This is a genomic window from Treponema sp. SP13 (genome assembly GCF_050938355.1).
Classification (GTDB): Bacteria; Spirochaetota; Spirochaetia; order Treponematales; family Treponemataceae; genus Treponema_D; species Treponema_D socranskii.
On record NZ_JADOVM010000001.1, the window covers coordinates 1 to 57,671 of the forward strand.

53 protein-coding genes and 1 pseudogene (1 of these 54 running past the window's edge) are annotated in these 57,671 nt (G+C 48.9%); 19 read left to right on the forward strand and 35 right to left on the reverse strand.

Translation table 11 applies throughout. The features are described 5' to 3' along the window. From IZU26_RS00005 to IZU26_RS00035, 7 genes and pseudogenes are all read right to left on the reverse strand, one after another. Positions 1 to 132, reverse strand: a pseudogene (locus tag IZU26_RS00005) (chloramphenicol acetyltransferase); the annotation flags it as partial. 214 nt (positions 133 to 346) lie between these two features. Then, complete coding sequence (locus IZU26_RS00010) at positions 347 to 751, reverse strand: hypothetical protein (RefSeq protein WP_433275802.1); 405 nt, start codon at positions 749 to 751, stop codon at positions 347 to 349. A 372-nt stretch (positions 752 to 1,123) separates the two neighbouring features. Then, positions 1,124 to 2,128 carry a hypothetical protein gene (locus tag IZU26_RS00015; protein ID WP_433275804.1) on the reverse strand — a complete coding sequence of 335 codons (1,005 nt, stop codon included), beginning with the start codon at positions 2,126 to 2,128 and terminating at the stop codon, positions 1,124 to 1,126. Between the two features lie 69 nt (positions 2,129 to 2,197). Then, positions 2,198 to 2,392, reverse strand: coding sequence for a hypothetical protein (locus IZU26_RS00020; RefSeq protein ID WP_433275806.1), 195 nt, complete (start codon positions 2,390 to 2,392; stop codon positions 2,198 to 2,200). Further along, entirely contained in the window at positions 2,386 to 2,619 is a 234-nt protein-coding gene (locus tag IZU26_RS00025) for an AbrB/MazE/SpoVT family DNA-binding domain-containing protein (RefSeq protein ID WP_433275808.1), read from the reverse strand. Before IZU26_RS00025 ends, IZU26_RS00020 begins: the two co-directional genes overlap by 7 nt. Before the next feature lie 146 nt (positions 2,620 to 2,765). Continuing rightward, positions 2,766 to 3,038, reverse strand: a complete 273-nt coding sequence (locus IZU26_RS00030; protein ID WP_021330987.1) for a BrnA antitoxin family protein — start codon at positions 3,036 to 3,038, stop codon at positions 2,766 to 2,768. Further along, complete coding sequence (locus IZU26_RS00035) at positions 3,010 to 3,327, reverse strand: BrnT family toxin (protein ID WP_310823173.1); 318 nt, start codon at positions 3,325 to 3,327, stop codon at positions 3,010 to 3,012. The genes IZU26_RS00030 and IZU26_RS00035 overlap by 29 nt, the downstream gene beginning before the upstream one ends. A 496-nt stretch (positions 3,328 to 3,823) precedes the next feature. Between IZU26_RS00035 and IZU26_RS00040 the strand changes: the two genes are divergently transcribed. The 6 genes from IZU26_RS00040 to IZU26_RS00065 all read left to right on the forward strand — a co-directional run bounded on the left by IZU26_RS00040 (position 3,824) and on the right by IZU26_RS00065 (position 11,179). Then, on the forward strand, positions 3,824 to 5,491 hold the full coding sequence (locus IZU26_RS00040; protein WP_433275811.1) for a RecQ family ATP-dependent DNA helicase: 1,668 nt from the start codon (positions 3,824 to 3,826) through the stop codon (positions 5,489 to 5,491). A gap of 110 nt (positions 5,492 to 5,601) precedes the next feature. Further along, the gene (locus IZU26_RS00045; protein ID WP_433275813.1) at positions 5,602 to 6,861 is read left to right on the forward strand and encodes an ABC transporter substrate-binding protein; all 1,260 of its coding nucleotides are present in this window, start codon (positions 5,602 to 5,604) and stop codon (positions 6,859 to 6,861) included. Positions 6,862 to 7,004: 143 nt separating this feature from the next. Beyond that, positions 7,005 to 7,892: a carbohydrate ABC transporter permease gene (locus IZU26_RS00050; RefSeq protein ID WP_021330975.1), complete on the forward strand. Its 888-nt coding sequence runs from the start codon at positions 7,005 to 7,007 to the stop codon at positions 7,890 to 7,892. After that, positions 7,889 to 8,755, forward strand: coding sequence for a carbohydrate ABC transporter permease (locus IZU26_RS00055; RefSeq protein ID WP_310823170.1), 867 nt, complete (start codon positions 7,889 to 7,891; stop codon positions 8,753 to 8,755). The genes IZU26_RS00050 and IZU26_RS00055 overlap by 4 nt, the downstream gene beginning before the upstream one ends. Before the next feature lie 27 nt (positions 8,756 to 8,782). Continuing rightward, positions 8,783 to 10,135: an alpha-glucosidase gene (locus IZU26_RS00060; protein WP_314742926.1), complete on the forward strand. Its 1,353-nt coding sequence runs from the start codon at positions 8,783 to 8,785 to the stop codon at positions 10,133 to 10,135. A gap of 6 nt (positions 10,136 to 10,141) precedes the next feature. After that, a complete protein-coding gene (locus IZU26_RS00065; protein ID WP_433275816.1) occupies positions 10,142 to 11,179 on the forward strand; it encodes a LacI family DNA-binding transcriptional regulator in 1,038 nt (345 codons plus the stop codon). 109 nt (positions 11,180 to 11,288) lie between these two features. Here IZU26_RS00065 and IZU26_RS00070 read toward each other — a convergent pair whose 3' ends face one another. From IZU26_RS00070 to IZU26_RS00085, 4 genes are all read right to left on the reverse strand, one after another. Beyond that, on the reverse strand, positions 11,289 to 11,504 hold the full coding sequence (locus IZU26_RS00070; RefSeq protein ID WP_433275818.1) for a hypothetical protein: 216 nt from the start codon (positions 11,502 to 11,504) through the stop codon (positions 11,289 to 11,291). 41 nt (positions 11,505 to 11,545) lie between these two features. Then, on the reverse strand, positions 11,546 to 12,676 hold the full coding sequence (locus IZU26_RS00075; RefSeq protein WP_433275820.1) for an ABC transporter substrate-binding protein: 1,131 nt from the start codon (positions 12,674 to 12,676) through the stop codon (positions 11,546 to 11,548). 98 nt (positions 12,677 to 12,774) lie between these two features. Further along, entirely contained in the window at positions 12,775 to 13,560 is a 786-nt protein-coding gene (locus tag IZU26_RS00080; protein WP_433275822.1) for an ABC transporter ATP-binding protein, read from the reverse strand. Beyond that, positions 13,557 to 14,570: a FecCD family ABC transporter permease gene (locus IZU26_RS00085; protein WP_433275824.1), complete on the reverse strand. Its 1,014-nt coding sequence runs from the start codon at positions 14,568 to 14,570 to the stop codon at positions 13,557 to 13,559. Before IZU26_RS00085 ends, IZU26_RS00080 begins: the two co-directional genes overlap by 4 nt. Positions 14,571 to 14,741: 171 nt before the next feature. Between IZU26_RS00085 and IZU26_RS00090 the strand changes: the two genes are divergently transcribed. Next, positions 14,742 to 15,638 (forward strand): hypothetical protein, encoded by an 897-nt coding sequence (locus tag IZU26_RS00090; RefSeq protein WP_433275826.1) that lies wholly within the window; start codon positions 14,742 to 14,744, stop codon positions 15,636 to 15,638. Positions 15,639 to 15,733: 95 nt separating this feature from the next. Here the strand turns inward: IZU26_RS00090 and IZU26_RS00095 are convergent, their stop codons facing one another. Next, positions 15,734 to 16,336 carry a class I SAM-dependent methyltransferase gene (locus tag IZU26_RS00095; protein WP_433275828.1) on the reverse strand — a complete coding sequence of 201 codons (603 nt, stop codon included), beginning with the start codon at positions 16,334 to 16,336 and terminating at the stop codon, positions 15,734 to 15,736. A 141-nt stretch (positions 16,337 to 16,477) separates the two neighbouring features. Here IZU26_RS00095 and hisH point away from each other — a divergent pair, with 141 nt between their 5' ends. From hisH to IZU26_RS00110, 3 genes are read left to right on the forward strand one after another with little or no spacing between them, the layout of a single operon-like run. Then, complete coding sequence (gene hisH, locus IZU26_RS00100) at positions 16,478 to 17,119, forward strand: imidazole glycerol phosphate synthase subunit HisH (RefSeq protein WP_433275830.1); 642 nt, start codon at positions 16,478 to 16,480, stop codon at positions 17,117 to 17,119. Next, on the forward strand, positions 17,113 to 17,877 hold the full coding sequence (gene hisF, locus IZU26_RS00105; protein WP_433275832.1) for an imidazole glycerol phosphate synthase subunit HisF: 765 nt from the start codon (positions 17,113 to 17,115) through the stop codon (positions 17,875 to 17,877). Before hisH ends, hisF begins: the two co-directional genes overlap by 7 nt. Then, entirely contained in the window at positions 17,877 to 18,626 is a 750-nt protein-coding gene (locus tag IZU26_RS00110; RefSeq protein ID WP_433275834.1) for an acyl-[acyl-carrier-protein] thioesterase, read from the forward strand. The genes hisF and IZU26_RS00110 overlap by 1 nt, the downstream gene beginning before the upstream one ends. A 75-nt stretch (positions 18,627 to 18,701) precedes the next feature. Here IZU26_RS00110 and IZU26_RS00115 read toward each other — a convergent pair whose 3' ends face one another. The 3 genes from IZU26_RS00115 to IZU26_RS00125 are packed head-to-tail and all read right to left on the reverse strand — an operon-like array spanning position 18,702 to position 22,539. Continuing rightward, positions 18,702 to 19,727: an ABC transporter substrate-binding protein gene (locus IZU26_RS00115; RefSeq protein ID WP_310823160.1), complete on the reverse strand. Its 1,026-nt coding sequence runs from the start codon at positions 19,725 to 19,727 to the stop codon at positions 18,702 to 18,704. Positions 19,728 to 19,769: 42 nt separating this feature from the next. After that, the gene (locus IZU26_RS00120; RefSeq protein WP_433275836.1) at positions 19,770 to 20,858 is read right to left on the reverse strand and encodes an ABC transporter ATP-binding protein; all 1,089 of its coding nucleotides are present in this window, start codon (positions 20,856 to 20,858) and stop codon (positions 19,770 to 19,772) included. 13 nt (positions 20,859 to 20,871) lie between these two features. Next, positions 20,872 to 22,539 carry an ABC transporter permease gene (locus IZU26_RS00125; protein ID WP_433275838.1) on the reverse strand — a complete coding sequence of 556 codons (1,668 nt, stop codon included), beginning with the start codon at positions 22,537 to 22,539 and terminating at the stop codon, positions 20,872 to 20,874. A 133-nt stretch (positions 22,540 to 22,672) separates the two neighbouring features. On the opposite strand from IZU26_RS00125, the gene IZU26_RS00130 reads away from it, so the two are divergent. From IZU26_RS00130 to IZU26_RS00140, 3 genes are read left to right on the forward strand one after another with little or no spacing between them, the layout of a single operon-like run. Continuing rightward, entirely contained in the window at positions 22,673 to 23,530 is an 858-nt protein-coding gene (locus IZU26_RS00130; RefSeq protein WP_433002628.1) for a MurR/RpiR family transcriptional regulator, read from the forward strand. Beyond that, entirely contained in the window at positions 23,527 to 24,981 is a 1,455-nt protein-coding gene (gene gnd, locus IZU26_RS00135) for a decarboxylating NADP(+)-dependent phosphogluconate dehydrogenase (RefSeq protein ID WP_021330994.1), read from the forward strand. The genes IZU26_RS00130 and gnd overlap by 4 nt, the downstream gene beginning before the upstream one ends. Further along, positions 24,978 to 26,387 carry a gluconokinase gene (locus IZU26_RS00140; protein WP_433275840.1) on the forward strand — a complete coding sequence of 470 codons (1,410 nt, stop codon included), beginning with the start codon at positions 24,978 to 24,980 and terminating at the stop codon, positions 26,385 to 26,387. The genes gnd and IZU26_RS00140 overlap by 4 nt, the downstream gene beginning before the upstream one ends. A 41-nt stretch (positions 26,388 to 26,428) precedes the next feature. On the opposite strand, the gene queD is transcribed toward IZU26_RS00140, so the two are convergent. After that, positions 26,429 to 26,830, reverse strand: a complete 402-nt coding sequence (gene queD / locus IZU26_RS00145) for a 6-carboxytetrahydropterin synthase QueD (protein ID WP_433275842.1) — start codon at positions 26,828 to 26,830, stop codon at positions 26,429 to 26,431. An 82-nt stretch (positions 26,831 to 26,912) separates the two neighbouring features. Here queD and murD point away from each other — a divergent pair, with 82 nt between their 5' ends. Continuing rightward, positions 26,913 to 28,463, forward strand: a complete 1,551-nt coding sequence (gene murD / locus IZU26_RS00150; RefSeq protein ID WP_433275844.1) for a UDP-N-acetylmuramoyl-L-alanine--D-glutamate ligase — start codon at positions 26,913 to 26,915, stop codon at positions 28,461 to 28,463. Between the two features lie 14 nt (positions 28,464 to 28,477). On the opposite strand, the gene mutS is transcribed toward murD, so the two are convergent. From mutS to IZU26_RS00170, 4 genes are all read right to left on the reverse strand, one after another. Beyond that, positions 28,478 to 31,060 (reverse strand): DNA mismatch repair protein MutS, encoded by a 2,583-nt coding sequence (gene mutS, locus IZU26_RS00155; RefSeq protein ID WP_433275846.1) that lies wholly within the window; start codon positions 31,058 to 31,060, stop codon positions 28,478 to 28,480. A 4-nt stretch (positions 31,061 to 31,064) separates the two neighbouring features. Continuing rightward, positions 31,065 to 31,598, reverse strand: a complete 534-nt coding sequence (locus IZU26_RS00160; protein WP_433275848.1) for an OmpH family outer membrane protein — start codon at positions 31,596 to 31,598, stop codon at positions 31,065 to 31,067. Positions 31,599 to 31,672: 74 nt separating this feature from the next. Further along, complete coding sequence (gene bamA, locus IZU26_RS00165; protein ID WP_310823148.1) at positions 31,673 to 34,102, reverse strand: outer membrane protein assembly factor BamA; 2,430 nt, start codon at positions 34,100 to 34,102, stop codon at positions 31,673 to 31,675. Between the two features lie 109 nt (positions 34,103 to 34,211). Then, a complete protein-coding gene (locus IZU26_RS00170; protein ID WP_433275850.1) occupies positions 34,212 to 38,597 on the reverse strand; it encodes a translocation/assembly module TamB domain-containing protein in 4,386 nt (1,461 codons plus the stop codon). Positions 38,598 to 38,672: 75 nt separating this feature from the next. Between IZU26_RS00170 and tmk the strand changes: the two genes are divergently transcribed. The 5 genes from tmk (at position 38,673) to IZU26_RS00195 (ending at position 42,801) form a co-directional block, all read left to right on the forward strand. Then, complete coding sequence (tmk, locus tag IZU26_RS00175; RefSeq protein ID WP_021331005.1) at positions 38,673 to 39,290, forward strand: dTMP kinase; 618 nt, start codon at positions 38,673 to 38,675, stop codon at positions 39,288 to 39,290. Then, entirely contained in the window at positions 39,287 to 39,916 is a 630-nt protein-coding gene (locus tag IZU26_RS00180) for a hypothetical protein (protein WP_433275853.1), read from the forward strand. The genes tmk and IZU26_RS00180 overlap by 4 nt, the downstream gene beginning before the upstream one ends. A gap of 11 nt (positions 39,917 to 39,927) precedes the next feature. Beyond that, the gene (locus IZU26_RS00185; RefSeq protein ID WP_433275855.1) at positions 39,928 to 41,040 is read left to right on the forward strand and encodes a 3-dehydroquinate synthase; all 1,113 of its coding nucleotides are present in this window, start codon (positions 39,928 to 39,930) and stop codon (positions 41,038 to 41,040) included. Positions 41,041 to 41,045: 5 nt separating this feature from the next. Continuing rightward, entirely contained in the window at positions 41,046 to 42,239 is a 1,194-nt protein-coding gene (locus IZU26_RS00190; RefSeq protein WP_433275857.1) for a cysteine desulfurase family protein, read from the forward strand. 124 nt (positions 42,240 to 42,363) lie between these two features. Beyond that, entirely contained in the window at positions 42,364 to 42,801 is a 438-nt protein-coding gene (locus tag IZU26_RS00195) for a DUF3276 family protein (protein WP_310823141.1), read from the forward strand. 46 nt (positions 42,802 to 42,847) lie between these two features. On the opposite strand, the gene IZU26_RS00200 is transcribed toward IZU26_RS00195, so the two are convergent. The 15 genes from IZU26_RS00200 to fliN form a co-directional block, all read right to left on the reverse strand. Continuing rightward, complete coding sequence (locus IZU26_RS00200) at positions 42,848 to 43,909, reverse strand: aldose epimerase family protein (RefSeq protein ID WP_433275859.1); 1,062 nt, start codon at positions 43,907 to 43,909, stop codon at positions 42,848 to 42,850. A gap of 8 nt (positions 43,910 to 43,917) precedes the next feature. Further along, a complete protein-coding gene (locus IZU26_RS00205) occupies positions 43,918 to 44,592 on the reverse strand; it encodes a hypothetical protein (protein ID WP_433275861.1) in 675 nt (224 codons plus the stop codon). 2 nt (positions 44,593 to 44,594) lie between these two features. After that, positions 44,595 to 44,927 carry a hypothetical protein gene (locus IZU26_RS00210; RefSeq protein ID WP_021330992.1) on the reverse strand — a complete coding sequence of 111 codons (333 nt, stop codon included), beginning with the start codon at positions 44,925 to 44,927 and terminating at the stop codon, positions 44,595 to 44,597. Next, positions 44,908 to 46,872, reverse strand: a complete 1,965-nt coding sequence (locus IZU26_RS00215; protein ID WP_433275863.1) for a FapA family protein — start codon at positions 46,870 to 46,872, stop codon at positions 44,908 to 44,910. Before IZU26_RS00215 ends, IZU26_RS00210 begins: the two co-directional genes overlap by 20 nt. Next, the gene (gene whiG / locus IZU26_RS00220; protein ID WP_021331007.1) at positions 46,872 to 47,660 is read right to left on the reverse strand and encodes an RNA polymerase sigma factor WhiG; all 789 of its coding nucleotides are present in this window, start codon (positions 47,658 to 47,660) and stop codon (positions 46,872 to 46,874) included. The genes IZU26_RS00215 and whiG overlap by 1 nt, the downstream gene beginning before the upstream one ends. Positions 47,661 to 47,720: 60 nt before the next feature. Then, positions 47,721 to 48,446, reverse strand: coding sequence for a hypothetical protein (locus tag IZU26_RS00225; RefSeq protein WP_433275865.1), 726 nt, complete (start codon positions 48,444 to 48,446; stop codon positions 47,721 to 47,723). Between the two features lie 323 nt (positions 48,447 to 48,769). Next, positions 48,770 to 49,657 (reverse strand): MinD/ParA family protein, encoded by an 888-nt coding sequence (locus IZU26_RS00230; protein ID WP_310823136.1) that lies wholly within the window; start codon positions 49,655 to 49,657, stop codon positions 48,770 to 48,772. A gap of 3 nt (positions 49,658 to 49,660) precedes the next feature. Then, a complete protein-coding gene (locus tag IZU26_RS00235; RefSeq protein ID WP_021331016.1) occupies positions 49,661 to 50,914 on the reverse strand; it encodes a GTPase in 1,254 nt (417 codons plus the stop codon). Then, complete coding sequence (locus tag IZU26_RS00240; protein ID WP_310823134.1) at positions 50,907 to 53,084, reverse strand: flagellar biosynthesis protein FlhA; 2,178 nt, start codon at positions 53,082 to 53,084, stop codon at positions 50,907 to 50,909. The genes IZU26_RS00235 and IZU26_RS00240 overlap by 8 nt, the downstream gene beginning before the upstream one ends. A gap of 18 nt (positions 53,085 to 53,102) precedes the next feature. Further along, positions 53,103 to 54,224, reverse strand: coding sequence for a flagellar biosynthesis protein FlhB (flhB, locus tag IZU26_RS00245; RefSeq protein ID WP_433275868.1), 1,122 nt, complete (start codon positions 54,222 to 54,224; stop codon positions 53,103 to 53,105). Continuing rightward, positions 54,221 to 55,018: a flagellar biosynthetic protein FliR gene (gene fliR, locus IZU26_RS00250; protein WP_021331001.1), complete on the reverse strand. Its 798-nt coding sequence runs from the start codon at positions 55,016 to 55,018 to the stop codon at positions 54,221 to 54,223. The genes flhB and fliR overlap by 4 nt, the downstream gene beginning before the upstream one ends. Positions 55,019 to 55,035: 17 nt before the next feature. After that, positions 55,036 to 55,305 carry a flagellar biosynthesis protein FliQ gene (gene fliQ, locus IZU26_RS00255; RefSeq protein ID WP_021330976.1) on the reverse strand — a complete coding sequence of 90 codons (270 nt, stop codon included), beginning with the start codon at positions 55,303 to 55,305 and terminating at the stop codon, positions 55,036 to 55,038. Positions 55,306 to 55,345: 40 nt separating this feature from the next. Continuing rightward, a complete protein-coding gene (fliP, locus tag IZU26_RS00260) occupies positions 55,346 to 56,215 on the reverse strand; it encodes a flagellar type III secretion system pore protein FliP (protein WP_433275869.1) in 870 nt (289 codons plus the stop codon). A gap of 1 nt (position 56,216) precedes the next feature. Beyond that, positions 56,217 to 56,855 (reverse strand): flagellar biosynthetic protein FliO, encoded by a 639-nt coding sequence (locus IZU26_RS00265; RefSeq protein WP_433275871.1) that lies wholly within the window; start codon positions 56,853 to 56,855, stop codon positions 56,217 to 56,219. A gap of 24 nt (positions 56,856 to 56,879) precedes the next feature. Then, positions 56,880 to 57,671, reverse strand: partial view of a flagellar motor switch protein FliN gene (fliN, locus tag IZU26_RS00270; protein WP_433275873.1) — the 3' portion only. It continues 324 nt past the right edge of the window; only the last 792 of its 1,116 coding nucleotides appear in the window; its start codon lies off the right edge, out of view; its stop codon occupies positions 56,880 to 56,882.

Genomic DNA, 57,671 nt, shown 5'->3' on the forward strand with positions numbered 1-57,671 from the left:
CGAATTTACCGGATCATCGTAATACGAATAATCACCAACGATTATATTTGGATTAGTAATTATATTCTTAATAAAACATACTTGATCAAACCCCTTCATGGGGTGTATTTCATTGGGTTGAGGACCGTACATATAAAACTCCTATAATTATTATGATGAAGATAATTTATATAAATCTTATATGTTCATTTCCGGCCTTTTCTCCTCTCGATTATTACAGATATATATTTACCGCATTTATCTTTAACGTGTAAATAATCTTCTTTCTTGCCCGCCGAAGGCGTCAACCTAACATTCGCTTAACCTGTTATTGATAATTAAATACGGCTTTTCCAATACTCACTATTTATTTCTCGGTCTTCTTTGTCAATGCTATGCGTAACATCAGCAGACTTAAACATAAAGTTACCGGTGTAAATATTATTTTCTCAAAAAGTGTTTTTGCAAGTATATTTCCAACAGTATTAAAAGAAAATATTATAAACAAAATCCACGCAATAATTTTACCGGTTATTTTTTCTGAGAAATATTTTTTGTATAAGAGTACATACAGAAGACAAATTGTTTGTACTAAAATTGAAATTAATTCGAATATAAAAAGTTCACCTTTTGTTTTCAGTTGTCCGCCCCATAAGTAGTCTACAGGTATAATATCCAAAAATATTATTGAAATTATTATAGCAATATGGAAAACCATAAAAACAGAAAAAACAATTTTCAATATCGTTAATGTCTTTTCAATAGAAATCATAGAACCTCATTATATTAATTGAATAATATGGATTTTTATAGATGGTATACGATAAGACAACGCAAATTTTACATTCTCCCCTGCGCGGAGCGTCCGTATAACATATATCAGCCCTCTTTTTATTATACCCGTATTCTTCATTTCTTCAATCAGCCAATCATATTGCAAGTTGCTCAGGGAACTTCGCGCCCGTTGCAAAGCGAAGCGGTGTCTACAAATCGATTGTATCGGCGGGAGTTTTCGGAATCGGTATATCTTTTTCGTCGAAGATGATTTTTTCTATCGAATCTTTTTCAAACAAAATTCTTATGCAATCTCGCCTTGAATATCTGAGACAGGCTTTATTGTTATCATAAAATAGACAAAGGTAAATCACATCTTGTCTATGAGCTTTACCTCAAGCGTATCGCGTTGATACTCTATAGTTTTTACTTCCAGAGTTTCCAAAATTGAAGGAATTATTTTTTCCAATTCAGAATCTTTAATTTTTCTATCAATTGCAATATATAGAATTTTATCTTTACAAGGAAACAGATATACTTCTCTGAATGAATTTGATCCGGTTTTAACAGTCTCTTTTACACCCTCAAGGCCGTTTGCAGTTTTCACTTTTACAACATCCGATTTTTTTACCGAATGTGTTTCCTTTAGAAAATCCCCGAAAGCAATCAAAAAATCCGTCCATGTATCGTGATATGTCGAAAATTCAATAAGTTGAAATGAGCCTATTGAAAAAAATTCCCTAAAAGGTTTTTTAAGTGAAAAACCGGCCCAATAAGAATAATCGACCGTTGAATATACTTTTGCAAAGTTTTCCTGAGTAGGAAAAAGTTTATTTTGGAGTGCGGTAAATTCCTTATACCCGGCCGGTAAAATAAATGAAAAATCATCCTCTTCTATTTTTATTTTACCGCGAATTTCAAAATTGTAATTGCCGGTATAACCGATGTTTTCATCATCAAACATCGCACCGATACACAAGTAATTATCCTCGTAGATATATTCGGAACCGTCTTCAAAAATTATTTTTAAATGAATTAACCATTCATATTCAGAGCCGTAATATTCATCATATAATTCTCTTGTAATTCCCCCAATTCTGCCCGACGGAATTTTCTTAAGAACATATTTACATTTATTGTTTTTTATTTGAACCGGCATTTCGTAACATACGGTTTCATTATTGTTCTTATCGAGAAATAAAAGTTTTGCCGTTCCGGACACAGCTTTTTCTTTCGGTATTGTAAACGTTATTTTTTCGATATCATCTTTATAGTATATCTGCGAGTATTTATACGATGAACTGAAATTTTGCTGAGCATTACAATCGAATAGAAAGATATTAAACAAAACTAAAAATACATAAGTTTTTTTCATTTCCCAACCTTAAAAACGACGGTGGACTTGAACCGTCGCCCGCTTTGAAAACCGTATTATGTGATTTCTCTACTCAATCATCAATTTTATATTATCAACGACAGAATTTATTTCATCTTCCGTTGCCTTTTCGATAAAATCACAGTTTCCTTGACTCCAGTCAAGATTTTTTACTTGGTCGCTCAAAATACAGCCGTTGATAGAATGATTGTCCAATACAATTTCAAAGTCGCCTTTTTCAGGAACATAATTTGATTTTACCATTCTTCTTTACCCGCCGCATAACCTGTTGAAACTTCCGAATGAATGTTATCAGGTGTAACAAGAGCCAGCATATCATCAAGCGATTTTTTCTGAGGAAGAATTACCATTTTGCCCTTTTCAGCAATTACTTCGATTTTACTGCCGCTTCTTACATTGTTATCTTTTGCCCAAAAAGAAGGAATCCTAAAACCGAGGCTGTTGCCCCATTTCTGAACTACTGCCTGCATAACACACCTCCATATAGTGAGAATGTCGGTTTTGGAAGGCGGTGCTTTTTTCATTTTATATCCAATGTGCGCCCCAATATGCGGGCGTCCGAACATCCGCCTAAGCTGCATTTGCAAAGCAGTGTCAGCCTTAAAGCGGAGATAGATTAATAATCACCTGTAGTAACGGCTTTCCTCAAAATAGCATTTATTCTCGTTTGATAACCCTTACCTAAGGATTGAAGTGTTGCAAGAATATCTGAATCTATTTTTATGGAAATTGTTTTTTTAACGGGCGTTACATTCCAATATGCGTCATGCGCCGGTCTTAGTCTTGCAATTTGTTCTTTTGTCAGTTTTGGACTATCCTCATCATACGATATCGGATAATTTTTTATTTCTTCCAATCTTTCAGCCGTTAATTTTTTTGAAGTAATCATAATATTCCTCCCTTAAGTCTTTATCTGCTTGACGTGCGGATATTAACCGTATTCTGTTCTTCTTCTCAGTAAAAAAGACCAGAACTATCAATATTCCGTTCAAGTTTCCGATCCCGTAATACCTATCTTCTTTTTCGGAATGCTCAAAATCATACCCTGTTAAAAAGGCCGGGTCATCGAATACTTCCAATATTTCTTCAAAAGCTATTCCATGCTTTTCAATATTGGCACGGTTTTTCTCTTCATCCCACTCAAAACGATTATCTTTACTTATAATTGTTTTCCCCATGAGTAAAATATATATTGATAAGGATATATTGTCAAATATATTTATTCGTTGAAAGAAAGTATTTTATAATTTACTTTTTTATTCATAAGAAAGGTAAAGTTGGCGCGAAAGTTGCATAAAAAAGGGAGTCGCAGGCAACCGTCTACTGCTTGCTGCAATCCCCTGCAAAGTCCATACCCTGTCGGTCCCGCTTCATAGCCGCAGACAAACAGTATTTCTTCCCGGTGCTTCTTCTTTATTGCCTCCAAATATCTGACTTTTCCAATATATTAAACCTTTTTTATTATACCCATCTTCACAAGTTGCGTGGGGAACTTCGCGCTTCGCGCTCGTCACAAGTTGCGCAAGGAACTTCGCGTTTCGTGCCGCTTGCAAGAGGCTTGTCCGAAAAGTGCTCTGCAATTCCGCGTAAATTTGCTTTTTAAACCGAATTTATTATTGTGGAGGGAATGCCGAGTTCGGCATTCTCCCGGTACAAAAAATAAAAGGGGAAACTATGCAAATCGAAAAAGAAATCTGCAGCGACGGCGAAGCAGGCTTGGACGACGATGCGCTCGGTGCGGCAAAACGCGCTTTCGGCATAAGCTATCTCTATCCGTGGCAGCGCCTCGTCATCGCGAACATCATCGACGCGTACCGCAGCAGGAAGACGGAAACGAATGACGCCGGCGCTACGGAAGCGGACGGCATTGCGGCCGAAGCGAAGAACATTACAAACGATGCGGGCAGCGAAGATGCGGCCGAATACGGCAAGCAGATAGTCCTCCTTCCGACGGGAGCCGGAAAATCTTTGTGCTTTCTCGTTCCCGCCCTGCTTTTGGACGGGCCGACGCTCATCATCTATCCCCTCCTCGCACTCATGGCCGATCAAAGGCGGCGTATGGAGGAAGGAAATATCGGCAATGTTACGTTTCGGGGCAGCCAAAGCGCCGAAGAGCGGGCGGAAAATTTCAATAAAATAAAAGCGGGTGCGAAGATCATTTTGGCGAATCCCGAAGTGCTGCAAAACGAAGCACTGGTCGCCCGCCTTTCCGAATGCGCAATCGCGCACATCGCCATCGACGAAGCGCACTGCGTTTCCGAATGGGGCGACAGTTTCCGCCCTTCGTATTTGACGCTCGGAAACATCATCAAAAAACTCGGCTCGCCCCTCGTCACCGCTTTTACCGCGACGGCTTCTCCCCGAGTGCTTTCCCGCATAGCGGAAGTGCTTTTCGACGGAAGCGCGCGCATCGTGCGATCGGAAAGCGATAGGCCGAATATCCGCTACCGCGTCGAATACAGCTGCTGCAAAAAACACACGGCGCTCATGCTCGCGTACACCGAACAAAGGCCGATGATAATTTTTTGCCCTACGCGAGTCCGCGCCGAAGACATCGCGCGCGATCTTATGCTCTGTTACGGAAAAGAAGCGGCACGCTTTTATCACGCGGGTTTGGAAAAATCGGAAAAAGATGAAATCGAAAAATGGTTTTACGATAAAACCGATGCCGTCCTCTGCGCGACCTGCGCGTACGGTATGGGTGTCGATAAAAAAGACATACGCACGATCGTTCACATCGATGCGCCGAACACGGCCGAACAATATATTCAGGAAGCGGGACGGAGCGGACGCGACGGAAAAGATGCGAACGCGATTTTGCTGTGGAGTCCCGCGGACACTGCCCGCTTTTCACGCTTTCCGAAAGGGAGCCGCGAATACGCGATGAAAGAATTCGCCGAAACGAAAAACTGCCGCAGGCAAGTGCTCCTCGACGCACTCGGCGCGGAACAAGCGGTGTGCAGCGGCTGCGACATCTGCGATGCCGAAAAGAAAGCCGAAGCGAAAGAGAGGTTTTTCCGAACGATGCCTCCGTATAAAAAAATATACTGTCTTGTACGAAATCGTTTTTTCCCGGCTGCGCGCGACGAAGACTTCGCCTTGCGTTTTATCGCAAATCACCGGAACGCATACACAAAAATCGAACTTGAAGGAATGCTGCTGCCGCTCTTAAACGAACGCTCTCAAAAAATCTGCGGCCTCAATACGTGGGAACACGATACCGTTTCCGAACTCGTCTTTCAGCTTGAAAAAAGCGGCCGCATTTGCATAAAAACCTTTCCGTGGAAAGGCAAAGTCGGCATCCCGCGCGGCAATAAACACGTATGTGTAAGTACCGTATAGCGCTTCGCACAATTTTACATAATTTTCTTGACAAAGCCGAAAAACGGGTTTATTCTTTTTATAAATAGGTGTTACGTAACACCTACAAAAGTTTAAAACAGGAGGTTGTGATGAAAAAGCTACTCACCGTACTTTTCATTGTCGTTTTTGCCGCATCGTTGTGTTTTGCGAGCGGAACACAGGACGCAAAAGGAACATCGGTTAAAATGTTTCAGCTGAAGGTTGAAATAAAAGATGCGATCGACTCCTATGCGGCAGACTACAGCGCCGCGACGGGGATTCCGGTAAGTGTCGAAACGCTCGGAGGCGGCGGCGATTACGGCGGAACGCTGAAGGCAAAAGCTCAGTCCGGAAATATGCCCGACATTTTTCAAATTGAAGGACAGGGCGGCTACGATCTTTGGAAAGACTACATTGCCGATTTAAGCGATCAAAGCTGGGTAAAGGATACCGACCTTGCGTTTAAACAAAACGGAAAGGTGTACGGTTTTCCGGTTGCGATCGAAGGATACGGCTTAGCCTACAATGCCGATATTTTGAAAAAGGCCGGCGTCGATCCTGCAAAGCTGACGACCCGCAAAGCCTATGAAGACGCTTTTAAACTTATCGATTCGAAAAAAGCGGAACTCGGGCTTGATTCGGTCGTATCGATGGCGGCCTCCGTTGCCGGCGGTATGTGGTGGGTCGCGGCCCAGCACAACTTGGCCTGCTATTGGGGCGGCGGTCTTGCTTTTGACGATACGTCGATTATCAAGATGGCGCTGAAAGGCAAGCTGGACGAAAAACGCTTCGACCAATACGCGAAATACCTGCAGCTTTTGTTTAAATACGCCGACAAAAACATTTTGCAAAACGGCAGTTACGACAAGCAGGTGTCGGCTTTCGCGCGCGGCAAGGCGGCATTTTTGCATCAAGGCAACTGGGTGGATCCGAACCTGAAGCAGCTGGGCGTTACGTTTAAAATCGGCTATGCGCCGCACGCCTTCCTCGATACCGAAGAAAAAGGTTTGTATCTGTTCGCTCCGAGCTGGTGGTGTGTCAACGCGAAGAGCCCCAACGCCGAAGCCGCAAAAGCCTTTTTGGCTTCCATGGCCGGAACTCCCCAGGGACACGAATTTTTGGTAAAAAAAGCGGGCATGATTCCCGCCTTTAAATCCGTAAAACTGCAGCCGGAAGGCCAGTTGAGCCGCGCGCTTATGGAAGCGAACGCCAAAGGCGGCAACTACGGCGTATTTTTCGGTATGCTGCCCGACGGTGCGGGACGGAACGTGTTCGGCCCCATCTTCGACTTGTTTGCCCAAAACCCGGACGCTATCGATCAATTTAAAGCCGATATGAAAAAGGCCGTTGCGGGACTGCCGAATATGTAAAAAAACGAGGAGGTCGGAAAATCGTTTTTCCGGCCCCGTGTAATTAACATACGTGTAATTAACACACGTGTAATTAAGGAGCTGTCCGAAAGTTGCAATTTTCGGACGGCCGCCGATTTTAGTTTAAGTTTAAGGAAATACCGATGAAACAGAGCCGCACGGTAAATATTTTATTTATTGCTCCCTGCCTGTTTGCTTTTATAATGATAATCGTCATTCCCTTCGGGTTCGGGCTGTATTATTCGCTGACCGATTGGAACGGGGTTCGCAGCAGCGTACAGTTTGTCGGCTTGGCAAACTTCAAATATCTTTTTACCGCTCCCGATTTTTTATATTCGTTTTTGATTACGATAGGCTTTACGCTTATAAACATCGTTTCGGTTAATATTGTCGGTTTTATTTTATCGCTTCTCGTAACTTCGAAAGTCAGATTTCGCAATTTTTATCGGGCGGGCTTTTTCGTTCCCTATCTTATAGGCGGAATCGTTTTAGGTTATATTTGGCAATTTATTTTAAATAATGCGCTGGTAATGCTCGGCAACAAGCTTTCTTTAGGTTTTTTGCAGTCGTCGCTTTTGAGCCGCCCGAATACGGTTATTTGGGTTATGTCCTTTGTAAATACTTGGCAGTATGCCGGATACATTATGCTTATTTTCGTTGCGGCGATTCAGGGAATTCCTTCTTCGCTTTTGGAAGCGGCAAATGTCGACGGCGCGAGCTATTTTACGCGGATTTTCCGCATACTTATTCCGATGATGGCGCATGCGTTTACGATTTCGTTTTTTTTAACGCTCACTTCGTCATTTAAACAATTCGATATGAACTTTACGCTTACAAACGGAGGACCCGCCACCCGCTTTCTCGGTTCGCCGATTAAAGCCAGCCAGCTTTTGGCAATGAATATTTTCGATACGGCGGCGGCAAACCGCATGGCCGAAGCGCAGGCGAAAGCGGTGATTTTATTTTTGGCTTTGGTAATCGTATCGTTGATACAGGTAAATGTGAATAAGCGCAGAGAGGTGGAACTGTGATACGCGGCGGAGAAAAATATACGCACCGGATTCTGGCCGAAATCTTTGCGCTCGTCCTTTTTGTGCTTTTTATGGTGCCGTTTGCAATGGTTGTGCTCAATTCGGCAAAAACGTCAAAAGAAATTATAAACAATGCGTTAAGCCGGCCGGAAAATTGGAAGCAGCTGTTTACGAATATCGGCCTTATTTTCGGCAATGCCACCGTCGATTATCCGGGCGCCTTTGTAGACAGCGTCATTATTACGGCCGTATCGCTTACGGTTATAGTGATCTTTTCGTCAATGTGCGCTTGGGTGCTTGTGCGCAACAGAACCAAGTGGTCGACCCTTATTTTTATGCTTTTCGTTGCGGCGATGGTTATCCCCTTTCAAGTGCTTATGTATCCTTTGGTACGCTGGCTGCGGGTTATAGGCGATTTTTTGCACATACGGCTTTTGGGAACCGTCCACGGCATCGCTTTTGCCTATTTGGGATTCGGCTGTCCGCTTTCGATTTTTATCTTTCACGGATTTATAAAAAATATCCCGTACGAACTTGAAGAATCGGCAACGATAGACGGCTGTTCGCGCGGTATGATTTTTTTCAAAATCGTTTTTCCGCTTTTGCAGCCGATCATCGTTACGGTGCTCATTTTGAACGGCATTTGGATATGGAACGATTACCTGCTCCCGCTTTTGGTTTTGGGTTCCAACGGAAAAGTGCAAACCCTCCCGATTGCGGTAACTTCGTTTGCCGGCGCTTACTTAAAACAGTGGGATTTGATTTTAACGTCAACCCTGCTTGCGATGATTCCGATTATCGTATTATATCTTTTTGCGCAACGCTATATTATCAAGGGAATGGTTGAAGGTTCAATAAAATAACATGGGCATCTTTATGGAGGTTTTTATATGAAGATTGTTTTGGTCGGTGCCGGCAGCGCTCAGTTCGGGTACGGTACGCTCGGCGATATTTTTTGCAGCAAGGTATTAAAAGGAACCGAAGTCGTACTGCACGATATAAACGCTCATACGCTGAAAACGGTATACGAAACGGCGCATGCTTTTATACAAAAGAATAAGCTCGATTTTAAAGTGAAAGCCGAGCTCGACAGAAGAACCGCTTTTAAAGGCGCCGATTTTATTATTTCATCGATCGAAGTCGGCAATCGTTTTGAACTGTGGGATCAGGACTGGAAAGTGCCGCAGCAGTTCGGTATTCATCAAGTATACGGCGAAAACGGAGGTCCCGGCGGCGTGTTCCATTCGCTGCGCATTATTCCGCCGATTTTGGAAATCGTAAAAGATGCGGTTGAAATTTGCCCCGACGCATGGATTTTCAACTATTCAAACCCGATGACCGCGATTTGTACGGCGGTAAACAGAGCGTTCCCCAAAGCGCATTTTGTCGGCATGTGCCACGAAATCGGCTGGCTCGGCAGATGGCTTCCGCCGATGCTCGATATGAAGCTCGACGATATTTATTTTAAAGCGGCGGGTTTGAATCACTTCAGCTGCATGCTCGAAATTAAAAACAAAAAAACGGGCAAAAACCTGTATCCGGAAGTGCTTAAAAAAGCCGATAAGTTTTTTCATTACGAATCCGGCTACAGCGATGTGTGGGACATGTACCGCAAAACGGGAAAATTCGAAGAAACCGAACGCTTTTACCGCCGGCAGTCAAAAGGAAAAAGCGCTTACGAATGGGCAGACCGGCGCCTGCATAAATTCATTTTGGAAACCTACCGCCTGCTTCCGATAACGGTAGACAGCCACTTCGGCGAATACATCGGCTGGGCATGGGATCTTGTCGACCACCGCGGAATTCTCGACTTTTACGATTTTTATAAAGTCGAGCTGCGCGAAAAACCCGCTCAAATAAAGCTCGAAACGCACGAGCGCGTTATTCCGATAATCGACGGTATAATTAAGAATTCCGGCTATGAAGAATCGGCTGTCAATATTCAAAACAACGGGCTTATCGAAGAGCTTCCTTCGTGGATTACGGTTGAAGTTCCCGCCGTTATCGATAAAAACGGTGTTAACGGAATTCCGATTAAAAAGCTGCCCAAAGGGTATGCGGCTTTGCTTCGGAATTACTGCGGCGTGTACGATTTAACCGCCGAAGCCGTTTTGAAAAAGGATAAAAACCTTGTCGTTCAGGCTTTGCTTGCAAACCCGGTCGTCAACACGGCGTCCGTCGTTAAGCCTATGGTTGACCATATGATTAACGCGCAGCGAAAGTGGCTCGGCTATTTAAAATAAAAAAACATGGCGACAATAAAAGAAATTGCGGCGAAAACCGGAGTCAGTGCAACTACCGTTTCCAATGTGTTACACGGAAGGACGGCAAAGGTTTCCGCCGCAAAACTTAAAAAAATTCAATCCGCAATCGAAGCCGAAAAATATACGCCGAATATGGGCGCCGTACTGCTTGCGCACAGTGTTTCGCGCATAATCGGTGTAATCGTTTATATGGATCCGCGAAGCGACGAAACCGTTTTTGAAGATCCGTTTACCGGAGCGATGATCGGCGCCTTGGAACGGAAAATCCGGGAAAGCGGTTATTACATGATGCTGTATGCGGCGCGGGAGCCGCAGGAAATTTTTAAGCTTATCCAAAATTGGAAGCTCGACGGCTTGCTGCTTTTTTGGGTTCCGACCGAAATCTGTTCCGTTGTCCGAAAAAAAACCGATGTGCCCCTTGTTTTTATCGATTGTTATTTTGATGACGACGGATTGGTTTATCATAATATCGGCTTGGATGATTGGCAGGGAACCTATCAGATGACTTGGTATTTGCGCGAAATGGGGCATTCGGCGATAGCGTTTTTAGCCGACCGCAAAGATCCCGTCGGCGGCGATCGCGACCGTTTGGAAGGTTTTATGCAGGCTTTGACGGACAGCGGCATAAAGAATCCCGAAAATCATTTTGTTCCGCTGTCGAAAGACTGCGCCGAACGGACGGACGTTTATAATTTTTTATGCGCGGATAAAAGGCCTTTTACGGCTTTGTTTTTTTCCGCCGACTATTATGCCGCCGAAGCTTTAGCGTACTTTCAAAAACAGGGTTTGTGCATTCCCGAAGATCTTTCCATAGCGGGATTCGACGACAATATTTATGCAAAAGTTGTAAATCCTTCTCTTACAACGGTTTATCAGGATGTGTTTCAGCGCGGCTGCGCCGCCGTCGATATGCTCGTAAAGCTCATTAAAAAACAGCCCGTAGAAGAACCGAATGTTCATTTTCCCGTGCGCTTGATTTTGCGCGATTCCGTTGCGCGCTTAGACTGTGCGAAACGGGTCTGAGCTTGCCCGATAGTATAGTAGCTTGTAAATTATATATCGTATGCTATTGTAGCTATATGCATATACATACGAAAAAAATGATTGCTCCGATAATAATCGTTTTTTTGTACTATGCGGACGAAGATTCCGTTTCATCCGATTCCGCCTTTTGCGTTACCGCCTCCGCTTCGACCCGACGACGTTTTTTCCGTTTGGGTTTTTTCGTATAATTTGCGACAAAGACGGCGAAATCCATAACCAAAAATACGGCGATCGCCGTGCCGATGACGCGTGCGTCCGTGAGTACGGATCCGGCGAGTGAAAGCGTCGAAAAAATATCTTTCATACTGCAATTATCGGCGCTTTCCGTGCGCAGGATAACGATCCTTACGCGCCCCTCGTTCCGGCCGCTCCTTTCGAATCCTGATTGTACATGCGCTTTATCTGCTCGTCGGTCAAATCGATATCGTACATATCTTTAAAATACGACTTCACTTCTTTTTCGACGTCGATATCGCCGAAGAGTTCGGGGTAGACTTTTTTTGCGATCCAGTACAGCGTTACCGGCGTGTCCGCACTCGGCGTATAGCTGCGGTACGTTCCGAGCGGCATTTTGTACACCGTACGGTTTTGCACCGCTTTGATCGGCGACCAATCGTAATTTGCCGTCCTGTTATTGTACAGATCGTCGGCCGTCTGAGAAGTAAAATTGGTTATTAAAATGATATCGGGATTCCACTTGTAGATCTGTTCCATATTGATAACGGCGCTGCTGTTTTCAGCACCTACTTCTTCCGCAACGTTTTTCGCGCCGACGGCGTCGCACCAAAACTGTCCGAAAAAACGCTTGCCGCTCGTAACGATAGTCTTTTCATTGCACATAACCAAAAACATCACTTTTTTGCGGTCGCTTTCGGAAAGGGAGGAAACGCGGGATTGAATCGTTTCATAGACTTTGCGGCTGTATGCGCTTACCGCGTCTTTTTTATCGTTTTCCGGGAAAACCTGACTGAGCAGGTCTATCCAGCCGTCATAGGTATCGAGGATATTGTAATCCCACTTGTTCACGCTGACGGCAAGAACAGACAGTCCCGCCTTTTTGATCGCCTCTTTTTGCTGTAAGCGGTGAGCCGTCGTAAATACGACGTCGGGTTTGAGCGCGAACACTTCTTCGACGTTCAGCGTATCGTTTGCAAAAAAATGCGAATCGATATGCAAATACGACGGGAAAAGTTCTCCGAGCAATCCCGCTTTTGCAGCTCCGATCGATGCGGGCGGAATGCCGACGAGGCGATCGGGGCTTCCCAAAAATACCGTGATGACGGACGGCAGCGGCCACACATCGGCGACGACGACACGTTTGACGTTCGCCGAGATATCGACCCTTTCGTCATCGTGATCGATAACGGTACGCGTCGTCTCTTCTTTTGCCGTCCCCTGCTTCGAGCAGGAAAGCGCGATTACCGAAAGCGTCAAGCACGCAAAAACCGTTCCGATACGGACAATATTCTTTTTCATAATTCCTCCAAAAAAATTTTTGCAGAAAGGTACAACTTTCGAAAAATTTTTTAGTCATGCGCGAAGGCGCACACGTTCCTTCAATTTTATTAACACACTCACACCAAATACAGCGGGACGACGTCCTTGTATATTGCGTTTTGATATTCGAATTCGTTGATGCACACCTGTACGCCGAAAGCCTTTTTCATCGAATCTTCGGTGATGACTTTTTCGACCGCGCCGCTCGTGCTCTCGCCGCTCTTGTTCAGGATGAGCGCTTTGTCGGCGATCTTCATCGCGTGAGCGGGATAGTGCGTGCTGACGACGGCCGAAATACGCCGCTCTTTTGCAAGGCGATAGATCGTATTTAGAATTATCAATTGATTTTTAAAATCCAAATTCGATTCGGGCTCGTCGAATACGAGCATTTCGGGTTCTACCGCAAGAGAACGCGCGATGAGCACCATCTGCAGTTCCCCGCCGCTCATTTCGGTACAGAGTTTATCGCGGAGGGATGCGATACCCGTGTCTTCCATCGCGCGAAGGGCAATGCGTTTGTCTTTTTCATCAGGTTGTTCGAAAGTGCCGAGGTGAGCGCTTCTGCCGAGCAGCACCATGTCGAAGGCGGTAAAACCGAACGCGATCCCCTTTGCCTGCGGAACGTATGCGACGCGCCGCCACAGATCTCTTTGATGCCGGCTTTCAAGAACTCTGCCATCGATAAGAGTTTCGCCCTCATCCCATTTTAATAATCCCGTCATACATTTGAGCAGCGTCGTTTTGCCGGCGCCGTTCGGACCGAGTACGCACAACACTTCTCCGCTTTCGACGGAAAACGAAATGCGATCGAGTACGCGCTCGGTGCCGTAAGCGAAACATCCGCCCCGTACGGAAAAAGTCATGTCCACGCCCCTCCCGTCTTTCGTAAAAGTGCGATAAAAAACGGCGCACCGATAACCGCCGTCAAAATCGAAATCGGAATTTCGGCCGCACTCGCGCTTCTTGCAAAGGTGTCTATAATGATGACGAAGACCGCCCCCAAACTGATGCTGACGGGGATGACGGTGCGGTTGTCGCTGCCCGTGAGCATACGCGACATATGCGGAACGAGCAAGCCCACCCAGCCGACGGAACCGCACATCGACACGGTGGACGCGGTGATAAGAGATGAGGCGACGATGACGAGGAAACGCATCCTGCGGATGTTCATACCCATCGATCTCGCTTCGTCTTCGTTCAGCGACAAAATATTGAGCCGCCAGCGGAGCGCAAAGATGATGAGCGTTCCCGCAGCGATAAACGGAAGCCCGAGCAAAAGCGTTTTATAGCTCGCACCCGACATACTGCCCATAAGCCAATACGTGATCGACGGCAAAATATCCTGCGGATCGGCGGCGAATTTGACGAGGGACACAAAGGCTTGAAAGAGAGCCGAGACGACCATGCCCGAAAGCACGATCATGACGACCGAACTGCCTCCGCGGAATCGTCCTACCGAATACGTGACGGCACAGGCGACGAGGCCGAATACAAGAGCCGAAAGCTGTACGACGATCAAATTGCTGCGGAAAAGAAGCGCCGATACCGCACCGAACGATGCGCCGCTCGCCACTCCGAGCGTATCGGGCGTTGCAAGCGGATTCGTAAACAAACTTTGGAAAGCGGCACCGGCGCAGCTCAAACCCGCTCCGACAAAAGCCGCTAAAATGATGCGCGGCAAGCGGACGCTGAATATGACGGAGCGTTCCACCGCAGTGATCTCAGCCTTCGTTATGCCGGAAAAGAGGATGCGCACCGTGTCGAAAACGCCGAGCGCATAGCGTCCGAATCCGAGACAGATGAGGGCGGTAAAAAGCGGCAGCACGGCGAGAGCGGCAAAGATGATTTTGCGCTGTCCGGCAGTACAATTCATAGTTATGTTTTCCTTTTACATTATAATTAATAATTTTCATTCGAAGATCATCGTACGCAGTTTTCTCAATTAGCAGAGGGTAACGATATTCTTTTCCGCCGATCCTGTCAAGACGATGATTACCCTTGTATCTTTTACCTGTATAGGTTTTTTAAATTAGGACGGAGAATTATGATGCGACATACGCTGTTTTTGATTATCGCGGCGGTGAGCCTTGGCGCTTATCCGACGACCGCAGAGGAGCTGCAAAAAAAATCCGCGCCGCTGTACGGTATAACGCTCGATGCGCTTTCATCCTCTTCAATCGATGCCGTTACGGATGCCGTACGGGCGCTTCCCGTAAAACCCGCCGCGCGCGTCGTCGTCGATGCCGATATAAAGCCGGCAGATTTTATTCCGCTGCTTTCCCGCCTGCACGAAGTCGCGTACATCATGTTGTGTCCCTGCGATTCCGAAGATATGAAACGCTATAAAACCGTCAAAGCGTATACCGCGCGTTTTGCCGACTGCGCTTTGCACCTCGCTCCGTATGTCGATATTTGGGAAGTCGGCAACGAAATCAACGGTGAAGGATGGCTCGGCGGTACGAACGCATTGAATGCGCAGAAAGTCTACGCGGCGTGGGCATATTTGCATTCGCGCGGATATAAGACGGCGCTTACGGCATATATGTTCAAGCCGGGCGATCAGAGCATGACGATGGAAGCGTGGCTTGCAAAGTACGTTCCCGCGGATATGAAAGCCGCGCTCGATTACGTGCTTGTCAGCTATTACGACGAAGACAACGACGGCGAACACGAAGATTGGAACACCGTATTCGAAAACCTGTATCAAATGTTTCCCAATTCACGGCTCGGCTTCGGCGAATGCGGCTTCGCATCTCCGCACAGGGCAGGAAGCGCTTTTAATAAACAAGCCGATGCGTATTACCTCATGGCGCCGTATAACGACCGCTATGTCGGCGGATACTTTTGGTGGTACTGGCAAGAAGACTGCGTTCCGCACAAAAACAATCCGCGCTGGCGAAAGATGTACGACAATCTTCGTCTGATGAAAGAGCTGTTTTAAAAATCACATGAATGCAAAATCGAAACTATCGTATTCGAAATCGATTTTCGCAATATTTGCCGCGCTTTATCGCTCTTATAACGACGGCGTTTTGCCTAGCGTTTTCGGAGCACTGCAAGTGCGCACGGAACTCGCCCCTCGATCATAGTGTATACCGCATCGGTATAACCTGCGTCCGCAAAAAAACGTTTATACGATGAAAACGTAAACTGCTTTTTAAAATCCGCGCCCGCTTTCCCGAGCGCTTTTATAAAGCCGCTCGTATCATCGTGTGCGCGCTTATTCATATATGTCGGAATTATCAACTTCCCGCCGGCTTTACAAACTCGATCCAATTCGCAGAGCGCCGCTTCCGGTTCATCCAAAAGATGTATGACATTTCCCGCAACGACGACGTCGAAAGTATTGTCCGCGAAATCGAGCGCTGAAATATTTGCAAGCTTGAATTCGACGTTCGCATACTTCCGACACTTTGCGCGCGCCCTTTTCAGCATACCGGAAGAAAAATCCGTCGCAACGAGCGATTTGCACTCGGGTGCGATGTGCGCGCTCAACATGCCCGTACCGCAGGCGCATTCCAACACTTCGTCATCGGCAGCGATGAAGGCGGCGACTTTTTCGCACAGCTCGCGGTGCACCTTTGCGTTGATAACGTTCGCAAAAATATCATACACTCCCGCCACATGATCCCAAAACATACTACAACCTCGCTCCGTATACTATTCCCCCGTACACGTTTTTTGTCAAGGCAATGTCAAAACTTCCGACCGTTTCGCGTGCTGCTTTTGATCGGTGATAAGGTAATTTACAAAATCCGCCGTTCATACTACTATATTCCTATGATCGGGATCGTCGATTACAATGCGGGCAATATCAAAAGCGTCGAGCACGCCCTCGAATCGCTGGGCTTTCCGTTTACGGTTTCCAAACGTCCGAGCGAACTCGCGCACTGCAGCCGTCTCATCGTTCCGGGAGTAGGAGAAGCCGCTTATGCGATGTACGAGCTTTCGCGCACGGGCTTCGATTCGTTTTTAAAAGATTGGAGCGGTGCGAAAAAACCGCTTCTCGGCATCTGTCTCGGCTCGCAGATCATTTTCGATTACTCCGAAGAGGGGGATACCGCCTGTCTCGGTCTCGTCAAAGGGAAAATTATTAAATTTTCATCGCTGTGGCAAGCCTCGCACGACGAAGCGCTTCGCCTCAAAGTGCCGCACATGGGATGGAACGATTTGACGTACGCGAACGGCTCTTCTCCCCTCTTTGCCGGTGTCGATGAGCATTCCGATTTTTATTTCGTGCACTCCTATGTCATGCAGCCTGAGGATGCTTCCGTCGTCAAAGCCTACACAAACTACGGCGGCATCGTTCCGGCAGTCATCGAAAGCGGCAGCGTCGCGGCTTTTCAATTTCATCCTGAAAAATCGGGCGCGAACGGTCTTAGACTCCTTGCAAATTACTGCCGCGGAGAAGCGGTATGCTGAAAAAACGGATTATCGTCTGCCTCGACGTCAAAGACGGGCGTACGACAAAGGGCATCAAATTTCAAAACAATCGCGATATCGGAGACCCCGTTGCGATGGCTGCCGAATACTATCGGCAAGGCGTAGACGAACTCGTCTTTTACGATATCATGGCGTCGGCAAACGGGAGAGGCCCCATACTCGACCTCGTCGCACGCGTCGCGCACCAAGTGTTTATTCCCTTTTGCGTCGGAGGCGGCATCGCAACGATCGACGACATACGCTCGACCATTCTTGCCGGAGCGGAAAAAGTGAGCCTCAATTCGCAAGCGGTAAAAAATCCCGACCTTATCAGGGAGGGTGCCCGCGTTTTCGGAAATCAATGTATCGTCCTCGGCATGGACGCTTCGCGCGATGAAGCGATGCCGAGCGGCTACTGCGTATTCATCAACGGCGGAAGGACGAAGACGGATTTGGATGCAAAAGAGTGGGTGCAAAAAGCGGTTTCACTCGGAGCGGGCGAAATCGTTTTAAACGCGATCGATACCGACGGCGTGCAAAACGGCTACGAACTTTCGCTCACGCGCATGATTTCCGAAAGCGTTTCCGTTCCGGTTATCGCTTCGGGAGGAGCGGGATGCGTGCAGCACATCGCCGATGCGTTTACGGAAGGAAAAGCAGACGCGGCGCTCATCGCAACGATGGTGCATTCGGGAAACTATACGATCGCCCGCATTAAACGGGAACTAGACACGCAGCATATTCCGGTGAGGTTGTAATGGATTATCATCAACGCTATGACGATAAAGGAACCTTTTACAGCGAAATGAAGCTGCATTTTTGTCAATGCAATATGCTTTCGAATCTCAATTTTTCAGAACTGTTGCGGCTCACGACCGATACGGCGATCGAAGATTATTACGAGCGCGGCATTTCGTTTACGTTTCTCGCCGAACGAAATTATGCGATTTTGCTTTCGCGCATCGCTTTCCGTTTTCATAAAATGCCGAAAGCAAACGACGTCGTCACGATCGCTACGTGGGAAGAAAAACCCGAAGCGCTGCAGCTCATGAGAGCATACGAAATAAAAGATCGAGACGGCACGCCCCTCGTAAGCGGTTCGAGTTCGTGGTTCGTTGTCGATTACGCATCGCACCGCATCATCCGCACGAAGGATTTTACCCTGCGTCCCGAACCGGTGCGAAAAGAAGAACACGACTGCATGGCGCCGGGAAAAATCGCGATTCCCGAAAACCTCGTCGAATGCGCGAGCCGTCCCATCTGCTGGTCGGACATAGACGCAAACGGACACATGAACAATTCCCGCTACGGCGCATTCGCGATCGACTGTTTACCGGAAGAGTATCAGCGCAAAAACTTTACCGATTTCCGCATAAATTATTCGCACGAAGCGAAAAAAGGCGACACGATAACGATGTTTGCAGCCTTTGACGATGAGGCAAAAAAGATAACCGTTGTCGGAAAACAAAAAAACGCGACGTGCTTTGAAAGCGAACTGTATTATTAAAAAATCGGCGGACAGCGTAAACATACTATCCGCCGCGGCAAGCGTATTCAGGCGTATAAAAATCGGTTTATTCGATCAGTTCGATTTAATGGCAGTATTCCACGCTTCAAGCAATCTGTTTTTATTCTTGCCCGACCACGCAAAATCGTACATAATCAATTTCGTATTGCGCAGTGCCAAAGCTTCATCAGGTGTATGCGCATCGGGATTCGTCAAAAAATGATATGAGTTCGTGTATTTTTGCCCGATCTCCAAACAAGCAGGCGTCATACACCAGTCGATAAAGGTTTTTGCAGCTTCCGCTTCCGGTGCGCCTGCAATCATCGCAACGGAACCGAGTTCATAACTCGTACCGTCTTCGGGAACGGCAAGATAAATATTGTCGTAGCCCTGTTTCAACATACGGATGCCGTTATGAATAAACGTAATACCTATCGCACATTCGCCGAGTGCTGCCGAGCGGGAAGGAGCTTCGCCGCTTTTCGTATATTGTTTTACCTGCCCGTTCAGCGCTTTCATATACTTGATACCTTCGGCTTCGCCTCTCATCTGTACCATCGTCGACAGCAACAAATAACCGGTAGAAGCAGAACCCGGATTCGATACGATGATATGGCCTTTGAATTCGGGTTTAAGCAAATCGTTCCATGAGCGCGGATATGCGACACCTTTATGATCTGCAAACCATCTCTTATCGCAAATAAAACCGAGATAACCGATCGTCAACCCTGTCCAATAACCGTCGGGATCTTTAAACTGTGCGGGTATTTTCTTTGAATTAGGTGATACGTAAGATTGAAGCAGACCTTCGCCTTTTGCAGTGATAAACGAATCGGCGGATCCTCCGTACCACACGCTTGCTTTCGGATTTGATTTTTCCGCCCGAATTCTTCCGAGCGCTTCACCTGCACTCATGCGTACAAAATCGATGTGAATACCCGTCGCTTTTTCGAATTCTTCGGAAACTTTCATGCCGTACTCTTCAACGTAACCGACATACATCGTCAAATGTTTCGATTTCCCCGATTTGTCATCGCCTCCGGATGCAAAGATCGTCCCCGCCAATAAAAGTGTGACGAACGCCATTCCAATCTTTTTCATATATACCTCCAAAATATTCACAGAAAATTGCGGCTTTAGTATTTATCCGACAATATAGACGCTGTTTTCATTCATGTGAATGCGGACTTTTTCATTTTCTTTGAACATCTGCGTTCCCATGGGATTGAGCTGTTCGACATCAAGCACGACATCTCCGAGCTGCACGAAATATTCCGCATGCGCACCCATGAAAGTCGACATCGTAATGACGCCGTCAAACTGACCTTCCCTTCCGACGGAGATCGATTCGGGGCGCACGACAACGGTTACCGATTCGCCGCTCGTATACGTCGTAGCGCGATTTCCCTGCACACAAAGTTCTTTACCGTAGATTTCGACAAGCACACCTTTTTCATTCTGCCCTCTGATGACGGCTTTCATAAAATTCGCGCGTCCTATAAAATCCGCTACGAATTCCGACGCAGGTCTTTGATAGATTTCTTCTGGGGTACCGATCTGCTCTATATGCCCCTTATTCATAATAATAATTTTATCCGATAAGGCCATCGCTTCCGATTGATCGTGCGTTACATAGATACTCGTTACGCCGAGCCGCCGTTGAATTTTTCTGATCTCCGTTCTCATGCTGATGCGGAGCTTTGCATCGAGATTCGAAAGCGGTTCGTCAAACAACATGACGCCGGGCTCCATCACAAGCGCACGCGCAAGAGCCACACGCTGCTGCTGTCCGCCAGAGATCTCATTCGGATAGCGTTTTTCCATACCTGTCAATCCGACCAATTCGATAATCGCGGCAACCTTTTCCGAAATAATCTTTTCCGGCAGTTTATTCATCCGTAAACCGTACGATATATTGTTAAACACATCGTAATGCGGAAAGAGCGCATACGATTGAAACACCATAGCGGTATCGCGCTTATCAGGAGTGAGATTATTAATTTTTTCATCGCCGAGAAATATCGAACCGGATGTAGGGACTTCAAATCCCGCCACCATACGCAGCGTCGTCGTTTTACCGCAGCCCGACGGTCCGAGCAGCGTTATAAATTCACCCGGCTCTATATGCAAGCTCACATCATCGACTGCGCGAAACACGGATTTATCGGGTGCAATATATTCTTTTACAATGTGTTCAAGCCGTACCGATTTTGATTTCGCATTCATTTCCATAATCACACTCCACTCAAGCAAGTTTAATATCTTTTTTATTGACACCGAGCAAACCGATTACCCGGTACAGTATTGCAATCGCGATATAGACGACGGCGATCAACATCGTCGACATGGCCGATGCAACACCGAATTTTCCCGAATCAACTTGATCCAGAACGGATACGGTAAGCAATTTGTAGCGTGCCGACACGAGAAATATAACCGCACTAACAGACGTCATACTCTTAACAAACGTATATACGAGTCCCCCGAAAAAGGCAGTTTTAATAAGCGGGAGCGTTACCGTAACGAATGTCTTAAACGAATTTGCCCCCAAATCGGCGGCAGCTTCTTCGATAGACGGGTCTATTTGCTTGAGCGCCGTTACGCCCGACTGAACGCCGATCGGCAAATAACGGAATACATATGACAGAACAATGATCAGCATCGTACCGGTAATGGCAAGCGGCGGCGTATTGAATGAAAGCACATAGCCGATACCCATAACGGTACCGGGAACCGTCATACCGAGCATAGAAACAAACTCCATCGCTTTGCGTCCTGTAAAGCGTTTTCGCACAATGAGGAATGCAGTTATCATTGCAAGAATACCGGTTATGGGAGTCGCAAGGGCGGCCATGATCGTCGAATCGCGAAGACTCTTTCTGCCGACACTGAACGCATATCGATAGTTTTCAAACGTAAACGTATAATCAACTCCCCATAATTTAACAAACGACACAAGCGGAATTAAAATATACAAGCCGATGACGATAAAAGAAATAATATAGCAGATTGTCGTCAATGGGAATGCAATATGCTTTTCATCTATCAACGCGCGCTTCCGAGAGGCTTTTCCGGTAATCGTCACGAAAGATTTCTTTTCGATCCAAAGTTTACTCATCGCAAAGAGCGACATGGAAATAAGCAGCAGGAGAATGGCGACCGCCGCTCCGCCCTGCATATCGTAGTTACCGATAGCCTGATAATAGATTTGCGTCGCAAGTGTTTGATAATTTCCTCCGATCGTAATCGGATTACCGAAGTCGGCGACGGACTTGATAAAGACAAGCAAAAACGAATTTGCGATTCCCGGAAGCGTAAGCGGCACTGTCACGTGAATAAACGTTTTCCCACGCGAACCGCCCATATTGCGGGAAGCTTCTTCAATGGACGGATCGATTGAAGAGAGTACGCCGTTCAACAAAAGATATGCAATTGGAAAATATGAAAGTGTTTGTGCAAACAACAATCCGCGAAAACCGTATACGTTGACATCGCGCATACCGAGTAGCGTATATGTGATAAGACCTCTGCTTCCGAACAGAAGGATAATGGAAAGTGCTACAGCAAACGGAGGCGATACGATCGGAAGCATCGCGATCAAGTTGAATATGCTTTTCCATTTCATTTTAACGTATGAAGCGCAATACGCAAATAAAAAACCGATCACTGTGGAAAGCGCGCCGCTTGTAACACCCAGCACAAGACTGTGTGTCAAAGCTTTAAGATTTTCCTCGGATGTGAATGCCTGTATATAGGCTTTTCCCGATATCGTACCGTCGAACGAACGAAAACTTTGAATCAGTACATTGACGAGCGGAACGACGACAAAAACGACAAGAGAGCACATCGTAAATATAATGGTTATAAAAAGGATGCCGTCCATCGGTTTTTTTGTTCCGGAAAACTTCGGCATACAAGCCACCTCCCGCGCGCAAAGTTCAATCTAATAATACCAGTATATACCCCTAAGAATATTTTTGTCAAGAAAAAAATATTCCTTGCATAAAAATTTTTTTCATGATATACTGAAACAGGTAAGAGCGGATATGAAGAAAAACAACAGTACCCTCGTCAGTGTCATGTACGACATCAAAAGCGCTTATGCGTCATTCAGCGGTAAAGAAAAAATCATTGCCGACTTTCTCTTAAAATGGGGAGGTAAGTCGGCAGAATCGAGTATTACGGAGCTTGCAAAAAAGATCGGCACAAGCGAAGCGACGCTCGTGCGCTTTGTAAAAAAGATAGGATATTCGGGTTATCAGCACTTTCGGCTTGCGCTTGCAAAAGAGAGCGTTACCGCAAATATGCAGATATTTGAAATCCCCGTCGCAGCAAACGACGATATTGCCGACAGTGTGTTCGCACACACGATCCGCACGCTTGAAGCGAGCCGTAAACTTCTCAACAAAAAAGCCGTAGCGCAAGCGGCATCCGCTTTGACGAACGCGCGGCAAGTGCTGCTGTTCGGCTTGGGCGGATCAAACGTCAACGCACAGGATGCGTTCCATAAATTGCTGCGTACGGGTCTTACCTGCCGAACGGCTGCAGACTTTCACATGCAGCTCATGCTCGCTTCTCAATCGAACGGCAACGATGCCGCTCTCGTATTCAGCCACTTGGGCAACAATTACGATACTATTTCCATAGCGAACGAATTACGGCACACGAAATGCAAGGTTATCGCACTTACAAGCTATGACAATTCTCCGCTTGCGAAGCTTGCGGATATCGTACTGCAGGTAAGTCCCGTACACAGTTCCCTCGTATCCGAATCGTTTTCGGGGGGAATCGCGGCAGCGGTTTTAATAAACGTTTTGTATGTGGAAGTAATGAATAATTTAAAAGATTCCGGATTAAAGAGTCTTAATAAAATGCGCAGCACAATAGCACGGAGGAAAGTATGAAAGCATCTATCGGTGTCATCGGACTTGCCGTCATGGGTGAAAATCTCGTATTGAATATGGAACGCAACGGCTTTACCGTCGCCGTCTTCAACAGAACGCCTGAACGGGTTGACGTCTTCGCAAGGGGTCGGGCAAAAGGGAAACGCATTATCCCTACGCACAGCTTGGAGGATTTTATCGCATCTCTTGAAAGGCCGCGAAAAGTCCTCATGATGATAAAAGCGGGAGAGCCCGTCGACGCAATGATCCGATCGCTCATTCCCCTTATGGAAAAAGGCGACATCATCATCGACGCGGGCAATTCGTATTTCGAAGACACCGAACGCCGCGAAAAAGAAGCGGAAGCAAAGGGGCTGCTCTATATCGGTACGGGCGTCTCAGGCGGCGAAGAAGGTGCCCTCAACGGGCCGTCGATTATGCCGGGCGGAAACGAAGCGGCATGGCCGGAAGTTAAAGCGCTCTTTCAGAGTATTGCGGCAAAAGCCGAAGACGGCGTACCGTGCTGCGCTTGGATCGGCAAAGGAGGGGCAGGACATTTTGTTAAGATGGTGCACAACGGCATCGAATACGGCGATATGCAGCTTATTTCCGAAGTATACGATATCATGCGGAAATACGGCGGTATGCAAGCCCCCGAAATAAGCAAAGTCTTTACCGATTGGAATAAAGGAGATCTCTGCTCGTATTTAATAGAGATTACGGGAAAGCTTTTGACATACAAAGACAAAGACTCAAGCTTCCTCGTCGACAATATCCTCGATACGGCGGGACAAAAAGGCACCGGCAAGTGGACGGATATTACCGCCCTCAACGAAAGCGTACCGCTTACGCTCATCACCGAATCGGTGTTCGCCCGTTGTCTGAGCGCGGAAAAAGACGCGCGCATAAAATGCGAAAAACTGTTTCCCCCCAAAAAAATTCACGCTCCGACTGAAGAAGAAAAAAGCGATATGCTTACATCGCTGCACGACGCATTGTACGCAGCAAAGATAATTTCATATGCGCAAGGCTTCGAGCTCATCCAAAAAACAGGAGCGCATTACGACTGGAATCTCGACCTCGGAAATATCGCAATGCTGTGGCGAGGCGGATGCATTATCCGTTCGGTGTTTTTGGATAAAATCAAAAATGCTTATGCCCGAAACGGCAATCTGCAAAACCTCATCATGGATCCGTATTTCAGCACAATCTTAAACGATTCGCACGAAGCTCTGAGAAAGGTAGTCGCGCTTGCGGCGATAAACGGCATCCCCGTTCCTTCTCTTTCGGCTGCTCTTTCGTGGTTCGACGGTATCCGCTGCAATAATTTACCGGCAAATCTGCTGCAGGCGCAGCGCGATTATTTCGGTGCGCATACCTATGAACGTACAGACAGCGAACGCGGTAATTTCTTTCACACGGATTGGACGGGGCACGGAGGTGCCACGGCGTCAACGACGTATTCCGTATGAAACTGCTCATCCTCGAATCGAGTACGACATCCGCTAAAGCGATGCTCTACGACACGGAAAACGCAATGGGGCGTATCGCGACAAAGCCCTACGGTTTTGTCCAGGACTCAAACGGCACGCATGACGGAGAGGCTGTATTTATAAAAACCGTGCAGGCAGCAAAAGAAATCGCAGGTGGCGTACAAGCCGACATCATCCTGCAAAGCACGACGTGGCACAGCCTTGCACTCACATCTCTTGACGGCGCTCTTTTGTCTCCCATCGAATTATGGTCGTATACGGGTGCGGGCGAACTGTGTAAAAGACTTCGCGAAAGCGGATTTGAAAAAACGTATTACCGAAAAACCGGCTGTCTTGTCAATTCTACGTATCCGTATTTTAAGCTCATGCATAAAAAAGAAAACGGAACGCTTTTATCGCATGTGAAAATCGGCGGACAGGGCGAATACAATACATACCGTCTAACAGGCGCATGGGTTACGACGCTTGCCATGGCGTCGGGAACGGGACTGGTCAACATCGATTCGCGCACATACGATGCCGAGCTGCTCTCCTCGCTCGCTATCGATGAATCGGTTTTGCCGAAAATCGTCGGTACGGAAAAAACGTTTCCGCTTTCAAAAGAAGGCGCGCTGTTACTCGGACAAAAAATAGGGACACCCGTAGTTCCCGCATACCCCGACGGAGCACTCAATCAAATCGGAGCGGGTGCGCTTAAAGAAGGCATTATGACTTTTTCCGTCGGCACGAGCGCGGCCATCCGCATGACGACAAACCGTCCGCTTCTTCCCGAAGCGCCAAGTTTGTGGAGCTATTTTACGCTTTCATCTCATTTACTTGGAGCTGCGGTGAGCGGCGCATGCAATTGCCAAGACTGGTGCAAAAAAACGTTTTTTCCGAATGATGCGCATTATGCCGACATCGAAAAAGAATTGTCGCATGCAAACGATACGCCCGTATTTTTGCCGTTTTTATTCGGCGAACGATGTCCGGGCTGGAATGAAAAGCGGCGCGGCGGATTTTTATCCGTCAAACCCGAACACACTGTCTACAATCTCTATCAATCGGTATTGGAAGGCGTACTGTTCAGCGTCTACCACTGTTATGAAATCCTTGCCGATACGGCAGGTTATCCGAAATTAATAAAATTGTCCGGAGGAATTTTGCATTCGGAATTTTGGATGCAGATATGCGCATCCCTTTTCGACGTTCCGATGACGATCGACGAATCCAACCAAAGCTCCGTTATGGGCTGTGCCGTTATCGGCTTATACTTGCTCGGAAAAATCGGTTCGCCTCTATCCTTTGAGCCGGAGGTGCGGCGAAGGATAGAGCCAGATCCGGCATTGCGCGACATATACCGAAAAAAATACCGCGCTTATAGGGAGTGCTACCGAAATCATTAAGTCGAAATTGCGCCGAGTAAAAATCGAAATCGCATCTTGCCCTATGCCGGACTGTAGCGAGCGCGGCTCGTATCGGTTTCAAACACGTCGACGGCGGACAAAAAGGCGGTAGTTTTTCCGTCTATATACGACAGATCGACACCCGCGTGCCGCACTTCGGCGATGAGCGCATCGTAGATATATTTTGCAATGCGTTCCGCACTCGGATTTTGCAAAAAGACGGCATGATCGTTTAAGTTCGTATGATCGAGCTCTGCGCATACGACTCGAAGAGATGCTTTCAATTTTCCAAAATCGATGAGCATTCCGCCGCTTCCGAGTGCCGTACCTTGTACGTGAGCGAACACCGTATAATTGTGGCCGTGCAGGCTTTCGCACTTTCCGTTATAATCTCGGAGAAAATGCGCTGCCGAAAAATTCGCTTCGACGCGTACTTCAAACATAACAGTAAGTATAGCACAAAATCCCTCAAAGGACAAAGAGCCATTTGCACTTTATACGTTTTTCTGTTAATGTCTATCGATTATGAATTCTAAAAGTACAATAGTCGGTCCTCACGTATATCCCGAAGGATGCGTATTTTCATCCCTCGCCGACATAAAAAACAAACATATCACCGTTATGGGACTCGGCTTAAACGGAGGCGGAGAAGCGGCCGTCAGATTTTTTTTAAAGTATGGAGCATACGTCGTTGCGACCGATATGAAAACCGCCCGTGAATTGAAACCCACCGTCGACTCGCTCAACAACGATGCCTCGCTCAATCGGACACGGCTCACCTATCGGCTCGGAGAACACCGTCTCGACGATTTCCGCTTTGCGGACTGCGTTATTAAAAATCCCGGAGTAAAATACGAAGGCAATGCCTACCTCGCTTGTGCAAAAGCGATAGAAACCGATATGAGCATCTTTCTCGCGTTTACGAAAGCGCCGATCATCGCGGTGACGGGCAGTAAAGGAAAATCTTCGACTGCAAGCGCGATCTATTTCGGCCTTTCGCAGGCGGGTCTCATGGCCTTCCTCGGCGGGAACATCACCGTAAGTCCGCTTTCGTTTTTGGAAAAGACGAATGAAACGACACCTGTCGTACTCGAACTTTCGAGCTGGCAGCTCGCGGATCTGCGCGGAAGAAAATTATTAAAACCGCGCATTTCGCTCATCACGAAGATCGTACCCGACCATCAAAATTGGTACGGCGATATGGCATCCTACGTCGCCGACAAACGCCTCATCTACGCCGATCAGGGAAAAAACAACTGTTCGATTTTCGATGCGGACGCCGACGATAAAGAAACACCCGAACCCGAAGCGGGGCTTTCGTGGGGTGATTTTTTTGCGCGCGAATCGAAGGCGACGGTTTTTCGCTACAGCGTGAGAGCACTTCCTGCAGGCGTATACGGTGCATGGCAGGATACGGACACCGACGGAAAATTCTTGGGAAGAGCCCGGCTTCCGGGAAACGATATGCCTGTAACGCTGCTCCGTTCGGTATCCGTTCCGGGACGCCACATGAGGGCAAACGTTTTAAACGCGGCGCTTGTTATGGCGCTGTCGGGGATCGGAGCGCAAAACATTTCAAATATTTTAAGCCGATGGAAAGGCATACCGCACCGCTTGCAGTATTTCCACGTATGGAAACAAAAGAATATGCGCTTTCACTTTTACAACGATTCGTGCGCGACCGTTCCCGAAGCGGCCGCAGCCGCCGTCAGGTCGTTTAAAGCACCCGTAATTTTGATCGCGGGCGGAACCGATAAAGGATTGGGACAAAACGCGCTTTCCGAAGCGCTTTCACACGATGCGCAAAAACGGGTAAAAGCGCTGTACTTGCTTTCGGGAACGGCGACCGATAAATTGACGGAATTGCTGTGTGCCTCACGCATTCCGTTTTACGGCCCCTACGATTCCCTCGGCGAATTGCTCGGTGCGCTCAAAGCGAACGAATGCGCCGACGATGAGCGGGAAGCAAACGAAGTTGTCCTTTTTTCTCCGGGTGCGACATCGTTCGGCATGTTTACGAACGAATTCGAACGCGGCTCTAAATTTATGGAAGAAGTAAAACGCATATTCCCGTAAATCGATTCGACCTATTATTTTCCCGAAAGCGATTTTTTCCAGCGGGCGACGGCCTGCAGCGCGGCAAGAGGGGTCATATTGTCGGTGTCGGCTGAAAGTATTTCATCGAGTACGATCTCTTCATCGCTGAAAAGACCGGGCGTTTCGAAAACGGAACGGACATCGGGAACGGAATCGAGTACAGGTTTGTTCGCCGCAAGATTTTGAATATGCGCGAGGATGACGCTCGCGCGGTCGATCACCGACTGCGGCACGCCCGCCAAGCGCGCGACGTGGATGCCGTACGAGTTTTCGGCGGCTCCCTCTTTTACTTTCCGCAAAAATACGACCGTGCCGTTTTCTTCCGACACGTCCATGCAGAGCATTTTCAGCGACGGATGTTCCATGCGGGTAAGCTCGTGGTAGTGCGTTGCAAAGAGCGTTTTACATCCGATACTGTCGAGCAGATATTCCGACACCGCCTGAGCGATAGAAAGCCCGTCTTCCGTAGAAGTGCCGCGCCCGACTTCGTCCATAATGACAAGCGATTTTTTCGTCGCCGAACGGAGGATGTTCGCGGTTTCCGTCATCTCCACGAGAAAGGTCGATTCTCCGCGCGCGAGATTGTCCGTCGCACCGACGCGGCAAAAAATTCTGTCGACGATGCCGAGCTTCGCCTTTTTAGCCGGCACAAAGGAGCCCGTCTGCGCCAGCAGCGCGATGAGCGCGTTTTGCCTGAGAAATGTCGACTTACCGGCCATGTTCGGCCCCGTGATAAGCGCAAACGAAGGCAAGCCGTCGTCTCCGATCGCCAAATCGTTCGGCACGAATTCTCCCGCCCCCATGTGCGCTTCGACGACGGGGTGCCTGCCCTGCTCCACTTCGAACGCGCATCCGTCGGTGATTTCAGGCTTCGTCCAAGCGTGCAAAACGGCAGCGTGCGCAAAAGAGGATGACGCATCGGTATAGGCGATTTCGCCTGCAAGCTGCATGAGATACGGTACGTATTCGTGCAGAGAGTTTCTGATTTCAATAAAGAGATCGCGTTCGAGTTCGAGCACTTTCGTATCGGATTCGGTAAGCTCGTGTTCAAGCTCCTGCAGCTTTTCGGTCGTATAGCGGTCGCCGTTTACGAGCGCACGGCGCATGATAAAGTGAGGCGGAACCGCCGAAAGCTTTCCCTTGCTCACTTCGATAAAATAGCCGAACGCATTCGTGTATTTTATTTTCAAATTGGCGATTCCCGTGTTCCGCCGCTCTTCTTCTTCGTAGCGGGAAAGTATTTTATCGAAATTGTCGTGAACGCTCCTCCAGTGATCGAGTTCTTCCGACCAGAGGTTTTTAATGATTTTCCCTTCGGTAAGAGTCGTCGGCGGATCGTCGTTTATCGCTTCTTTAATAATTTCGATGATGCGCTCCGCGCGGGAAAAATCGACAAGCGAAAAATCTCGCTCTTGGAGTATCCCGCGCGCGTCCCTCCACCCCTCAAGGCTTCCGCGAAGGGCTTGCAGATCTTTCGGATGCGCCCTGTCCATCGCGATGCGGCCGGCAAGCCGCTCTATGTCGAGGATGGGTTCGAGACGGCTCCGTATATCGCCGAGGAGTTTTCTGTCGTCGGTAAAAAGGGATACGTGCTCCTGTCGTGCGGAAATTTTTTTCAGATCGGTAAGCGGATACAAAAGCCACGATCGGAGCATACGGTTTCCCATCGCGGTTTTCGTGTAGTTGACGCATTCGAGCAGGCTGTACTGAGAACTTCCGTCGCGGAGATTCGCCGTAACTTCGAGATTGCGCATAGAAGAATCGTCGATGACGACGTATTCGCTGTCCCGGTACACGCGTATGCCGTCCACGTGCGGAACGGCGGTATTCGTCGTCTTTTCAAGGTAGTCGAGCAAAAAACCCGCAGGCGCGACTTCTGCCGAATCTTCTCGCAGTCCGAAAGACTGCAGGTTAGCCGTTTTAAATTGCGCCGTCAATTTTTTATACGCCGTGTTCGCGTTGAAATGCCAATCGGGATAATACGAAAGCGCGAGGGAAGGAAACGCGGAAAGAGCTTCCTTGACGACGGAAGACGATTTCAACGATTCGGGCAAAAGCAGTTCGCGCGGGGACGAGCGAGAAAGCTCTTTCGGAAAATGCTCCGCCATCTGTGACGCCGGCCAAGAGGTCGCGCTGAACGAAGAAGTCGTCACGTCGATAAACGCGAATCCCGCTTTGCCGTGAGATACGGAAAGGGATGCGGCATAGTTGGCGACGCTTCCGTCGAGATATTCCGCTTCGACAGCCGTACCCGGCGTGATGATTTCGACGACTTTGCGTTCGGTCAAACCTTTACCGTGGGCGGCTTCTCCGACCTGTTCGCAGATGACGATTTTTTTTCCGAGACGCAAAAGACGGGCGATATACACTTTCGCCGCATGATACGGAATGCCGCACATCGGAGTCGGTCCGCGGTGCGTCAGCGTCAGATTCAAAAGGCGCGATACTTCTATCGCATCCTTATTGAACATTTCGTAAAAATCGCCGAGACGGAAAAACAGCACTTCGTTTTTATACTTCGATTTTATGGAAGCATACTGCGCCATGAGCGGCGTCGGCGAGTTTTCCGTCTTCATGCCGCTAGTTGTTTCCGAGTTCCGCGATCACCTGTTCCGTAACGTCGACGGAAGGGCTGTACCACAAGATCGCATTATTTTGTTGCAGACTTAAAATCATGCTGTAACCGCCGGATTCCGCGATTTTGGCAAGCACGCCGTAGAGCCTGCGATAAAACGAATCGGAATCCTGCAGCGATTTTTGCATCGTCGCAAGCTCGATATTTTTCGCATTCGTGTATTCGCGCAAGTATTCCGTTTTTTGCGTGATTTGGCTTTCGATGCGCACGGCGTTCGATTCGTCGCCTGAATCTTCGTAGGAGAGCTTCCGCTGCTGCAGGGTGCGGAGCTCTTCCGTGCGCTTATTGATCTCTTCCTGATACTCGGTTTTTTTCCGTTCGTAATTGCGCACCGCCGACGAATTGCGAAAATACGCGTTATACACTTTCGCCGTATCGACCACTCCGAATTTCGTAATCTGCTGTGCCGAAAGGCGGGCAGCCGAAGCGAGAGTGCAAAGTAAAGCGGCAATCAGTATTTTTTTTATTTGATCGATCATCGCATTCTCCAAAATTATTAATTATTAAGACGGAAAACTTTCAAAAACGTCAGCGTTCGGAAGCTCCCCGTCAATCAGCGGTTCGTTATGTTGAACGAAAGCACAAATACGCCGTTCGGATCGTTGAAGTACCATCCCTTCGCATCGCTGTGTTTAAACGTCCACGCATACAAAAGGTGCAGCGGGAATTGCGGCAAAAGGAAACGCAAGCCGGGTCCGAAACTGAAATAAAAATCGTTTACCGACAGATTGTTAAACATCGTTTTCACGTCGCTCGTGATCGCAGCCGCATCGAAAAATCCGTCTACGCCGACGATATTCGGAAATATCGGGACGCGCAGCTCGATACGGTTGCTGAGCATCGCTTTGCCGCGGACTTTGTTATAGATATTCGTCCACCCGCGTCCGTTGAACATACCGTCGATATAGGCTTTGTTCGAATCGCCGAGGAGGGTTCCGGGTACGGGGAATATCATCGTAAGCCCCGTATACGCGGCGAATACGGCTTTAAACGACCACATTTTCGTAACGGGGATATTGAACAGCGTAAAATAGCCTTCGAGCTTTGTATCGCTTTTTAGGAAAAATTCCTTTTCAAGACCGGGTATAATGCCGTACCAGCCGAGCCGCTGGCTGACAAACCAACCGCGCGAAGGATCGTAACTGATATCGCGGTTGTCCAGCGATACGCTGCCCCATACGGAATTGGTCAATCCGAGCCTGTTCGCATTTTGATTGACGCTCGAATCGTGCGGTATGTACACCGACTCGTCGTATACGTTATCGTTGAGCGATGTCGCAAGTCCCCCGTTTATCTGTAAAATCGCAAAGTCGGGCAGCCACCTTCGTCCTACGGAAGAGCTGAACGTAATACCCCACGATTCAAACTGCATATAGTATTCGTCATCGACAACCGTTCCGTCACCGAGCATCTGCAGACGCAGCGCCGATTCTTTCGAATGCGAAAACGATATAGACTCGTTGATACCGATCGGCAAATCGAAAAGCCAGCTCTGTCCGTAGGAGGCGGTAACGCTCTGCGACGTATTTGAAATATTCGTTCCGGCAGAAACGGAACGCCCTTCTCCCCGCAGATTCGAATTTTGCCAGCGTGCAAACAGCGATATCGGAAAATCGTCGGGATCGGAAACACCCGAAAAAGTCATGCCGAATTCGAGCGTCGTCGTCGACTGCTCTTCGACGGTAAAGACCAAATCGACGAGATCGTTCTCGCTGCCGGGCATCGGTTCGGGAACGACGCTCGAAAAATACTGCAAATTGTATAGGTTGCGCAGCCCCTTCATCACTTTGTCGCGCGAAAAAACGTCGCCCGGTTCGAGCGGAATCTCCCGCCGGATCACGTAATCTTTTGTTTTGGTATTGCCCTTAATGATAATATTTTCGATGTGGCTTCTCGGACGCTCGACGATCGAAAGCGCGACTGAAATCGTATGACGCTCGGCATCTTTATTGACTGCGGGCGCATATTGATTGGTCATATAGCCGTTTTCGGCATAAAGACTCGTGATGCCCTGCAAGCCTTCCTGATACTTCGTCTGATTGAAAACGGCGCCCGGCTTTAATTTGATATACGACAAAAGCGTTTCTTTCGAAAATATTTCGTTTCCGCTTATCGTCGTACCGCCGTACGTGTACTGCGGCCCTTCCTGCATGACAAAAGTAAGCGTCAATTCATTGCGGCCTTTTTTTTCGTTGAAAGCCGTTTCCTGCACGACATCGAGCACCCGAGCATCCGCATAACCGCGATCCTGATAATACGAAACGATCGCCTGTTTGTCCGCTTCGAGTGATGAACGCTGAAATGCGCGCCCCTTCATAAGGCCGGCTTCTTTGAGCGTCATTTTGCTTTTGAGCGTACGCTCCGAAACGAGCGTATTGCCGGAAAAGCGTATCGCCGAAATCACCGTACTCGCCCCTTCGTTTACGACAAAGGTAATGCGGACTCCGTCGGGCATCTCTTCAACGCTGTGTGAAATCGTCGCATCGGTATAGCCTCTTTTCAGATATACGTCGCGGAGCGCCCGCTCGTCGAGGAGCACTTTGCTTTCGACAAATATATCGCCGGTCTTTACCGTGACGGCATCCCGCAGCTCTCCGTTTCTGATCTTCGAATTGCCGGAAAAACGTATCGATTGAACGACGGGGCGCTCCTTTACTTGGAAGACGAGCAGGATTTTATCCGCCGTTTTCGGATCGTGCTTTGCAAACGGCGTAATATCGTCGAACATATCGAGCGCGTAGAGGCGGTCGGACAAATCGGTGTAGACTTCTTCCGTAAACGGACGTCCGATAAACGCATTTGTAATGCCCGTAAGTTCGGAGCGCTTGACGTTTTTCAATCCGTCAAACGTAATTTCGGAAATCGTTTTACCCCAAAACCATCCTTCGTCTTCGCTTTCTTCGGCGAACACGGATAAAGATACACTGAGTGCAATAAAAAGCGAAAGCACGAAACGAATATACATCTTGCGGTTAAAACGCATAACATCTCCCATAAAAACTTTTGCAGAAAGTTAGAGCCTCCGGCTCGTTCTACAAAGAACCGATTCTACGTGTCCGCTTTCGCGGACTTCGAATCGGCTTTCGAAAGGCTTAAAACGAAAGTCGCCATGAAAGCGTCAACGCCGTCGAAGGAACAATCACATTATTCAATATTGCAGTGATATCGGGGGTCATATCCCACCTGATATTTGCAAACGGCGCTTCGAGTTCAAAGCCGAATTCCGGTTGAAACGTTATCCCCTGCATCGTCGTACTGTCGTCGACCCTCGTCTTATCGTACACTAAATGCATAAGGGCATCCGCGTATAATACACTTCCGAAGTATTTACCAATATAAACAGTCGAATTATCGAGAAAGTTACCGGCCGACAAATCCCTGCGGCTCAAGTCCCCCGAAAAACCCATCCGCAGCGTATTCTGCAAAACGGTCGTTCTGACGGAAAATATATCAAAATTCAGCCAATCGCGCAACTTGTTTTCGATCGCACGTCCGATCGTCGACTGAACGACATAATCCGTCGTCGCGATGAAGATATCGCTCATATTTCCAGAATCGGCGGAGACGATCTGCCCCAAAAGCGTGCGTATTTCCGTTTCCGATTTTGCCGGAATCGACGAAACCTGCGGATTAAAATCGAGAAGCGGTTGATTTTCCGCCGAAAGAATGATGCGTATGTCGCCGCCGTTCGTATCGCGTTCGCGTACTTCGGCACGCACCGTAATGCGCGGATTAAAGCCTTCGTCCGTATCGCTGAAACGGAGCAGTCCCTGTCTGAGATAAAAATTGCGATTGAGATACGCTATATCGCCGGAGCGCAGATGCATATCGCCCGATATCGAAAACGAATCGGTCGTCTGATCGGCTTTGACGTTGATCGAATCGCCCGGTGCAAATACGCATCTGAGCAGCGGATCGAATACGAGATTGACGTGCGGACCGAAGGCGACATCGACGTTTGCCCTCGTCGGAATGATATAATTCGCCTCGCGTTCTCCAAGCAATTCGGACATACGGAATTTCGCTCTTACGTCTTCGACATACACTTTCCCTGTTACATCGAAAATTTTATCTTGGATTGCGAGATTTAAATCGACACCCGCCATGCCGATGAACTCCGCGATATCGATATCCAAATCGGCAGGTACGGTTTTATTCGGCGGTGTACGGACAGTCGCTTCAAGCCGATCAAACACCCAGCGGTCAAAGGATATCGTACCGGCAACATCAACGTTCCTGCCCCGCACATCCATCGTTACTGAGGGAAGTGTTATTTCATTGTGATCCATCAGCAAAAAAAAGCGTTCTTGCGTAATATGCGACGGAATGACTTTAGGAAAATTGAAGTCCGGTTTTTCAACGGAAAAAGAACCGCTGAATTCGGGATCCGAAAGCAGACCTCCTATCTTTGCAGAGCCGAGCAGGACACCGTTGTATATCGTGACGATGTCATTCGAAATATGCGACATAAGCGCGGCCAAATCGGCGGAAACATCGGACACGCGTATGTCGAGATTCTGCGACGCGATCGTTCCGTCGATAGTACAGTGAAAGGGCTTATCGTCCGAAATGCGCAAATCGACGCGTCCGTTATCGGTAATGCTGCCCGAAATCCCGAGCGACGGAGACGAAGAGACAAACGCATTTCCTTCGGCATATAAAAACGAGAGCGAAAACGGAAACGGTTTTGTGAAAAGCGAGCCGGAAGCTCCCTGCGACGAAATCGTTACGACAAAAGATGAAGGAACAGATGCGTTTTCTTGAAATCGCGTATCCGAAAGCGTAAGCGAAAGCGGCACTTTGACACTTTTTCTTATGACCGTCGTCGTTATGTCGGCAGACGCACTTCCCGTGTACGATGAAAATGAAAAATCCGCGCTTACGTTGTCGACGAGCAGCCTGCCGTATGAAAGGTACATCGAATTGACCGAGAGATTTCGCTCTTCGAGCGTCGCGCTTCCCTTTGCGGAAAGCAGTATACCCGCAAACATCACATCGGCGTCGTCGACGGAAAGCGTAACGTAGGGATTTTCGAATGTTCCCGTCGCCGTCACCGATGCAGTCAACCGATTATTTTCGCTCTGCTCCACCGCAAAACGGTTCAAATCGATACTATTGCATAAAATCTCGGCGTTGAAATATAAATTTTTTTTAAGCATTTCGACGGAAAACGGCACTCTGTCGGGATTGTTGATTTCCGCGCTCGCCGTCACCGATTCTTTCGAAAGCGGATTGGTCATCGTCATATCGAAATGCGCCGAATCGAATCCGGAATCGCGTATGTTGACGGTACACCGAGACGAACCCGTAAGCGCAGAAAACGAATCCGTATACGAAATCGAATCGAAAACAGCGCCGTACTTCGAAATCGTGCCCGACAAAAGCACGTGCGGAGAAAAAGAAAATTTTCCGCCGGCGTCTTCCGATTCGAGCCGCGCGATGTGTACGGCAAAGCCCTCGTCTTTCGTATACGCAAAGCCCGCTTCCGTAGAAAACGTAAAAATCGTACCGGCTACCTGCAGCGGAAAATTTTCCATCGCGAGAGAGCCTTCCATACTGCCGTTGTCGTAGCGCTGGAACTCGGCGGCGAGGTTGTAATCGCCCGACACGCTGACGACATTGGGCATGATGTTTCCGGTAAAATGATACGGAATCGATTTGTGCCGCACGTCGAGCGTAAAAAACGAAGCCGACGAATCGGGTGCGCGGTCGATTTCGGCCGAAGCGGAAAAGGTATCTCCCTTGTACACGACATTGAGCTGCGATACTTGCAGTGAAGATTCGTTTCCGTCGAAGGACAAAAAAAGCGCTTCGTTTTCTTTTTGTGTATTCACAAAAAGCGCATAGGGCGCGTTGTAGGAAACCGATTTCAAATCGGACGAAACGTACAGCTCGCCGGTAAACACGTAAGGCGCAAGGCGCGGCCCAAACGACGACAGCGAGGCGGAAGTGCCTTCCGTTAAAAAAAACGCTCCCGCTTCGACCGCGCTGTCGAGGTAAAAATTGTTAATGTCGATCCCCGCTTGAATATAGTTCGTGCGGGTAAGATAACTTCCGTCTATCCGAAGCGAGCCGGGTGTGTCCGCTTCGGCGTGCGCGTAGTCGGAAAGCTCAAAACTGTAATCGACGGAATTTCCGTTCGGTATTACGTGCGCTTCGAGTGCGGTAAAGTTTTTTTCTCCGAGCCGCACTTCGGGAGCGAAACACACAAAACCCCGATCGAGCGGGTCGAAATACAATTCGGCTGAAAGCACGTTCCCGTTCGGAAGGGCGATACGCTTTGCATCGACGGTACCCGAAAGACGCATACCGTCGAAGCGATATAAAAGCGAAGCTTCCGCATCGCAGTTTTTTCCCGAAGCGACAAGGCGCGGAATCGAAACTTCGTCTTTTGTGCCGGACACATCGAAGCGCACGGAAAGGGCGCCGGGCACAAACGTTTCGGGAACGAAAAGGCTGCCGCCGCTTGTATACGAAAGCGATTTTTGTTCGGCATCGTATTCGGCAGACCCCTTTGCCGTAAGCAACACGCTTCCTATGCGGCGCACGAAATCCGCACGCCGTCGGGACGAGATAAACGATGAAAGCGTAAAGCGTTCGGCGGCAAAAGACGCACGCCCTTTTTTCGAATCGATGTCGTACGAAGCGCTCACCATAAACGGAAAAGCCGATTGAAAGGTGCGCACGGAAATGACGCGGTCGTCGTAGGATGCGCGGAAGCTCAACCTGCCGAACGAAAAATCACCGCCTGTAATATTCGAAAAGCGTGCGACAAAGGAGCTTCCGTTTAAGCCGTGACGGACGGAGCTCGAAAGCGAATACTTTCCCGAAATGCGCATGCCGTTTGCGCTGTGCAAAACGACGTCCGCACCGCCGCGTACGCTCACACCGAGCGAGCGGAAAGCTTCATTGTACACGGCCTCTGCCGAGCGTATCGTAAACGACGCATCCGCATCCGTACTCCGATAGCGAATGCGTACGTTTTTTATTAAAAGCGAAAACGGCAAGTCGATGCCGATAAACGAAAAATCCGTACGCCTGCCGCTCCGCTTTACGCCCCCGGATTTTGCAAACGATGCAATTTTTTCGATAATCGCTCTGTCGGCCCCATCGTCGTAATCGAGCGTAACGCCGTCTATCGTCAAGCTTTTAAATGCGCTGTCTATGTCGCCTTGAAGCAATTTCAATAATCGGTAGCGGAGCGTAATCCGTCTGATCGACACGAGCGCTTTGCCGTCCGACACGGAACTGAGGACTATACCTTTTATATTGAAAACCGTTAGAATGGACGGCGACAGCGACGCATACGAAAAGGTAAGGCCTGTCGTATCTTCAAGCATTGTCCGCATCGCCTGTGCGCGGTGCGAAATGTTTTCGGTGAGCACACGATAAATCGGACGGACGCATGCAAATGATGCGAGGAGTATAATGAGAAAAATCAAAATGTATACACTGCGGATAACCGATTTTTTACTCATGCCGCCGCCGAATCCTCAAAGCGAAATCACCGTCCCCATCATATCAAAATATCGGAAAAAGTGCAGGCGTTTTCTATGATATTGCATAATTTTATCGTATTCGAAGGCATCGACGGGTCGGGCACGTCGACACAACTCGGCATCCTCAAAAAAAAGCTCGGCGAAAAAATCTTTGCGACGGCCGAACCGACGGAACTCCCGACGGGACTTTTTTTACGCCGTATGCTCAAAGGTGAATTTTCGGTCGACGAGCGAACGGCGGCCTTTCTCTTTGCCGCCGACAGGTGCGAACACATCTACGGCAAGGGCGGCATCACGGAGCACGTGCAAAACGGCAAAATCGCCGTAAGCGACCGCTACATCTTTTCGACGCTCGCATATCAGTCGGCTTCGTTCGGAGACGACATTCCTCACCTCGTAAACAGCGCGTTCCCGCTTCCCGAAGCGCTTTTTTATTTCCGTATCGACCCTTCTCTTTCGTTTGAGCGCGTCGTACATCGCGCAGGGCAAAAAGAAATCTACGAAAAAGCCGATTTTCAAAAAAATACCGCCCGCCGCTACGATGCGGTCATCGAAGAGTTTGCAAAAAAAGAAGCGATGAACATAATTACGCTCGACGCATCGCGTCCCATAGAAGAAACAGCGGAAAAGATATGGAGTTACTTTGAAAATCTGCCGATATTGAAATCGTGAAAAAGTATTTTCCGTATATCATGCGCATCGTCGCCGTTTCGCTCCTCTTTTCCCTCGGCATCTCTGTGCCCCTAAGCGCGTATATGGTCAAATACAAAGAGGATTTTTATCGCCTCTATCACATCCACTACCAGCAGTATCCCGACGACTGCATCGAAAACATCTATTGGCTTGAAAAAGCGGTGCAGGCGGACTTTTGCAATCCGCTCTACGCCGGCTTAAAAATCGAAACGAAAAAAGAATGGGAAAAATACCGCTACCTCTTTCAAATGCATTTGAATCTCAAACTCATCGAACAGCACTTGAGACTCGGCAGAACCTACGATAAAAAAGCCGCATATTTTTACGACGCGCCGTGGAAAGACGAATACGTGCGCGATTTGGAAAAAGCGCTTTCGTGCTATACGGCGGGTCTCTATTATTGGAAAGAAGCCGAACTGTGGGCGGAAAAAGCGAATGCCGTTTCGTTCGATTTTTTATTTATCACCGAACGACAGTTTTGGGAAGACGAACGCGAACGCATAAAAAACGGCAGTCTCGATTACGGAAAAATGCTCGCACGGGAAATCGCGCGCGTGCAAAAAGTGCGCGACGCTTTTCTTGCAATGGACACGAAAAGCTATTAAAATATCCTCTTATGGATACTATCGTACGCATCTCCTATCCGCCCGTTCACCCGGGAACGGATTCTACCGGTATAGTCTTCGCGGAAACATCTCCCGACTTTATCGATCTCTTTAAGCCCGGAGAAAAAACGGGCCGCCGACGCTTTTTCGTCACCGACGCAAAAGTCGCAACGCTCGCGCTTTTCGCGCCTTTTATCGCAAGGTTCGACGACGGAATCTGCGGAGACGACAGACTTGTCATACTCGGTTCGGGCGAAGGATACAAAACTATCGAAAGCGTCCTTACTATCGTAAAAAATGCGATCGATGCGGAATTTTCGCGAAAGGATAGTTTCGTCGCCGTCGGAGGAGGTGTCATTTCGGATATAACGGGTTTTGCGGCATCCCTTTTTAAACGGGGCGCATCTTGCGTGTTCGTGCCGACGACGCTGCTTTCGATGGTCGATGCGGCGATCGGAGGAAAAACCGGATGCGATTTTAATAATTATAAAAATATGATCGGTTCGTTTTACCCCGCCGAATCGATATACATTTTTCCCGAATTCGTACAATCGCTTTCCGAAGATCAATACCGATCGGGACTCGCGGAAGCTTTCAAAACCGCGCTTTTGTACGATGCCGAACTCTACGACGTATTTAAAAACGAAAGCGAAAAGATATGTTCGCGCGATAAAGCGACGGTAAACTTTATTATTAAAAAATGCGCCGCGGCAAAAGCTTCCGTCGTCGAGCGGGATTTTACCGAACAAAATATCCGCACGTATTTGAATTACGGTCACACTTTCGGCCACGCACTCGAATCGCTTGCGGGTCTCGGGAGCGTCACGCACGGAGATGCGGTCGCGTGGGGCATATCGCGCGCCGCCGCTCTCAGCTGTAACATCGGTTTGTGCAGCCGAGCGTATAAAGACGAAGTGCTCTCCGTCCTCGAGCGCTACGGTTGGGAAACGGATCCCGTGCCTTCGATTATAAAAGGAGGTGCTGCGGGAGCGAGACTCCTTTCTATCATGCACAAAGATAAAAAAAATACCGGCGGCGGCATCCGCCTCGTTTTACAAAAAGGTCTGACCGAAACGGTTTCCGAAACCGTCGGCGACGATGTCATTTTAAACGTTTTAAAATAATGCGTATGGAACAAAACAATATCGATCATTATTTTGACTGGGCGGCGACCGCACCCTCCGATAAAGATATTTTGGAAGCCTCTCTTGCAGAAACTTTTTCGGCATGGGGAAATCCTTCGAGCGTGCATTCCGTCGGAAAAGAAGCGAAACGGCTTTTGGAAAAAGCGCGTGCACTATGTGCCGCATCTTTGGGAGTGCCGTCCGAAACGATTTACTTTACGTCGGGCGGAACCGAAAGCGACTGCATTCCCCTCCTTTCCGTATTGAACCGACCGCAAAAAGGCACCGTACTCATAAGCTCCGTAGAGCATCCGGCAGTCCGCGAACAGGCGGAATCGTTGACAAAATGCGGATGGCGCGTCGTCCGCATTCCGGCGACAACGGGCGGCATCATAACGAAAGAGGCGGTACTGTCAAAACTCACCGACGACACCGCCCTCGTCTGCGTCATGGCGGTCAACAACGAAACGGGCGCGATTCAGCCGATCAAAGATATAGCGGATGCGCTTGCAAAAGAAAGCGGAAATAAACGAAAAGCGAAACTGCACGTCGACTGCGTTCAGGCAGCGGGAAAAATTCCGCTCGAACTTTCCTACTCAGGCATCGCAAGCGCGGCTTTCAGCGCCCACAAAATCGGCGGCCCCAGGGGAATCGGCATACTCTACCTTGCCGACACGATCGAATCTTTTTTCCGCGGCGGCGGACAGGAAAAAAATATACGAAGCGGAACGGAAAACGTATACGGTGCGCTCGCATTTGCACGCTGCCTCGAACGCTACTGCATTTCGAATACAAACGAAAAAGCGCGCACGCGATTTGAAGCGCAAAAAAAATTAACAAAATCTTTTATACGAAACCTTTCCGAAATTGCAGGCTGTACGATTATCCCCGAAGCGCGGCTAGACGTCCGACATGAAGACGAATATTCTCCGTGGATCGTGCAGGCGTCTTTTAAAAACATTCCGGGACAAGTGATGCTCCGCGCACTCGACGCCGAGGGATTTTGCGTTTCGACCGGAAGCGCTTGCTCTTCGCACAAGGGGCAGCATAAAGGCGGAAGCGCAGTTTTACAGGCGATGAACGTGAGCGCATCCGTCCGCGAAGGTGCACTCCGCTTCAGTTTCGGGCCGCGTACGAGCGAAGACGCGATGAAAGCGCTTGCAGTAAAGGCGGGCGAAATCGCCGCAAAATTCGCATAATCGACTGATGCCTGGAGTGCAGCCGATTTTTTTCGTTACACGTGATTTTTTAGAGAATAAGGTTTCCGGCGCAGTTGCCCAAGCGCTCTTTTTATGATACTGTGAAGCGAACAGAGGACGGATTATGGGCGCACGCGGAGAACTCTTTACAACGCAAGTATATTTGGACAACCGGTCGTATTTTTTTAACGTCAAAGAAAACAGAACCGGCGATATATTTCTTCAAATCGTCGAAAGCAAAAGCCGCGACGGAGCGGACTTCGACCGCCATCAGATTGCGATTTTCGCCGAAGATATGCAGAAGTTTTTACAGGGCATGGATAAATCGCTTTCGTTTATCGACAAAGCGCGCAGAGCCCGCGTCAAAGCCGTCCGCGAAAAAAAAGCCGAAAAAGAAGCGAAGTACGCAAAAAAACTGTATTACGTAAAAGACGGCGAAAAAGAAGCGAAGCGCGACGACGGCATCAAGCGCACGGGCAGAGTTCACATCGTATCGAAGCGGAGCAATGCCGATAAAGCAAATGATGCCGCCCTGCAAAACGGCGCTGAAAGCGAACAATAAAACTATCGGTTTTCCCCTGCCATCCCTACTTTATCGTTCGCCTTTTCTACGCGTGAAATCCGTATACGGTAACCGATTCGTATTTTTTTCCGGGAAGCAAAACGCAGGACGGAAACTGAGCGATATTCGGTGAATCCGGAAAACATTCGGTTTCAAGGCAGAGCGCGCTGTGTTTGCCGTAGATGCGTCCGTTTTTGCCGCGCACGGCTTTCAGCATATTGCCCGTATAGAGCTGTATAGCTTCCGCATTTGTGTCGACCGTCATCGCCCTCCCCGATTCGGGATCGCGCAATTCCGCTACGCGGATAATTTTCTTTGCCGATTCGGGAACTCCGCTCCTTCCGTTTTTTTCGTCGTAGATTCGCGTGACAAAGCAGTCGTCGTAGCCCGTCCCCGTTTTTTTAATATCGCGTCCGATTCGTTTTTCTTTTAAAAAATCGTACGGCGTATCCTTTACGGAAAGAATTTTTCCCGTTGGAATCAAAGCGCTCGTGCTTTCAAGATAAGAGGGGCAGTCGAGTTTTAAAACGTGATTTTCGATCGTCCCCTTTCCTGCAAGATTAAAATACGAATGATTGGTAAGGTTTACGGGACAGGCTTTATCGGTCGATGCCGTATAGCGGCACGTGAGGTTATTTTTTTCGTCGAGGATGTAGCGCACTTTTACACTCATATTTCCGGGAAACCCCTGCTCGCCGTCTTTTGAAACGCGCGTAAACTCGACTCCTGCGCATTTTTCGGTCGAAATAGTTTTCGCTTTCCACACTTTTTTGTCCCAGCCGTCAAAACCTCCGTGCAGCATATTGCGTCCGTCGTTTTTATCGAGCGTATAACGCTTGCCGTCAAGCGTAAAGGCGGCGCCTTTAATTCTGTTTGCAAAGCGCCCGACAAAGGCGCCGAAATAGCTCGTATCGGAAATATAACCTTCGAGCGTCGAATAGCCGAGAGCGACGTCCGTTTCTCTTCCGTCAGAATCGCGCAGCACGATACTCGTAATCCTGCAGCCGTAATCCGTAACGGAAAATGACATACGCTTGTTTTTGACGGTAAAAAGAGAAACCTTCGTTCCGTCGGAAAGCACGCCGAAATTTTGCACCGTTGTTTTCATATCTTCTCCTATTGCATATCAAGTATCATCTGCACTTCGGTTTTCGAACACGAAAGCTGCTTTGCAATCTGTTCGATCGTCAGCCCCATCTCCGCCATCTCGAGCACTTGCTTCGTAAAATTCTTTTTCGGTACGATCGGTGTTTCCGAAAAATACACATCGGGTTTTATAACCGGTACTTTCGCATACGACGCTCCGTCATCCGTCACGTTCATTTCAGCCTTTGTGCGCACCGAAGTACGAGTATCGTCAAAGAGAGAATGCTGCATTTCCGCAAGCGCTTCCGCTTCTCCGGTTACAGCATAGGATGCATCGGGGGAAGGCCTGGAACGCGGAGCGTTTTTTTTGTAAGTATTCGCAGCGCGGCGGGAGACTTCGGAAACCGATTTTTTTTCAAGCGTATCGCGGAGAGCGGATGCCGTAAGCTTTTTCGCTTCTTCGCTCCGTGCAAGCGCTATGCGTCTGTCCGCTTCTTCGATAAGGCGCTTCAGCTGCTTTGTTCTGTCGTCGATGATATCGATCGCGCGAACGGTATTGTTGTTGATATCGCGGATCATATTGTCCATTTCGGCTCTCGTCTTTTCGATGACGTCGTCGGCCGAAAAAAGGCGCTTAAAGCGGACGATAAAAACGCCCCATAAAACGATATTAATCGCGACAATCGCAAATAAAACTCCCGGCACGCCTACCTCGTAATATCTATGTGCTGCCCGATATAGGATTCTTGTACGGCTTTTTCGCGCCTTTCGTCTTTTTTTTCGCGCCCTCCGTCTTTGCCCTTCTCTTCCTTCTCCCCGTGAGAAGAAGAAGCGTCGTTTTTTACGGCGCGCGATTGGGCTTCCGATTCATCGGATGCAGGACGGGAGACGCGCTCGGCTTCTTCCAAATTTTGCCGCACGATGTTTTGCTGCTGCATCGCTTCGGCGAATCTGCCGCCGTCTTGGGCTTGCGCGGCATTTTGCGCGATATTTGCCATTTGAGAATACATCGTCTGCAAATCAATCGGTTGTATAGCCATCGGGTCCCTTTATTTTCGAAGCGGCTTCGTATTTGCCGCGCTTGACGAAATTGTTTTCAAAATAAAATGTTACGCCCGACACTTCGTTATGCACTTCGTCGAGCACGTCGCGCACGTAGATTTTGACGCCCGAGTATACCGTTCCCGACGCTTTCACTTTTCCGACCGCTTTCAATTCGCGCAAGTGCTCCTGCAGCGTTTGAATCTCTTCGGTCATCTCCGCCGATTCGGAATCGATCTGCACTTTGCGCTCTTTGAGTTTTGTAAGATTGTCTTCTTTTTCTTTCGGAAGCGAACGGCGTATTTTCTTTTGATTTTCGAGCGTCGAAATATCGAGTTCGAGATTTTCAAGCTCTTTGACAAGCGCGCCCTGCTTTTCCTGCAGGCTGTCGAGCCGCTGTTTTGCACGCGGATCGAAGCCGACTTCGAGTATCGTTTCCGCGCCCCCTCCCGGAGAGCCGATGCTCTTTGCGGAAATCTCTTCCGTCGCAAACAAGTGTCCGCCCATAATCTGCGCTTTTTTTCCGCTCAAAACGATGCTCTTCATCGCCATCACTTCGGAATTCATAATGCTGTCGGTAACGATGACCGATTCATCGACTTCGACTTTCGACGCCTGTATGAATTTCGCCCACAGCGATTTTTTACTCGTCAGTGTGCCGCCGTTTTTACCGAATATGCCCTGTTGCACGATGATGTTTCCGCCGGCGTTGATTTTGCAGTTGCCGACGGTCCCGCCGACTTCGATATTGCCCGAAGCGTCCACATTAAAGCCGTCTTCAACGCTCCCGCGGATGATGACGGAGCCGAGGAATTTGATGTTTCCCGTTTTGATGTTGACGCTCATGAGCTGGAGTACGGGCTCAACGGTAATCTTTCCGGCAAAGAGCATAACCTGACCGTCGGTATCGGCGATCACCGTCATGCCGTCCGGCGCAAGCGAAACGTTTTGTCCGAGCGGAATCGGAATATCTTTTCCGTTTTTCGCTTCAGTATAGCGCCCCAAAAGCGTTTTGCCGGGCTTTCCCTTTTCCGCGGGAATTTTTTGTGCAAGGCGTCCGCCTTTGATGACGTTTTGTATGAGGTTCAACTCTTTAAAATCGACTTGCCCCGTCGCAGACTCCGTCGCGCGAAGTTTTTTCGGATCCGTTTCAAAATCATAAGCGATGTATGCATCCCTCCCGTCCTGAGCGGGAGTTCCCGATGCAACTTCGTACGGAGTTTCGTAGACGGGATCGTCGACAAAAGCTTCGATTTTATCTTCGTCAAATCCCGTGATGACGCCTTGCGCGCGGAGAGCCCGCTCGATCATCGAATAGGAAACGTCGGCGCCGCTCATCGAAGGTGCGGATGCGACGATGTCCGCTTTCATTTCGTCGCTTGAAATGTTCACCGAAACGCTCGCATCGCCTGCAGCTATGTGTTTATACGCGCCGACTTCTTCATAGCGGCCGGACGTCCCCTGTTTGACGTATTTTTTTACGAGATCGTCTTCTACGGAAATCGTATCCGGCCGCACGAGCGCCTGCATGACGTCTTTGCCGTCAACGGCATTTCCTTTCCCTGAAGGAAGCCGTACTTTGAGCATAATTCTGTCGCCGAAATGACGGATATAATACGCACCGTCTCTGTCGACGATTTTCGTTTCTACTCCCCCTGCGTCTTCACCGAAGAGATCGTCTTTTGCCGATTTGTTTTTCGCGTAGAGCGTATTGGGATTTTGATAAATACGCAGACGCCACGGCTTTTTTCCGAAACCGAGAAAACCGTTGCTTCCTTTTTCGACGACTTCGTATTCGAGATCGGCGGCTTTCGTGTCGAGCTGGACTGCGGCATCGGCCAGCGCTTCGTCGATACTTTCCGCATTTACGTCGACGTTGTGCAGCATCTTGTCACGTTCCAAGAGACGCTGCATATCCGCACGTATTTTCTCGAGCGATACCATCACATGATTCCTTTCCTGAGATTCGTCAATTTTGCACGCATTCTGAGATTCGCTTTTGTGTGCAATTGGGAAATACGCGACTCGCTTACGTTGAGAACTTGCCCGATTTCTTTAAACGTCAAATCTTCATGATAGTACAAAACGATAACCATCTTTTCTTTTTCGGGCAATTCGTTGATCGCCTGCACGATCACTTTTTTAATCTCTTCGCGTTCGACGATCGCATCGGGATTCATGCTCGATGGAGATTCGATACTGTCGCCGATCGACGTGTTCGCCGCATCGTCCCCGTTATGCCACACGTCGTTGAGAGAAAGCACGCTCGTGCCCGACACTTTCATGATGATGCGGTGATAGTCGTCTTCGCTCACGCCGAGCGATTCTGCGATTTCCGCATCGCTCGCCGTCCGTCCGAGCCGCGATTCAAGCGTATTGATGGCGTCCTCTATCTCCCTCGATTTTTGACGGACGGAACGCGGCACCCAATCGATTTGCCTGAGCTCGTCGAAGATCGCTCCGCGGATTCGGGTAACGGCGTAGGTTTTGAATTTGACGTTTTTCGACGGATCGTATTTTTCGATCGCATCGAGCAGACCGAATTGACCGAAGCCGACGAGGTCGTCGAATTCGACGCTGCCGGGCATACCGACGGACACTTTTCCCGCGACGTATTTAACAAGCGGCATATACTGCCGTATAAACGCGTCACGCAACGCCTGCGATTTCGTCTTTCGGTATTCTTCCCAGAGTCTGTCTTCTTCTTTTTCGTCGTTTACCGAGTCTGCCATAGTATGCACCTTTATTAAGGGAAGCGCCAAAAACTTCGGCTTTTAGCACTCCCCTTGATTTTAAGTTTCTTTATCCTTTGCAAGTGCAGTGCTTATCGCTTTCGCCATAAGCGTCGTATCCTTTTCACTGTATTTGCTCGCCTTATCGGATTTTTTCGTTGTATCCGAAGCTGCGGAAAAAGCGGTATCTTCGATAATCTCTCCGGACGGAGCCAAATCTTCGAGATCGGGCAAGTCGTCGAGCGTATCGTCTTTGAGCGAAAAACCGTCGTCCGAATTGACTCCCGCCTCTTTTCCCGAAATCGTCTCGGCACTCTCATGCAGCCCTACGGGAACAAAACCGTCATCCGGTTGCCCGGTTTGCGCATCGGCCAAAGCCGCTCCGTTTGCCGCGTGAGTCGTATCGATACCTTCGCTTCCGTCCGAAGCACCTGCGAAACGTCCCCCTTTTTCCCCGCTGTAATCTTCTTTGTTCAGCATCTGGTGATTTCCACCGACATAAAACTCAGGAGAACCGTCTTCGGTCGGAAGCTCTTCGTCCTGCACGACGATATCGACATTGTTTCCCGTCGTTCCGTGCACGTCAGCGCCATCCGTCCCGCCGTCGATATTCAAAAACGTCGTACCGATAAACTGCACGGCAAATCCCACAACGGCAAACACTGCGGCAAAAATAAAAGCGAAAAGCAGCATACGCCCTATACCGCCGCGAGAAAAAAAGCCGAAGAAAAAAGAGATGAGGAAACCGCCGAGAGCAAAACCTGCGATGAATCGAACCTGCCTCACTACACCTCCCTAAAAACTTTTGCAGAAAGTTACAACTTTCAAAAAAGTTTTTAGCCGTGCGCGCCGCCGCAAACTCAAAGGACGCAGATCCTTATTAATAATAATCGATCCGCTCGGCCGGTGCACATACCGCCTTTATTATATATCATACAGCAACAAAAGTGAACCTCTAAAAACTTCAATCTTCGAAGACGCACTGCAAACCCATACAAGGGTATCTCTAAAAACACGATCGAATTTTCAGAGGCGCCGCCGATTTTTTAATAAGCCGGCATAGTGCAAAACGTATTAAAACCCCGGCTTTCCCCGCTTGCGGCATACGGTTATTTTTTTCTGCGCAAAAACTTTTTCAAAAAATTCGATACGCCTTCGCTTTCCATCGGTTCCGTTTTTTCGATGCGGCCGACAATGTGCTTGATACACATCGCGGGCTTCGACGTCGGATTGATGACGATAAAGGGTTTTTGCCGGATAACGGAAGCCTGCACGACGGGATCGTCGTACACAAAGCCGATGTAATCGACCTTATAATTCAAAAACTGGCTCACGATCGTGATGATGCGTTCGGAGATGCGCTTGCCTTCGTCCGCAGAATGCGCTCGGTTTACGAGCAGCTTTAAGTTGACCGGATGCTCGACGATTTCCGTCGTGATGATTTTAATGATGCCGTATGCGTCGGTGATCGCCGTCGGTTCAGGCGTCGTAACGACGTACACTTCATCGGCGGCGGCGACGAACTGCAAAACATTGTTCGTGATGCCCGCTCCCGTATCGATGATGATGATATCGGCGGAACCGAGAGACGCGAACTGTTTTGCAAAATCTTCAAGCTCTTTGACGGAGAGGTTTGCGATTTTTGAAAGCCCGTTTGCGCCTGCGATGAATTTGATATTGAATTCGGTATCGAGGATAATCTCCTTCATCGTCTTTTTTTTGTCGATGACGTGCATGAGATTGTACGGCGGCACTTGATTGAGCAGTACGTTGATATTCGCCATGCCGAGATCGCCGTCGATCAGGATAACGCGCTTACCGGTCTGAGCGTAGGCTATGGCCATGTTTACGGCTATATTCGATTTACCGACGCCGCCTTTACCGCTCGTGATCGCGAGAATGCGCGTTTTGTGCGCATCTTTTGCCGAAGACGACCTCTTTTTTTCCTGAACGCCTTCTTTCATCAATTCACGCAAACCTTCTGCCTGTTCTTCCATATCTTATTCTCCAAATTCATCTTCAATATGTACGCGATCGACATCAAAGCCCGAAAGCCTGATGAGAAACTGAACGACATCCGCACGGTGGATATCCCGTACGACTTTTTGTCCGTCGGCGATGTACGAAATTTTTTTGTTTTTTTCGTGGAGTACGCTGATGATATTTCCGTATTGCTTCGATTCGTCGCACTTCGTCACGATGACGGAATTATATCCGAACTGTTCGTAATTTTGCATGATGTTCGCCAAATCCTTCGCTTTCGTAGAAGCGGCGACGGCAAGATATATGTCGGGTTTCATTCCGCGCACATCGAGAACGGCTTTCATCTTGCCGATGTTTTCGGTATCGTTCGGACTGTAGCCGCTCGTGTCGATAAAAATCGCGTCGAAGTTTTCGCGCTTTTCGTCGTAGAGCTTTTTTAAGTCTTCGACCGTTTCCGCTTTTTCGAGTTCCGTTTTAAGGATCGTACTGTACGAAGCGAGATGTTCGTAAGCTCCGACACGCATCGTATCGGTCGTGATAAACGCGAACGACGGAATTCTCCGCTCTTCTCTCTTCGCTTCGCTCACCATTTTCGTCGCAAGCTTTACGAGCGTCGTCGTCTTACCGACTCCCGTAGGACCTACGATAACGACGACGTGCGGCGGCCGCTGGATTTTTTCCGGCGCGATCGAAATCGTCTTTCCGATCCAATCGACGACTTTGCGCTCTACGGCTTTAAAATCCTCGAGCGCGTCGAGCGTAAAATTCGATTGCAATTTTTCCGTTATTTCATTGATGTATGAAAACGTAAATTCGTTTTCTTCCAAAAGGCTTTCGATTTTTTTGATCGACGGATGTTTTTCCGAAGCGGCCAACGCGATGTTTTTCAACTGCTTCGAAAGATTATCTTCCATTTGGGAAAGGCGGGTATTCATCGCGGTATTGATCGCCGTCATCTGAGCCGCGCGCAAAAGTTCGTCTTTGGTTTTATTGAACGCGGCGGCCGCATCGAGCGCATCCGTTTCCCGTGATGGAATCCCTGCCGAATGGGCGGCCGTATTTTTCGGAATCTCATCTTCACGGTCTACCGTATAAGAAACTTCGACGACTTCTTTTTGTCCGATACCGAAAAACCCGCCTTTTAGCATCGTACGCTTTCCGCGAATCGTATACTCGTTGTTGAATTTTTCGAAGAGTTTCGCCTTGCATTCGTCGAGCGTCCGCCCCGTCATCTTCAATACGGGTACATCCCGTCTGTCTGCGCTATACATTCTGTATCGTCACTCCTGCTTTATCTTCTGCGATTTCTCCGAGCACTTCGACTTTTATGCTCCTGCCCGCGGCAATGATCTCTCTGTCGGAAATGACGATGATATCGGGCATTTCCCGGTTCGTCATATTCCACACGAGGCGGCGCACGACCGACGAACACATAACGATCGGAAGCCGGCCCTTGCTGCGAAGCGCATTGTAGGCGCCGTGGATCGCGCGCTCCCACACCCGCAAATCGACCGGATCGAGGGCGACAAAGGGCTCCGTGCCTGCGCTCTTCGCGACGTGATCGAGTAAGAGCTGTGACAAGTCCTGCGACAAGCTCATAACGCGCAGCGTATTGTCTTCGTCCGCGTACTGTCTGCATATCTGGAGTCCGAGCGCTTCACGCACCTTTTCGGCGAGATCCCACGCGTTGTGCGTGATAGGCCCGAAATTGGCAAGCGTTTCGAGGATGATAACGATGTTGCGTATCGAAACGCGCTCCTGCAACAATATCTTTAAAACTTTTTCGATATCGCCGTACGTGAATTTGCATTTTTCGTTGTTGAGCACTTCGTCGACGACGACCGGATTCGTTTCTTTGATATTGTTGATGATCCTCGACACTTCCTGCCGACCGATGATTTCCGCCGCATGCGCTTTGATGATTTCAGTCAAATGCGTCGCAATGATCGTCGGAGGATCGACGACGGTATAGCCGTTCCGCTCGGCTTCCGCTCTCTTTTCTTCCGGCAGCCAAATCGCGCTCATGCCGAAAGCGGGGTCTTTCGTTTTTTCTCCCTGCAGCTCTTCGGTTACCGTACCGTTGTTCATACACATATAGTAGCCGAGTCTGATCGTGCTGCGTCCCGCTTCGATACCGCGTATTTTAAAACTGTATTCGTTCGGGTCAAGCGTCATATTGTCGACGATGCGGATCGGCGGAACGATGAGTCCCATATCGAGAGCCGCTTCGTGCCGTATGCGCGTGATCCGTTCGAGCAATTCCGCGCCTTTTTCTTTGTCGACGAGCGGGATGAGTGCATAGCCGAGTTCGAGCGACAGCGTGTCGAGAGGTGCTATCGCAGCAGCATCCGTGGGGCTTGTGCCGCCCGTCTTTTCCTTTGCCGTCGCAGCCGCCATCGCCTGTGCTTTTTCGCGCACTTGAGAAGAAGCGATGCGGTATCCCATAAAAAAGAAAAATGCTCCGAGCAAAACCAAAAGCACCGTCGCTCCCGCGCCGTTTCCGATAAACGCGATGCCCATAAACGCGAGAGCCGCTCCGACGATTTCGTAGATGTGTCCGTCGATCGAAAAGTTTTTCGAAAGCTGTTTGTCGAAAGCTTCGTCGGTACTGCTTCCCGTAACGATGAGACCGGTCGCAAACGAAAGCATGAGAGAGGGGATCTGCGACATAAGACCGTCGCCGATCGTAAGCTTCGCATAGGATAAAAGTGCATCCCCTGCCGACATGCGGTTGATCGCCATACCGACGGCAAAGCCGCCGAAGATGTTTATCGCCGTGATAAAGATGCCGGCTTTGACGTTGCCCGAAACGAATTTCGAAGCGCCGTCCATCGTCGAATAAAAATCAACCGAGCGGTCGAGCGCTTCCTGTTCTTTTTGCGCTTCCTCTTCCGTTATGATGCCGCTGTTGAGCCGGTTGCCGATATCGAATTTTTTCGTACTCATCGAATCAAGCGAAAACCGCGCGGCAACTTCCGATACGCGCGTGGCCCCTTTTGTGATGACGACGACCTGCACGACGATCAAAATAATAAAAATCACAAAGCCGATGACGACCGGCGTCGCGCCCGCGCCTCCGCCGGTAACGATATTCGCAAAGGCCTGCACCATGACGCTTTGACTTTTCGAAAGCCCCGCGGGGTTTACGGGATTTGCGAGGATGAGGCGCGTAGACGAGATGTTGATGCCGAGCCCGAAAAGCGTCATAAACAAAAGCACGCGCGGGAATGTTATAAAATTCGTCGCACGCGGCGTATACATGACGATGAGCAGGACGACGATCGAAAACGCGATATTGAGCGCCATCGAAAAATCGATGAGGATTCGAGGCATGGGTATAACGAGAAAGAGCGCAACGACGACGACTGCGACACCGACGATATTGCGCTGCAAAAAATTTAAAACGCTTTGATTTGAAATGCGTCTTGCTTCATCAGGCATCAGTCCCCCACCCGCCTACTAAAGCCGTTTATGCAAATTCATAACATGAGCATAGATATCGGCAATAATTCTAAAGTATTCTTCAGGTATTATATCACCAACATTCGTGTTTGCATAGAGACCGCGCGCAACGGGGCGGTTTTCCACAACGGGCACGCCGTTTTCTTCGGCTATCCTACGCATGGAAAACGCGACTTCGTCTTCGCCCTTCGCCGTAACGCGCGGGGCTTCGTAGCCGGCGGCCGCATCGTATTTTAACGCGACGGCAAAGTGCGTCGGGTTTGTAATGACGACGTCGGATTCCCTGACGGCCTGCGGCATGTTTTGCTGCAGGATGGCGCGCTCGGCCTGCTGCAGCCTGTTTTTTACTTCGGGATCGCCTTCGAATTCTTTGTATTCCTCTTTTACTTCCTGCTTCGTCATTTTCATCTGTTCCATAAATTCGCGCCGCTGTACAAAATAATCGGGAATCGCGATGATGAGAAAGACAAGAGCCGCCATTATTAAAATTTCAGCGCTCATGACACCGATGCGGCCGATCGCCATACCGATACTTCCGTTTTGAATTTCGAGCATGAGTATCGGAACGTCTCGACGGAGCAGCATAAAAGCGAGTATCGAAATGACGGTCACTTTGCCGAGCGATTTCGCGACATTAAAAAGTCCGCGCAGCGAAAAAAGCGTATTGCGGAAATACTGAACGAAGTTCGGAACGATTTTTTGAAACTTCGGTTCGATCGTCTTCGTCGTAAAGATAAAGCGGCGGTTTTGGATGATATTTCCCGCAACTCCGCCGACAATGCCGATGATGCCGATCGGCAGTATGAGGCGCAAAAAAAAATAATAAAATGCGCGCGCGATCGCGGGATCGTTTACGTTCGATGAAGCGCAGCGCGAAAAATAATAGCGGAAAATCGCCGCACATTCTTTCAGCATCGAAGGCGCAAAGACGATGAGGAGCACCACGCACAAAAGCATGACGAAAGCGCTGTTGAGTTCGGCGCTTTTTGCGACGCGGCCTTCCTTTCTCGCTTTTTCAAGCTTGTATTCCGACGGTTCTTCGGTTCTGCCTTCGTCTTCCGCGGCGAACCACTGCAGGTCGATATACAGATACGGCGGTATACAAAGCCTGTCGTTCACGAAGCGCCTCCCGAAATGATTGCAATAAGAGACGTGATGCCTGCATTAAACGAGCGTTCGAAAAAATCGCAAAGCTGGGGCATGAGAGCTGTGATGACGAAAAAAGACGTAAGCAAAAGCAGTGCGAACCCTTCGGACAAAAGATTCATCTGAGGAGCGGCCCGCGCAAGGATTCCCATGCAGATATTGATGAGCAAAAGCGTCCCCATAAGCGGAAGCGCTATGACGAGAGAAGCCGAAAAAAGCTCGGTGAGGCTTCCGACCAAAAATCGTACGATACGCTCTTTCGCTTCGAGGAGCGCAAACACATTCATCGACGCAAAACTTGAAACGAGCCCGCGCAAAAACAGTTTTTGGAACCACTTGCTCTGCAAAAAAAGCAGCATCGCGACGAGGTTCAAATACTGCCCCATAAGCGGGTTTTCGACTTGCGCGAGCGCATCGTACACTTCGGATGCGCTCAAGCCCATTTGAAACGCAAAAAATTGACCTGCCGTGCTGAACGCGGAAAAAAGGATCGTGATAAAAAAACCGATGATGAGTCCGATCATCGCTTCTCCCGCAAGCAAAAACGCATACGACAAATCGAAAAGCCCGCTCGAGGAAATATACGGAGCGTAGGATGAAAAATCGACGTGCGGAACGAGGGCGTATGCCATATAGCCTGCAAGCGCGATCTTCGCCGCCCTCGGCACCGAGCGCATCGAAAAGAGCGGCAGCGTCATCAAAAGCGCAAAACAGCGGACGGCAATGAGCAAAAATATCGGCGCATGACTTACGATACGATCGATCACCGCTTCCGTCCTTATCTCTAGCGCGCCATGAGCGGTATGAGATTAAAAAGAGAAACCGTGTAATTTCTGAGATGCGTAAACATCCAGCCCCCCAGCAGAGCCAACATCGCAAGGATCGTCAAAACCTTCGGCAAAAACGTCAGCGTCTGTTCCTGAATCGACGTCGTCGCTTGAAAGATCGCAACGACGAGCCCGACGAGGAGAGCGGCGCCGAGTACGGGAGATGCGAGGATAAAAATTTCAAATACGCCGCCGCGAATTAAATTGACAAGCTGTCCTATCGACATCGCTTTTTATCATCCTCCTAAAATCAAATCACCGATTTTTTCAGCGCAAAACGGAAACGAAAAGCTGCTGCGTCAAAAGTCCCCATCCGTCAACGAGGACGAAGAGCATCAGTTTAAACGGCATCGAAATCTGTACCGGCGGCAGCATCATCATGCCCATCGACATGAGGATACTCGCGACGACCATATCGATGATGATAAACGGAATGTAAAGCAGTACGCCGATTTTAAACGCGACGGTAAGCTCGTGCAAAATGTAAGCGGGCACGAGGATATGCGTCGGAACGTCGGCGAGCGTATTCGGCCGATCCATCCTCGCCATAGACATAAAAAGGGAAATGGAGCTCGTATCTTCGGCCATCTGCGTATACATAAAAATGCGCATCGGAGCTTCGGCTTCGCGGTACGCCTCTTCGACGCCGATCTCTCCGCTCGAAAGCGGACGGAACGAATTGTCGTACACCCTCGTAAAAGTCGGCCACATGACAAAGACCGTCATAAAAAACGCGATTCCGTTGAGTACGGCGGTCGGCGGCACTTGCTGCAGAGAAAGCGCGCGTTTAATAAAATCGAGGACGATCGAAAAACGCAAAAAGCACGTCGTCAAAATCAAAATACTCGGCGCGAGCGTGAGTACCGTAAGCAAAAGGAGCACTTGCACCGAAAACGCGACTTCCCTGCCCGTTTGAGGCTGCGTAAGGGTTATATCGACGTTCGGCACGACAGGATTTCGCACATTGCGATTCATCTCCGTCGTACCCCTTGCAGAGCGTTCCGGAAAATTATTATTCTGCTGAGCGGAAAGCCCTGCACCGCACAAAAGAAAAGCGAGAACGAGTGCCGCACGGACGACGCGAGCCGCCCGCATTCGATACGCTTTTTTTCCGGTACAAATAGATGAAGCTCTCATATCAGTTTTCCGAATCGAGGCGGCTTCGCTGCATTCGAAGCATATCGCGCGCTTTATCGCCGTCGCCGCTGAAAACGCTTTCGCCTTTTTTCGTTCCCTGCGGCATAAAGATCGAAAGGATATCGCCGAAGTTCCGCGGCCTCTTTACGTTTTGACGAGTGTCCGCATAGAGGTTCATCGCGTGAATCGTCTCTTTGTCGGTAACTTCACCGATGAGGTTGACCGCATTGTCGGTAACTCCGATCAAATACGCTTTATCGTCGAGGAGCGAAACGACGTGTACCGATTTTCCGGGAGCGATCGACACGGAAGAGACAACGCGCAAAAATTGATCGCCCTCCCCGATGTCTTTATTCATGCTGCGCTTCATAAGATAGACGACCGCATACACGCACGCAACCACTACGGCAAGAACAAGTATCATGCGGATAAAAAGCCAAAGCGTAGATGCGGGCCGCTCCGTTGCGGCAGGCGAAAGCGCGGGATCGGCTATCGGAAGCGAAGATTCGTCGACGGCCGCAGTTTCAGTCCTCTCGATACGCGTATCTTCGGTCACCTGCGTTTGCGCGGACGACGAAAAAGATACGACGATCAGCAAAACCGAAAACGCCGCCGTTTTTAATAATTTTGAGTATTGCAACTGTTCCCCCACCCTGTAAAAGTATCAGTGCAGTTCCGTCACCCTCTCAAGCGAAGATAGAATTTCGGTAACACGCACGCCGAAGTTTTCGTCGATGACGACGACTTCGCCCTTTGCGATCGGCTTGTGATTGACAAGGATGTCGACCGGCTCCCCTGCAAGCTTGTCGAGCTCTATGATCGTACCTTCTCCCATACCGAGAATGTCTTTGATCTGTTTTTTCGTGCGGCCGAGCTCTACGGTCATCTCCATGTATACGTCCATGATAAGACCGATATTGCCCTGCTCGCCGCTTCCGGCGATATTGCCTTGAAGCATCGGGTACTGCAGCGACTGCACGTTCGGAATACCGCCCATACTTTGCCCCATCATGGGCATCGCCTGTCCCATGTTCATGCTCCCCATATTCATACCGGGTGAAGCCATCGTTCCGACGGATGCGATATCGGCGGCGCTGAGCGTGCCGCCCGTGCTCATATCGGGAGCCGAACTTCCGCCTCCGAGCGCGCTGCATATCTGCTCGGCAGCTGAAGAGCCGATCGCTTCCCACAGCGTATAGCCCTGCCCGTCGAGCGAGAGCGGATAGTTGAAAAGGACAAATTGATTTTGCGGAACTCGTATCATCGCTTTCGGATCGTTGCGCGCGGTAGGCGGATTGCACGAAATACCCGAAAGCTTACCCGTTTTTTCGAGGGCTTGGATTTCGTCGTTCGTGTGTGTCGACACGGTTTCGGCGATAACGGAAAGCGCCATATCGTCGATGTCCGCATTATCTTCTTTATTCATGAGTCCGACGATCTTTTGCGCAAACTCGGG

Coding starts and splice junctions, on each gene's coding strand:
- bamA (WP_310823148.1), bottom strand. CDS start 34,102: ATGCGTTTTAACCGCAAGATGTATATTCGTTTCGTGCTTTCGCTTTTT.
- IZU26_RS00020 (WP_433275806.1), bottom strand. CDS start 2,392: ATGGTAAAATCAAATTATGTTCCTGAAAAAGGCGACTTTGAAATTGTA.
- IZU26_RS00210 (WP_021330992.1), bottom strand. CDS start 44,927: ATGGCTATACAACCGATTGATTTGCAGACGATGTATTCTCAAATGGCA.
- IZU26_RS00240 (WP_310823134.1), bottom strand. CDS start 53,084: ATGCCTGATGAAGCAAGACGCATTTCAAATCAAAGCGTTTTAAATTTT.
- hisH (WP_433275830.1), top strand. CDS start 16,478: ATGATCGGGATCGTCGATTACAATGCGGGCAATATCAAAAGCGTCGAG.
- hisF (WP_433275832.1), top strand. CDS start 17,113: ATGCTGAAAAAACGGATTATCGTCTGCCTCGACGTCAAAGACGGGCGT.
- IZU26_RS00015 (WP_433275804.1), bottom strand. CDS start 2,128: ATGAAAAAAACTTATGTATTTTTAGTTTTGTTTAATATCTTTCTATTC.
- IZU26_RS00140 (WP_433275840.1), top strand. CDS start 24,978: ATGAAACTGCTCATCCTCGAATCGAGTACGACATCCGCTAAAGCGATG.
- murD (WP_433275844.1), top strand. CDS start 26,913: ATGAATTCTAAAAGTACAATAGTCGGTCCTCACGTATATCCCGAAGGA.
- IZU26_RS00065 (WP_433275816.1), top strand. CDS start 10,142: ATGGCGACAATAAAAGAAATTGCGGCGAAAACCGGAGTCAGTGCAACT.
- IZU26_RS00195 (WP_310823141.1), top strand. CDS start 42,364: ATGGGCGCACGCGGAGAACTCTTTACAACGCAAGTATATTTGGACAAC.
- fliQ (WP_021330976.1), bottom strand. CDS start 55,305: ATGTCGATAGGACAGCTTGTCAATTTAATTCGCGGCGGCGTATTTGAA.
- IZU26_RS00045 (WP_433275813.1), top strand. CDS start 5,602: ATGAAAAAGCTACTCACCGTACTTTTCATTGTCGTTTTTGCCGCATCG.
- IZU26_RS00075 (WP_433275820.1), bottom strand. CDS start 12,676: ATGAAAAAGAATATTGTCCGTATCGGAACGGTTTTTGCGTGCTTGACG.
- mutS (WP_433275846.1), bottom strand. CDS start 31,060: ATGAAGACGGAAAACTCGCCGACGCCGCTCATGGCGCAGTATGCTTCC.
- IZU26_RS00050 (WP_021330975.1), top strand. CDS start 7,005: ATGAAACAGAGCCGCACGGTAAATATTTTATTTATTGCTCCCTGCCTG.
- IZU26_RS00080 (WP_433275822.1), bottom strand. CDS start 13,560: ATGACTTTTTCCGTACGGGGCGGATGTTTCGCTTACGGCACCGAGCGC.
- IZU26_RS00125 (WP_433275838.1), bottom strand. CDS start 22,539: ATGCCGAAGTTTTCCGGAACAAAAAAACCGATGGACGGCATCCTTTTT.
- IZU26_RS00120 (WP_433275836.1), bottom strand. CDS start 20,858: ATGGAAATGAATGCGAAATCAAAATCGGTACGGCTTGAACACATTGTA.
- tmk (WP_021331005.1), top strand. CDS start 38,673: ATGATATTGCATAATTTTATCGTATTCGAAGGCATCGACGGGTCGGGC.
- IZU26_RS00035 (WP_310823173.1), bottom strand. CDS start 3,327: ATGGGGAAAACAATTATAAGTAAAGATAATCGTTTTGAGTGGGATGAA.
- gnd (WP_021330994.1), top strand. CDS start 23,527: ATGAAAGCATCTATCGGTGTCATCGGACTTGCCGTCATGGGTGAAAAT.
- IZU26_RS00215 (WP_433275863.1), bottom strand. CDS start 46,872: ATGGTATCGCTCGAGAAAATACGTGCGGATATGCAGCGTCTCTTGGAA.
- IZU26_RS00010 (WP_433275802.1), bottom strand. CDS start 751: ATGATTTCTATTGAAAAGACATTAACGATATTGAAAATTGTTTTTTCT.
- IZU26_RS00070 (WP_433275818.1), bottom strand. CDS start 11,504: ATGAAAGATATTTTTTCGACGCTTTCACTCGCCGGATCCGTACTCACG.
- whiG (WP_021331007.1), bottom strand. CDS start 47,660: ATGGCAGACTCGGTAAACGACGAAAAAGAAGAAGACAGACTCTGGGAA.
- IZU26_RS00095 (WP_433275828.1), bottom strand. CDS start 16,336: ATGTTTTGGGATCATGTGGCGGGAGTGTATGATATTTTTGCGAACGTT.
- IZU26_RS00060 (WP_314742926.1), top strand. CDS start 8,783: ATGAAGATTGTTTTGGTCGGTGCCGGCAGCGCTCAGTTCGGGTACGGT.
- IZU26_RS00040 (WP_433275811.1), top strand. CDS start 3,824: ATGCAAATCGAAAAAGAAATCTGCAGCGACGGCGAAGCAGGCTTGGAC.
- IZU26_RS00160 (WP_433275848.1), bottom strand. CDS start 31,598: ATGATCGATCAAATAAAAAAAATACTGATTGCCGCTTTACTTTGCACT.
- IZU26_RS00200 (WP_433275859.1), bottom strand. CDS start 43,909: ATGAAAACAACGGTGCAAAATTTCGGCGTGCTTTCCGACGGAACGAAG.
- IZU26_RS00230 (WP_310823136.1), bottom strand. CDS start 49,657: ATGGAAGAACAGGCAGAAGGTTTGCGTGAATTGATGAAAGAAGGCGTT.
- IZU26_RS00170 (WP_433275850.1), bottom strand. CDS start 38,597: ATGAGTAAAAAATCGGTTATCCGCAGTGTATACATTTTGATTTTTCTC.
- IZU26_RS00185 (WP_433275855.1), top strand. CDS start 39,928: ATGGATACTATCGTACGCATCTCCTATCCGCCCGTTCACCCGGGAACG.
- fliP (WP_433275869.1), bottom strand. CDS start 56,215: ATGAGAGCTTCATCTATTTGTACCGGAAAAAAAGCGTATCGAATGCGG.
- IZU26_RS00030 (WP_021330987.1), bottom strand. CDS start 3,038: ATGATTACTTCAAAAAAATTAACGGCTGAAAGATTGGAAGAAATAAAA.
- IZU26_RS00115 (WP_310823160.1), bottom strand. CDS start 19,727: ATGAAAAAGATTGGAATGGCGTTCGTCACACTTTTATTGGCGGGGACG.
- queD (WP_433275842.1), bottom strand. CDS start 26,830: ATGTTTGAAGTACGCGTCGAAGCGAATTTTTCGGCAGCGCATTTTCTC.
- IZU26_RS00025 (WP_433275808.1), bottom strand. CDS start 2,619: ATGCAGGCAGTAGTTCAGAAATGGGGCAACAGCCTCGGTTTTAGGATT.
- IZU26_RS00130 (WP_433002628.1), top strand. CDS start 22,673: ATGAAGAAAAACAACAGTACCCTCGTCAGTGTCATGTACGACATCAAA.
- IZU26_RS00110 (WP_433275834.1), top strand. CDS start 17,877: ATGGATTATCATCAACGCTATGACGATAAAGGAACCTTTTACAGCGAA.
- IZU26_RS00235 (WP_021331016.1), bottom strand. CDS start 50,914: ATGTATAGCGCAGACAGACGGGATGTACCCGTATTGAAGATGACGGGG.
- IZU26_RS00085 (WP_433275824.1), bottom strand. CDS start 14,570: ATGAATTGTACTGCCGGACAGCGCAAAATCATCTTTGCCGCTCTCGCC.
- IZU26_RS00190 (WP_433275857.1), top strand. CDS start 41,046: ATGGAACAAAACAATATCGATCATTATTTTGACTGGGCGGCGACCGCA.
- IZU26_RS00090 (WP_433275826.1), top strand. CDS start 14,742: ATGATGCGACATACGCTGTTTTTGATTATCGCGGCGGTGAGCCTTGGC.